Origin of the sequence: Pseudomonas sp. ok272 (genome assembly GCF_900109995.1) — a bacterium.
In the GTDB taxonomy this organism is placed as follows: Bacteria; Pseudomonadota; Gammaproteobacteria; order Pseudomonadales; family Pseudomonadaceae; genus Aquipseudomonas.
In genome coordinates, this window is sequence record NZ_FOCB01000001.1 from 111918 (window position 1) to 167250 (window position 55333).

Consider the following 55333-nt stretch of genomic DNA (forward strand, 5'->3'; position numbering starts at 1 on the left):
GGTGGTGTCCAGTTGCACGGCGGCGGCGGTGAAACTGCCGGCTTCGGCGACACAACTGAAGGCGCGCATGTTTTGCAAAGTGTCCATGGGGTGCTCTCAAGGCAGATGGCAAATTGTGACACGAAGTTACAGGGTCGGGGCATTCAACCAAGGGATTATCTCGTTAACGGTAATAAAGATTCACACGATCCCCGGCTTATCGCCGTTCAACCCCACCCCTAGAATTGTCCCGCCGCCTACTTGTAGGAGCGAGGCTTGCCCGCGAAGTCAGCATTCATGTTGACGGTGCCGACGTCTTCGCGGGCAAGCCTCGCTCCTACCGAGCCATATCCCCCTCCTCAGGAATTTGCAGCAGTGCCGCGTCGCATCAGCGCAGAGTTGAAGACTCTCAGTGTTTGGGCTTTATCGTTAGCAATCAGCGGCTGCGTCGCAACCGGGGGGATTGCCCCACAAGACAAGGCACTCGATGCCAATTCATTGACCACCGACTCCGCGATCCAGAGCGCCGACCGAGACGCCGGCTGGCCCGTCGCGCAATGGTGGCAGGCCTATGGCGATCGCCAATTGAACGCCTGGGTCCAGCTCGCCGTTCAGGGTAGCCCAAGCATGGCCATGGCCGCGGCGCGGGTGCGCCAGGCCCGGGCCATGGCCGGGGTGGTCGAGTCCGCCGAGTCCTTGCAGATCAATGGCGATGCCACCCTCAAGCGCCACAACTGGCCCACGGATCAGTTCTACGGGCCGGGCGAGTTGGCCAACGCCACCACGTGGGACAACAACGCGACGCTGGGCCTGAGCTACGCCCTCGACCTTTGGGGCCGGGAAAGCAACGCCAGCGAAAGGGCCGTGGACATGGCCCACATGAGCGCCGCCGAAGCGCGCATGGCCCAGCTGGAGCTACAAAGCAACGTGGTGCGCGCCTACATCCAGCTGTCGCTGCACTACGCCCAGCGCGACATCGTGACGGCGACCCTGGCCCAGCAACAACAGATCCTCGACCTGGCACAAAAGCGCCTGGACGGCGGCATTGGCACTCACTTTGAGGTCAGTCAGGCGCAAACCCCGCTGCCCGAAACCCATCGGCAACTGGATGCCCTGGACGAAGCCATCGCCCTGAGCCGCAACCAACTCGCCGCCCTGGTCGGCAAGGGCCCGGGGGAGGGCGCGCGGTTGCAGCGTCCAACGCTGTCCTTGGCCGCGTCGCTGAAACTGCCCTCGAGCCTGCCGGCGCAGTTGCTTGGCCAGCGCCCGGACGTGGTCGCCAGGCGCTGGCAGGTCGCGGCCCAGGCCCGAGGCATCGATGTGGCGCACGCCGGTTTCTACCCCAATGTCGACCTGGTGGGCAGCCTCGGCTACATGGCCACCGGCGGCGGGATGCTGGGGTTCTTGACCGGCCAGAAGCTCAATTACAGCGTCGGCCCGGCGATCACCCTGCCGATCTTTGACGGTGGACGACTGCGCGCGGAGCTGGGGCAAGCCTCGGCCGGTTACGACCTGGCCGTGGCCACGTACAACCAGACCCTGGTCAATGCGCTCAAAAGCGTTTCGGACCAGTTGATCCGCCGCGCGTCCATGGACCAGCAGCAAGCCTTCGCCGCCGAGTCGGTGGCCGCTGCACAGAAGACCTACGACATCGCCATGGTCGCCTACCAACGGGGCCTCACCGACTACCTCAACGTGCTCAACGCGCAGACGCTGCTGTTCAAACAGCAACAGGTCCAGCAGCAGGTCCAGGCCGCCCGCCTGAGTGCCCATGCCGAACTGGTCACCGCCCTGGGGGGGGGACTCGGCGCCGGCAATGACGTGCCGGCCGACCGCCAGGTCCAGGCCCCGAAAACCCCGGCCCTTCTTCAGAGCCTCTCGAATTGAACACACAACCTGTGGGAGCGAGCCGGCTCGCGAAAAGGGAGTATCCGTCAGCATCCATGTCGGCTGACACACGGTCTTCGCGAGCAGGCTCGCGCCCACAGGTCCCGCATCGACCACTGAGCAGGATTTCATGACGCCCTTGCCTGCACCGCTGCGCTGGCTGTACGCCCTTGAGTGGCGCCGTGGATTTTTCGATTGGGCGCGCAGCGACGGCGTGACCTGGGTCTACATCTTCAAGGTGTTGATCGCCGCGTTCCTGACCCTCTGGCTGGCCATGCGCCTGGAACTGCCGCAGCCGCGCACCGCGATGATCACCGTGTTCATCGTCATGCAACCGCAGAGCGGCCAGGTGTTCGCCAAGAGCTTCTATCGCTTCCTCGGCACCCTGGCCGGCTCGGCGGTGATGGTGGCGCTGATTGCCTTGTTCGCGCAGAACACCGAGCTGTTCCTCGGTGCGCTGGCGATCTGGGTGGGCATCTGCTCGGCGGGCGCGGCGCGCTATCGCAACTTCCGCGCCTACGGTTTCGTGCTGGCCGGTTACACCGCCGCGATGGTCGGTTTGCCGGCGCTGGCGCACCCGGACGGCGCGTTCATGGCGGCGGTGTGGAGGGTGCTGGAAATCTCCCTGGGGATTCTCTGTGCGACCCTGGTCAGCGCCGCGATCCTGCCGCAGACCGCCAGCGCGGCGATGCGCAACGCGTTGTATCAGCGTTTTGGGGGGTTCGCCCTGTTCGTCACCGACGGCTTGCGCGGACGCAGCCAGCGCGATGCCTTCGAGCGGCGCAACGTCGGCTTTATCGCCGAAGCCGTGGGCCTGGAAGGGCTGCGCAGCGTCACCGTGTTCGAAGACCCGCACATGCGCCGACGCAACGGTCGGCTGAGTCGCTTGAACAGCGAATTCATGGGCATCACCACGCGCTTCAATGCCCTGCACCAATTGCTGGAACGCTTGCGCGGCAGCGGTGCCGATCACGTGGTGGCGGCGATCAAGCCGGGCTTGCAGGCGTTGGCCGAGTTGCTCGACGGGTTCTCCGCACGGGCGCTGACCCATGCCGACGCCGCGCGTCTGGCGACCCAACTGGCGGCTTATAAAGAAGGCTTGCCGGCGCAGGTCCGCAGCCTGCGGGCGAGTTTCCAGGAGAGCGCGCCGAGCGACGCCGAGCAACTGGACTTTCATACTGCCTACGAGTTGCTCTACCGGTTTGTCGACGAACTGCACAGCTATGCCCTGACCCACGCGTCCCTGGCCGATCACCGTCACGAACGCGAGCAGTGGGACGAGCCCTACACCCCGAAAACCAACGGGCTGGCCTCGGCCGCCTCGGGGATTCGCGCCGCGTTCATCCTGATTGTGCTGGGCAGCTATTGGGTCGCCACCGCCTGGCCAAGCGGCGCCACCATGACCTTGATCGCAGCGGCCACGGTCGGCCTGTCGGCGGCCACGCCCAATCCCAAGCGCATGGCGTTCCAGATGGCGTGCGGGACTTTCCTCGGCGCGTTGATCGGCTTCGTCGAGATGTTTTTCATCTTCCCGTGGATCGATGGTTTCCCGTTGCTGTGCGTGATGCTGGCGCCGGTGATCGTGCTCGGCTCGTTCCTCATCTCACGGCCACAGTACGCCGGGATTGGCCTGGGCTTGCTGATCTTCTTCAGCACCGGCTCGGTGCCGGACAACCTGACGGTCTACAACCCCTACACCTTCATCAACGACTACATCGCGATGGTCCTCGGCATGTTGGTGTGTGCGGCGGCCGGGGCAATCATCCTGCCACCCAACAGCCGCTGGTTGTGGCGGCGCCTGGAGCAGGACCTGCGGGGGCAGGTGGTGTATGCGATCAGCGGCAAGCTCAAGGGCCTGGCGTCGAGTTTCGAGAGCAGCACCCGCGACCTGGTGCACCAGGCCTATGGCCTGGCGGCCGGGCAACCCCAGGTGCAAAGCCGCCTGCTGCGCTGGATGTTCGTGGTGCTGGAAGTCGGCCACGCGATCATCGAGCTGCGCAAGGAACAAGCGATCCTGCCGGTGCACCCGGCGTATGCCGAGTCGCAGCCGTGGCGCCAGGCGATCCGCGTGATGGGCCGCGCGCTGGTGCGCCTGTTCCTGCAGCCGAGCCAGAGCAACCTGGAGCGCAGCCTGATTGCCGTCGACCACGCGATCAGCCGGGTCCAGGCCACCGACGAACCCTTCGCCCCGCACTTCGATACCTCGGCCCTGCGCCGGGTGAAGAGCTACCTGCATTTCATCCGTACGTCATTGCTCGACCCGCAATCGCCGCTGGCCGAACTGGCCGCCCCGCAAGGACTTGACCATGCCCCGTGAAATCGCCTTCCACGGCGTGTACATGCCGACCATGACCCTGATGTTCTTCATCGCCGCCGCCGTGGCCTGGGCCCTGGATCGGTTCCTGTCCGGGTTCGACCTGTATCGCTTCTTCTGGCACCCGGCGTTGTTGCGCTTGAGCCTGTTCACTTGCTTGTTCGGCGCCCTGGCGCTGACTGTCTATCACTGAGACCGCCTCGATGAAAAAGCTCTTCAGTCTGCTCGCCACCTTGCTGGTGCTGGCCCTTGCGATCTGGATCGGCCGCACCTTGTGGGAGCACTACATGAACACGCCCTGGACCCGCGATGGTCGGGTGCGGGCCGACATCATCAACGTGGCGGCCGACGTCACGGGAGAGGTGGTCGACGTGCCAGTGCGCGATAACCAGTGGGTGAAAAAAGGCGACCTGCTGATGCAGATCGACCCCGAGCACTACCGGATTGCCGTCAAGCAGGCGCAATCGCTGGTGGCCTCACGCAAGGCCACCTGGGATATGCGCAAGGTCAACGCCCATCGCCGGGCAGACCTGGACAACCTGGTGATCTCCCGGGAAAACCGCGACGACGCGAGCAACATCGCCGACTCGGCCCTGGCCGATTACCAGCACGCCCAGGCGCAACTGGAAGCGGCCGAACTGAACCTCAAGCGCACCCGGGTGCTGGCGGCGGTGGACGGCTACGTCACCAACCTCAACGTGCATCGCGGCGACTACGCGCGCATCGGCGAGCCGAAGATGGCGGTGGTCGACATGAACTCGTTCTGGGTCTACGGCTTCTTCGAAGAAACCAAGCTGCCCCACGTGCGTGTCGGCGACAAGGCGGACATGCAGTTGATGAGCGGCGAAGTGCTCAAGGGCCACGTGGAAAGCATCGCACGCGGCATCTACGACCGTGACAACCCCGAGAGCCGCGAACTGATCGCTGATGTGAACCCGACCTTCAACTGGGTACGCCTGGCCCAGCGCGTGCCGGTACGGATTCACATCGATGAAGTGCCCGAGGGTGTGCTGCTGGCGGCGGGGATTACGTGCACGGTGGTGGTGAAGCAAGAGGGTGGGCAATAACGGTTGGAGTGCGGTGTTCCCTTCGCGAGCAGGCTCGCTCCCACAGAGTATCTGTGTCGTCATGAAGATCCCGTGTGGGCGCGAGCCTGCTCGCGAAGGCGGACGTTGAGCAATGGCCTATAGACGCCAGGGCGGCGGATTGGCAATGATCCGTGGCCGGCCATTGGGGCTGATGAGCAGGGAAGGCAAGTGATGGCAAGGTATGCAAGGTGTTCGGCCGCGTTATTGATGCTGGTGGCCGTGGGTGGACAGGCTCTGGCCGACACCTGGCAGCAGTGCTTTCTGGACCTGCGCATCGCGCAAGTGCTCAAGCAACCCTATCCGCAGCTCCAGGCCGAGGTCCTCAAGGTGAGTCAAAAGCAAGCCACGGCAGAGTGTCCAGCGGTCGGGGAACTCATCACCTTTGTCCCCGAAACGGCTGACTACCAATCCCCATTGGTGCGCCGCCACTGGCCCAAGAAAGGCCAGCCGATGAAGATCCGCTATCAATACCTGGACGGCATTTGCAAGGGCGATGGGAACAACTATGCCTGTCGCATCAAGCACTATCCGGTGAGCAATCATCGCTAGGGGTTGATCGTTCCTGGGCTGTTCTGGGTGCGCCCAGGCCCTCTGTGGGAGCGAGCCTGCTCGCGAAGAACGATCACGCGGTCTCAGAGTTGCCCGCGCAAGCCAAACCGCTTCATCAATACCGATTCCAGCAGGCCCTTGGGCAGCAGCGCGGCCAGTAGCGGCAAGGCGCGGCTGCCATTGCCCAGGCGAATCATTCGTGGGGGTGTGCGCTGTTGCACGGCCTTGAGTACGTCGGCGGCGAAGTCGGTGGCTGGGGTCGGGTGGTCCTGGGAGGCCTTGGCCCGGGCGCGGATGCCTTCGCGCAACGGCCACCAGGGCGATTGTTCGCTGATCAGTTGTTCGGCTTGGGTGCCGGCGTTCTTGGCGAAGCTTGAGGCGATGGCGCCGGGCTGGACTTCCAGTACCCGGATGCCAAAGGGCGCCAGTTCCATGCGCAGTGCATCGCTCAAGGCATGCACTGCCGCCTTGGAGGCGCAATAGGCCCCGGCGAACGGGGTGACCAGCACGCCGGACACGCTGCCGATGTTCACCACCAGACCCTTGTTGCGGCGCAGCAGCGGGAACAGTGCGCGGGTCACGCCGACCACGGCGAACACGTTGGTTTCGAACTGGCGCTGCAGGGCCTGCACGCCGCCATCGAGCAGCGGGCCCATGGCGCCATAGCCAGCGTTGTTGATCAGCACGTCCAGGCCGCCAGGTTGCTGGCCGAGGCGTTCGGCCAGGTGCTCAAGGGCGGGCGCGTCGTTGACGTCCAGTTGCACGGCGGTGAACCCGGCGCTGCTCAGGGCCGCCACGTCTTCGGGTTTGCGCGCGGTGGTCCAGACCTCGTAGCCGGCGTGTTTGAAGGTGTCGGCCAGGGCGCGGCCAATGCCGCTGGAGCAACCGGTGATCAATGCGACGGGCATGGCGCAATCCTTGTGCAATGGAAGGAAGAAGGGGCAATCAGTCGGAGAAGCTACCTTGCAAATGCTCGGCGCGAAACTCCAGGGTTTGCGGGCGATAGCCGGGACGCAGCGGTGGCATGGGCAGGCAGTCTTGCCAGTTGGCCCCGGCCTGCAGCTCACCAGGGCCGCGATAGCGCGGTGCGGCGTATTGATTGTCGGCCAGGTTGATGGTGTCGCCCGGTGCGTAGGCCGCCACTCGCCAGCGCAGTTCGGTCAGCGGCACGTCGTTGCCGTTGTTCAACTTCAGTTGCAGCGGACGGTCCGCGGGGCAGTGGTCCGGTGCGTAGGTGATGCGCAGCTCCAGGCGCGCCAGTTGGCTGGCCTCGCGGTTGTCCAGCCACACCACCCAGGCGGCCACCAACCCCAGGCCCATCGCTGCGGCCAATGACACGGGCAACGCCTTGGCCGGGTAGCGCAGCAACAGGACCAACCAGGTAATGACCAGCAGGACGCCGATGAACATGACGCAAACCTCGGGAGCAAGAGACCGCCATCCTACCTAAGCGTAGTCGGGGTTGACCATGCTCGGGCGGCCTGGCGCCTTACTCGGGCGCATGATCACGCAAGAACACCAAGTTGTCCGGCTTGGACTGTTCGGCGCTGTAGCGATAACCCTGTGCATCGAACTGCTTGAGCGCTGCCGGGTCGTTGATGCGTTCCTGGATCACGAAGCGGCTCATCATGCCCCGGGCTTTCTTGGCGTAGAAGCTGATGATCTTGTACTGGCCGTTCTTCAGGTCCTTGAACTCGGTGTTGATGATCCGCGCGTTCAGGGCGCTGCGCTTGACCGCCGAGAAGTACTCGTTGGACGCCAGGTTCAGCAGCACGTCATCACCTTGTTCGGCCAAGGCTTGATTGAGCCACTCGCTGATGTGCGTGCCCCAGAACGCGTAGAGGTCCTTGCCGCGGGCGTTGGCCAGCTTGGTGCCCATTTCCAGGCGGTACGGCATCATCAGGTCCAGCGGGCGCAGCAGGCCATAGAGGCCCGAGAGGATGCGCAGGTGCTGCTGGGCGTAGTCGAAGTCGGCTTCGCTGAAACGCTGGGCCTCCATGCCGGTGTACACGTCACCCTTGAACGCCAGCAGGGCCTGCTTGGCGTTGGCTTCGGTGAACGCCGGGGTCCAGCTGCCGAAGCGTGCGGCGTTGAGGCCGCCGATCTTGTCGGAGACGTGCATCAACGCGCTGATCTGCGCCGGTGTCAGCTCGCGCAGTGGCTGGATCAGTTCCTGGGAGTGGTCCAGGTATTGGGGCTGGGTGAAGCGTTGGGTCGCCGGCGGTGTTTCGTAGTCGAGGGTCTTGGCGGGGGAAATCACCATCAGCATGAAGTCGTCTCCTTTAATCGTGCGGCGATTCTAGGGGGTTGGGCGGTTTGACTCCAGCTATCGACGTCATAGGTGATCGGTGGTGATGGCTCGCAGGGCTGTAGTGACTGCAGGACTTGGGGTTATATCGGCTATAGTGCCGCGCGGGTTTTGTTATGGAGGCACCCCCTTGCGTATTGCTTTACTGATGGCTACCTGGCTGCTCAGCGCCAGTGCGATGGCCGCGCCCACTGAGCCGGCCACGCTGGACCGCAGCACCTGGCCGGAGAAGCTCACCAGCCCGACCCTGTTCGATGTCGCCTCGCGGGCGGAGATCCTCACGTTCGCCCGCGAACTGCTGGCCAGTGAGTCGCTGGACGAGAGCGCATTGAAGCAGCGCCTGGGGCTGCGCATGATCAATCTCGACGCCATCAACGCCTTGCGCGAGCGGATGTGGCAACGCCTGTTGGCCAACTACAATTTTGCCCAGCAGAGCTGCGACCAGGACGCCTCGTTCTGTTTCCTGGTGGAGGACATGCCCAGCCTGCGTGAGCAGGCGGGTAAGTTCGAGCTGGGCGAGGCGTCGTACTACACCCGTTGGGTCGAGCCGAGCCGGCAATTCCATCAACGCTACCTGGATGAGCAACTGCGCAAGGCCGCGTTGCTGCCGCAGACCAGCAGCGAAGTCGAGCTGTTCGGCGATTACGAGCGCAATGGCGATCAACTCAACGACCGGCTGTTCGTGTTGAGTTTCGACAGCGGCGCCAACCTCGCGCCGGACAACACCGCCTGGCTGACGGACTACCTGCGCAAGGCGAACCTTTCCGGCACCTTCTTTGTGCTGGGCAGCGATATCCAGAATCGCCTGTCGCAACACGCGGTGGCCGACTTGCAGGGGGTGTATTCCAGGCAGTGCATCGGCGTGCAGGGCTGGGAGTTCCGCTCCCACAGTCATTGGCAGGCGTGGCAGTACTCGGTGACGCGCAGTGTCGATCTGGTGAAGAACAAGCTGCCGGAGAATTTCGTGCCGCTGTTCCGCCCGCCCAACGGGCAGCGTCGAGCCGATGCCGGTGGGTTCTTCAAGGCGCAAGGCTTGCAGGTGGCGTTGTGGGATATCGATCCGTTGGACAGCAACCGCCAACTGACCGGGACCCAGAGTGCCCAGCGGGTGTTGACGCTGATGCTGCTGTGGCGCCATGGGGTGATCAACTTCAACGCCAAGCAGGACGCGGTGAAAACGGCATTGCCCTGGTTGCTGACGCAAACGGCGCAAAGTGGGATCGGCTGGGAGGATTGTCAGGACGCGTTTCGCTGAAACGGTCGGCCCCCGTAAATGCTGGGGTTGGGGCGATTTTTGAGGGGGTTTCGATGCAGGCGGACTTCCGACTTTAACGGCAGGGTGCCTGCGCGCCAAGGGCTATTCGTCACTCCGCAAAATAAACTGAAAAAAACCGTCAAAGTGCTTTTTCCTGTCACAGGTTTTGGAGTATTACGAAGTCAGACCGCCGAAACCTGCAACACAGGTGGCGTCTTCCAAGACTCCGCGTGTGTGCAGTTCACTTGAGTCCTCGCAGGTGAATTTGGTGGTCACTTCGAGGCGCAGCACTGTCAGGGTATTGCGTCGACTGGCTCCCACAAAGGTGACCGAGTATGGATGATCACGGACGTAGCCCTTCTTCCAACCTGCCAATCCTTTATGTACTCGATACCAACGTATTGATTCACGATCCAAACGCGCTACTGAATTTCGAAGAACACCACGTTGCCATCCCGATGACGGTCCTTGAAGAGCTGGACAAGCTCAAGAGTGGGCATCACAGCGTCGCGGCGGAATGTCGCCAGGCAATTCGCCTGATCGACAAGACCCTGGGCGAAGCCACTCCCGACGATGTCGAGCTGGGTGTGCCGATCCAGCGCGGCAAGAGTGGGCCCAAGGGCTTGCTGTCGATCCTGATGAGCAAGCGTGCCGAGCCGAACATCGTCCTGCCCGAGCACCTGAACGACAACATCATCATCAACCAGTTGATCGACCTGCGTGCGCGGCACAAGAACCTGCGCGTGGTGCTGGTCACCAAAGACATCAACATGCGCCTCAAGGCCCGGGCCTGCGGCATTGCGTCCGAGGACTACAGCACCGACCAACTGGTCGACGATGTGTCGCTGCTGCCCAATGGCTACCACACCATGACCGGCTCCTTCTGGGACCGGGTGAGCAAGGTCGAAACCCGCCAGGACCACGGCCGCACCTGGCACCAGGTGCAACTGATCGACAACCTGCCGGCGGTGCATATCAACGAGTTCATCATCGATGAACAGGGCTTTGTCGGCTGGATCAAGGAAATCCAGGTCGACAAGCTGCTGATTCTCGACCTGCACCAGGAACCCCTGTTGCACCAGGAAGCCTGGGGCCTGAAACCGCGTGACATCTACCAGAGCCTGGCGCTGTATGCCTTGCTCGATCCGGACATCCACCTGGTCAACCTGTCGGGTGCTGCCGGGTCCGGCAAGACCATCCTGGCGCTGGCGGCGGCCATCGAGCAGACCATGGTCAGCAAGCGTTACCGGCGCATCATCGCCACCCGCAGCGTGCAGGGCCTGGACCAGGAGATCGGCTTCCTGCCCGGCACCGAGGCGGAAAAAATGGAGCCCTGGCTCGGCGCGATCACGGACAACCTCGAAGCCCTGCACAGTGATGATGAAAGCACCCACGGCAGCGTCGACTACATCCTCAGCAAGGTGCCGTTGCAGTTCAAATCCCTCAACTACATCCGGGGTCGCAGCTTCCAGCAGAGCCTGATCCTGATCGACGAGTGCCAGAACCTCACCCCGCACCAGATGAAAACCATCATCACCCGTGCCGGCGCCGGTTCCAAAGTGGTGTGCCTGGGTAACCTGGCACAGATCGACACCCCTTACCTGTCCGCGACCAGTTCCGGGCTGACCTACCTGACCGAGCGCTTCAAGGACTTCCCCAACGGCGTGCACATCACCCTGCAAGGGGTGCCGCGTTCGATCCTGGCCGAATACGCCGAATCGCACTTGTAACCCTTGACCCACACCGGGCGGCCGCGAGGTCGCCCGGTTTTTTATCCCCCGTGGGAGAACCCCGTGGGAGCGAGCCTGCTCGCGAAGAAGCCGACACATTCACCCTCGATGTTGAGCATGCTGACGCCATCGCGAGCAGGCTCGCTCCCACCGACGTTATTCAACCGTGCGCAAATCTGACCCGCAGGTTTACAATCGCCGCTCCTGAACAGGAGTAACGCTGTGCTGACTCATCTTGATTCCCAAGGCCGTGCCAATATGGTCGACGTCACTGATAAAGCCACGACGTCCCGTGAAGCCACGGCGCAAGCGCTGGTGCGCATGCTGCCGACCACCCTGCAAATGATTGTCAGCGGTGGTCACCCCAAAGGTGACGTGTTTGCCGTGGCGCGCATCGCCGGCATCCAGGCGGCGAAGAAAACCAGCGATCTGATTCCCCTGTGTCATCCGCTGATGCTGACCAGCGTCAAGGTCGAGCTCAGCGCTGAAGGTACGGATGCCGTGCGCATTACCGCGCGCTGCAAGCTGGCCGGGCAGACCGGGGTGGAAATGGAAGCCCTGACCGCCGCCAGCGTCGCGGCGCTGACGATCTACGACATGTGCAAGGCCGTGGACCGCGGCATGGTCATCGAAAGCGTGCGCCTGCTGGAGAAGCTCGGTGGCAAGAGCGGGCACTACCAGGCGCCCGACCAATGAAGCTCACGGTGAAGTTCTTTGCCCGTTACCGCGAGGCGGTGGGTATGGACGGGCTGGCGATTGAAGGCGACTTCGCCACGCTCGACGATGTACGCGCCCGGTTGGCCCAATGGAAAGGCTTCGACGTGTTGGCGGAGCAGAACCTGATGTGCGCCCGCAACGAAGAGCTTTGTTCGCTGGATGAGCCGCTGAGTGACGGCGATGAAGTGGCGTTTTTCCCCACCGTGACCGGAGGCTGAGCCATGGCGATTCGCGTGCAGTCCACCGCGTTCGACCCCGGCGCAGAAGTCAACGCGATGCACGCGGCCAACGTCGGTGTGGGCGCGGTGGTCAGCTTTGTCGGTTATGTGCGTGACTTCAACGACGGCCTCGAGGTGGCAGGGATGTTCCTGGAGCACTACCCGGGCATGACCGAAAAGGCCCTGGCCAAGATCGCCCTGGAAGCCGAACAGCGCTGGCCGTTGCTCAAGCTTGAGGTGTTGCACCGTATCGGTGCCCTGGAGCCGGGCGAACCCATTGTGTTTGTCGGCGCCGCCAGCGCCCATCGCCAGGCAGCGTTCGATGCCTGCGCCTTTGTCATGGACTACCTCAAGACCCGCGCGCCGTTCTGGAAGAAAGAACAGACCCAGCAAGGCCCGCGCTGGGTCGAGGGGCGTGACAGTGATCATGCGGCGGCTGATCGCTGGAAGCCGTAGTCAATCGTCTGTTGTTGCTTGGGTGTCTGATCTGTCGCCTTCACGAGCAGGCTCGCTCCCATATGGGTTCGATGTACGTGGGAGCGAGCCTGCTCGCGAAGAGGCCCTGCGCCACACCACCAAACCTCCTGGCTCACCGCTCCAACCCTCTGGCGCGGCATCCCTGCTTGCCCAATTGACGATTTGTACGTAAAAGTCCAGTATGGAATTATAAGTACAAAAATGCCTGCCATTGCTTTGCCTCAGTCTTGCCAAACCAACAACAACCTGCGAGAGAACGATTATGAAGCAGTTCCCCCTCATTACCGGTCTGGCCCTGAGCCTGTTGGCCTCGACCAGTCTGTTCGCGGCCGAGAAAACCTTGCGCATCGGCATCGAAGCCGCCTATCCACCGTTCGCCTCCAAGACGGACAAGGGTGAGATCGTCGGGTTTGACTACGACATCGGCAATGCCTTGTGCGCGCAGATGAAGGTCAAGTGTGAGTGGACCGAGGTCGAGTTCGATGGCCTGATTCCGTCCCTCAAGGTGAAGAAAATCGACGCGGCCCTGTCGTCCATGACCATCAACGAAGACCGCAAGAAGTCAGTGGATTTCACCCACAAGTACTACTTCACGTCATCGCGGTTCGTGATGAAGGACGGCGCGGTGGTGGATGACCAGTACGCCAGCCTCAAGGGCAAGACCGTCGGTGTGCAGCGCGCGACCACCACTGACCGTTATGCCACCGAAGTGCTGGAGCCCAAGGGCATCGTGATCAAGCGCTACGGCAACAACGAAGAAATCTACATGGACTTGGCCGCCGGTCGCCTGGATGCGGTGTTCGCCGATACCATTCCCCTGGCGGACTTCCTGTCGATGCCCCGTGGCCAGGGCTACGCCTTTGTCGGACCTGAACTCAAAGACCCGAAATACGTGGGCGAGGGTGCCGGGATTGCGGTGCGCAAGGGCAATACCGCGCTGGTCGGCGAGTTGAACGCGGCCATCGACGGCATTCGGGCCAGCGGTGAGTACCAGAAGATTTCCGACAAGTATTTCAAGTCGGATATCTACGGCGACTGATCAAACGCCAATCGCGAGCAGGCTCGCTCCCACAGGTTCAGCGCCATCCTTGTGGGAGCGAGCCTGCTCGCGAAGGCATCGATCCAGGAAGACTCAGCCCTTCAATTCCTTCAAATGCTTGTACACCGTCGCCCGCCCCATGTTCAGCACATTGGCCACATAGTTGGAGGCGCTCTTGCCTTTGAAGGCGCCTTCGGCATGCAGCGCCAGCACCAGTTCGCGCTTGTGTTCGCGGTTGAGCATGTTCAAGCCCAGTTGCCGTTCCCGTAGCCAGCTATGCAGGAAGGTGTTGATGCGCTCCTGCCAGTCATCGCGAAACAGCGCGTCGGGCTGTGGGATCAGTTTGCTGGGGGAGAGGAACAAATCCAGGGCCGCCCGGGCACTCTCGAACAGTGAAATGTTCAGGTTGATGCACAGCAGCGCCAGCGGACGCCCCTCGCTGTCACGCAGGACAGTGCTGACGCTGCGAATCTTCTGACCATCCCAATTGAGCTTTTCATACGGCCCGATGTTTCGCTCGTTGATGCCTTCCTTGAGCATGTCCTCCAGCGCCGCTTCATCACCGACCTCGCGCTTGGACAGGTTGTTGGCGATGTAGTCGATTTTTTGCGTGCGCACGTCGTGCAGCACCACCTCGGCATGGGGAAAGAACAGCGTGGCAATGGCGTCGGCGATTGCCCGGAAGTTATCCAGTGCGGGGTCTTGAAGCGGTGGGGTCATCGGTCGGGCTCCAGGCAATCAGCGCCCCTGGGGTGGGGCGCTGGGAGTTTGCCGCAATCAGGATCGGGCGTCACCCCAGGGCCGGTTTAGCCCAGGCGCGAAGGGGAGAGCATCTGGGCACTGAGACCAAACCGGGTCAGTTGTTGGGGCAAGGCTTCGCCGCGCACCAGCGCCGCACTGGCCTGGCCCATGGCGGGCGAGGTCTGGATGCCATAACCGCCCTGGGCCGCGACCCAGAACAGCCCCGGTACGAGCGGGTCGAAGCCGCTCACCAGGTCGCCGTCGCTGACGAAGCTGCGCAGCCCGGCCCAGGTGCGGGTCGGGCGGCGGATTGTCAGGGTTGTGGCTTCTTCGATCTGGTAGATGCCCATGGCAATGTCCAGCTCTTCGGGCTGTACGTCGTGGGGTTCCACCGGGTCCGCGTTGGCGGGCGAACCGAGGAACATCCCGGCGTCGGGCTTCATGTAGAACGATTCGTCGAGGCTGACCAGCATCGGCCAGTCGTGGCAGTCGAGGCCTTCGGGGCCGGCGAAGATAAAGGCGGCGCGGCGCTTGGGGACCAGCCCCAACGGCTTGGCCCCGGCCATTTCACCGAGCTGGTCGGCCCAGGCCCCGGCGGCGTTGATGATGATCGGGGCGCGGAAGGTTTGCCCGGCGGTGCGTACCTGCCACTGGCCATCGGCCTCGCGAACCAGGCCCAGGACTTCGCAATCGGTGTGCACTTCGCCCTGGTTGCGGCGGATGCCACGCAAGTAGCCTTGATGCAGGGCGTCGGTGTCGATGTCGGTGGCGGTCGGGTCGTAGATCGCCCCAAATACCTTCTCGCGACGCAGGATCGGCAGGCGCGCGAAGGCTTCGTCGGCGCTGAGCAATTGCATCTGCGGCACGGTCGCCTTGGCGCTCAGGTATTGATTGTTCAACTCGGCGGGATCACCGGTGAAGTCCACGGTCATTTCGCCGCGCGGGGTCAGCAGTGGGTGCTCACAGAAACCGCTGGGTGGCGCGTCGAAAAAGTCCCGGCTGGCCTGGGTCAGCGCCCGCACTTGCGGGGTGCCGTAGGCGGCGGTGTACAGCGCCGCCGAGCGGCCGGTGGAGTGGTAAGCGGGATGGGACTCGCGTTCGAGCACCATCACCCGGCCGTGTGGCGACAGCCAGAAACCGGTGGAAGCACCGGCGATGCCACCGCCGATGATGATGAAATCTGCCTGGGTCATGAGTTTCTCCAGTGGGGGCGATGTCGCCGAGGTGTCAGTTATCCCCTGTGGGAGCGGGCTTGCTCGCGAATGCGGTGTGTCATTCAACATGGGGGCGACTGGCACACCGCATTCGCGAGCAAGCCCGCTCCCACCAGGACTATGGGGTCAGCGCTGTAGCTGGTACACCGCATTCGCCAGGGCGATGTCTTCCAGGCCCAGGCCGATGGAGCGGAAGAACACCGGGCGATCATAGACCGGGCGCGGTGTTTGCTCGCTCAACAGTTCGGCCAGGTCGCCGATGATCGCCGCCTTGTCCCAGCCATGCTGCTCGCTGGCGATCAGCATCTCGCCGGCCGAGCCGGGGGTGGTCAGGCGATAGTCACAGTAGACCTGCATCTGCCCCAGGGTTTGCGGCGGCACTTCGTGCGCGCGTGCCGCGTTGGTGCTGATGGAGGTGATCAGCGCCGGGCGACTCAAGGTGCGCGGGTCGATCACCGGCGTGGCCGATGAGGTGCAGAGCATGATCACGTCGGCGTCGTGGATGGCGGCTTCACGGCTATCGGACACCTGCGCGCGCGGGTCGATGGCCTGGAGTTGCGCGAGCATCTCGGGGCGGCCAGCCAGGCGGGGTGAATAGACGCTGATGCGCTGCCAGGCGCGCAGGTCTTTGGCATAGCGCAGGTGCGCCAGGGCCACCGGGCCGCTGCCGATGATGGCCAGGCGCGAGGCCTGCAGGGGCGCGAGGGCATCGACCGCCACGGCCGTGGTGGCCGCCGTGCGGGCGGTGGTCAGCTCGCCTGCATCACAGAGCATCAAGGGCTGGCCGGTGTGCATCGACATCAGCAGCGTCCAAGCGGTGACCAACGGGCCGCCTTCCTGGCGAACGATGTAGGGTGAAGTCTTCACCCCGTACACGCCGTCTTCGGCCAACACGCCCAGGTAGTTGATGAAGTCGCCGGCCCCCTGGGGGAACTCCACCAGTTGTTGCGCCGGTTGCACCGCCTGGCCCGCCGCCAGGTCACGGAACAGCTTGCGCAGAATCTTGGGCACGTCGACGCGCTCAAGCAGTTCGCGGGCCTGGGGTTTGGCGATCACAACCGGGGTGCTGGACATGCGGAGGGCTCCGTGGGGCTGATGTTAAACTAATTTGTCCATTGTGGACTTATTGTCCTGATTGGCAACATCCAGGCGTAAAAAAAGCGCAGTCCGTTGCCGGGCTGCGCCTTCTGTGTCCCACCGATAGTTACGGCCGCTTGCGCTCGACAGGGCGCAGCAGATGGGTCGGCGGGGTTTCGCAACTGATCTTGCGCCCCAGCAACGCCTCGATGGACGGCAACTGATAGGAGTCGTCTTCACCGGCAAAGCTGATGGACACGCCTGCGGCGCCTGCCCGGCCGGTCCGGCCAATGCGGTGGACGTAATCGTCGGGGGTTTCCGGCAGCGTGAAGTTGATCACGTGGCTGATGCCGTCGATGTGGATCCCGCGTCCGGCGACATCGGTGGCCACCAGCACGCGGATCTTGCCTTCGCGGAACCCTTCCAGGGTCTTGATGCGCTTGTGCTGCGGCACGTCGCCCGACAGTTGGGCGGCGTTGACGCCATCGCGCACCAGGCGCTCTTCGATGCGGCGCACTTCGTCCTTGCGGTTGGCGAAGACCATCACCCGTTCCCAGCCGTTGTCGTTCACCAGGTTGTAGAGCAGCTTGTACTTGTCTGCACCGGCGACGGCGTAGATGTGCTGTTCGACGTTCTCGCTGGCGACGTTCTCGGCCTCGATCTCGACGATGGCCGGATCGGTGGTCCATTGCTTGGCCAGGTTCATCACGTCTTCGGTGAAGGTCGCGGAGAACAGCAGGGTCTGGCGTTCGTTTTTCGGTGGGGTCTGGCGAATGATCTGGCGCACTTGTGGGATGAAACCCATGTCGAGCATCCGGTCGGCTTCGTCCAGCACCATCACCTCGACCATGTCCAGGTGCACATCGCCGCGCTGGTTGAAGTCCAGCAGGCGGCCAGGCGTGGCGACAAGGATGTCGCAGTGACGGGCTTCGAGGTGCTTGAGCTGCTTGTCGAAGTCCATGCCGCCGACGAAGGTCATCACGTTGAGGCCGGTGTACTTGGTCAGGTCGGCGGCGTCTTTGGCGATCTGCACCACCAGTTCACGGGTCGGCGCGATGATCAAGGCCCGTGGCTCGCCCATGTAGCGCTCTTTGGGCGGTGGGGTCTGCAGCAACTGGGTGATGATCGAGATCAGGAACGCGGCAGTCTTGCCGGTGCCGGTCTGGGCGCGACCGATGGCGTCTTTGCCGGCGAGGGTGAAGCCCAAGACTTGCGCCTGGATCGGCGTGCAGTACGGGAAGCCCAGGTCCTGGATGGCGTGCATCAGCTCCGGGGCGAGGTTGAAATCGTGGAAGCGGGTCTTGCCTTCCTGGGGTTCGACGGCGAAGTCTTCGAGCTTCCACGGGATGACCGGGGCCTTGGGCTTCGGCTCGCGGCGCGGTCGGGCGGGTTTCGGCGCTTCGTCGGGTTGCGGTTCGGCAACGACAGCGGCGGCCTCGACGGGCTTGGGCGCGTGTTGCGGGGCGTCTACCGGAGCGGGGCGTTCGGCCTGCCGAGTCTCGTTGCGGGGGGCGGGGGCGTGCGATGGCGCACTGGAAACTGGCGCGAGCTGCTCAGCCTCGCTTTTACCGAACATTTTTTTGAGTGCTTTGAGCACGGTCATCTCATCAGTTGGTTAAGGAATGTACGCCGGCCAGTGTAATGCAAGAACCGGGCGCGGCGTAGTGTGTTGGTCATACGGCTACAAGTTGTTGACTCAACCACGCAAGCGTTCGGCGAGCCAGGCGCCAATATCGCGAATTTCCTCAGGTAACACTTCGTGTCCCATTGGGTATTCCTGCCATGCCACGGTGACATTACGCTGCTTCAAATGCTCATAGGCGCTGCGGCCCATGGCGTTCTGCACCACGTCATCGTAATGACCGTGCAGGCACAGCACCGGAATTCGCTGCTGGCTGGCCGAGAGTTCCAGCTCATCACTGAAGGTCGGGGCATAGGTGGAGAGGGCCAGCACGCCACCCAGTGCACCCTGCCATTTCAGGAAGGCGGTGTGCAACACCACGGCGCCGCCCTGGGAAAAGCCGGCAAGAAAAATCCGCGAGGCGTCTATTCCGGCGGCGCGCTGTTCTTCGATCAATTTGATGACGCTGTCGGCCGACGCCTCCAGCTCTTCAAGGCTGATGCTGCGAGCGGGGCTCATCGCCTTGATGTCGTACCAACTGGGCATCGCATAGCCACCGTTGATGGTCACGGCGCGGGTCGGTGCCTGGGGTAAAACGAAGCGGGTGGTGAGCAGGCTTTCCTGCAGCGCTTCGGCCACCGGCAAGAAGTCATAGCGGTCGGCGCCCAGGCCGTGCAGCCAGATCACACAAGCGTCTACGGGCTTGCTGGGCTGAAGAATCAAGGGCTCGGTCATATTTGCTCCAATGTTGTGCACCTGCCCGATTCAAGGGCGAAGGTGGGGTGCGCGATGGGTCGATCAGTTAAGAAGATGTCGCGGCGGTGAATGTTTTGCCCTTGACCTTGCGCTGACTCGCTTTCGCGGTCGGTGTGGTACGGGCCTTGCTATGAGACTTGGGCAGGTCATCCCGCGCCTGGCGGTAACACTATCAGTGTACGTCCGGTGGTGGGAGGGCGAAGTGTCGAGTGTTGGGCATTCGCCATGGGGCTGTGGCCTTGGAAATAGGAAAAAGGCCATGGCTATTCCTATGGGGTCATGGGGGGATGAGTTTTCCATTTGGGTGGATTTTCTCCTACTAGACTCATGGCTAGCGTCCTACGTTGGACAACATAAAAACAACATGACGGGTCGGCAGCGCCTCATAAGGGTGCGGCAAGACGCTCGCTCCTACACAACAAGAGCAAAACTGGAGGTTTGAATGAAGATGTTGAAATCCACCCTGGCAGTCGTGACTGCAGCCGCGGTACTCGGTGTCAGTGGGTTCGCCCAGGCGGGTGCAACCCTGGATGCGGTACAGAAGAAAGGTTTCGTACAGTGCGGTGTGAGTGATGGCTTGCCGGGTTTCTCGGTTCCAGACTCCACCGGCAAGATCGTCGGTATCGATGCTGACTTCTGTCGCGCCGTGGCGGCCGCCGTGTTCGGCGACGCCACCAAGGTCAAGTTCAGCCAGTTGAACGCCAAGGAGCGTTTCACCGCGCTGCAGTCGGGCGAAATCGATGTGCTGTCGCGTAACTCCACCATGACCAGTTCCCGTGACGCGGGCATGGGCCTGAAGTTTCCCGGCTTCATTACCTACTACGACGGCATCGGCTTTTTGGCCAACAGTAAACTGGGGGTGAAAAGCGCCAAGGAACTGGACGGCGCCACCATCTGCATTCAAGCCGGTACCACCACCGAGTTGAACGTCTCCGACTACTTCCGCGCCAATGGCCTGAAGTACACCCCCATCACGTTCGATACCTCCGATGAAAGCGCCAAGTCGCTGGAGTCCGGTCGTTGCGACGTGCTGACGTCCGACAAGTCCCAACTGTTTGCCCAGCGCAGCAAGCTGGCCGCACCGAAAGAGTATGTGGTGCTGCCGGAAACCATCTCCAAGGAGCCTTTGGGGCCGGTGGTGCGTAACGGCGACGACGAGTGGCTGGCAGTTGTCCGTTGGGTGGGCTACGCCATGCTCAACGCTGAAGAGGCGGGCATTACCTCGAAAAACGTCGAGGCTGAAGCCAAGTCGACCAAGAACCCGGATGTCGCGCGTCTGCTGGGGGGCGACGGTGAATACGGCAAGGACCTGAAACTGCGCAAGGACTGGGTGGTACAGATCGTCAAGCAAGTGGGTAACTACGGCGAAGTCTTCGAGAAAAACCTGGGCAAGGGCACGCCGCTGGAAATCGACCGTGGCCTGAATGCGCTGTGGACCAATGGCGGCATTCAATACGCACCACCTGTGCGCTGATGGATCTATCACCCGGTGGGCCAACCACCGGGTGATGTTCTGTTCCATTCCTTGCGGGGCACTTCATGCAAAAATCAATCGGCGCACCCAAGCAGAGGCTCAGCCTCAGCGATCCGCGCGTGCGTGCGTGGCTGTTTCAGATCATCACTATCGTGGCCGTGGTCGCGATGGGCTGGTACCTGTTCAACAATACGCAAACCAACCTCCAGCACCGGGGCATTACCTCCGGTTTCGGCTTTCTTGAGCGCAGTGCCGGTTTCGGTATCGCGCAACACCTGATCGACTACACCGAATCGGACAGCTATGCCCGGGTGTTTGTCATCGGCCTGCTCAATACCTTGTTGGTGACGTTCATCGGGGTGATCCTGGCGACGATCCTGGGCTTCATTGTCGGCGTCGCCCGGCTGTCGCCGAACTGGATCATCAGCAAGCTGGCGACGGTCTACGTGGAAGTCTTCCGCAACATTCCGCCGCTGCTGCAAATCCTGTTCTGGTACTTCGCGGTGTTCCTGACCATGCCGGGGCCGCGCAACAGCCATAACTTCAGCGATACGTTCTTCGTCAGCAGCCGTGGCCTGAACATGCCGGCGGCGAAGATCGCGGAGGGCTTCTGGCCATTTTTCATCGCGGTGGTGGTGGCGATTGTGGCAATCGTGCTGATGTGCCGCTGGGCTAACAAACGCTTCGAGGCGACCGGTGTGCCGTTCCATAAGTTCTGGGTCGGCCTGGCGTTGCTGCTGGTGATCCCGGCACTGTGCGCGCTGGTCGTTGGTGCACCGCTGCATTGGGAGTTGCCACAGCTCAAGGGCTTCAATTTTGTCGGCGGCTGGGTGCTGATTCCCGAACTGCTGGCCTTGACCTTGGCCTTGACGGTGTACACCGCGGCGTTCATCGCCGAGATCGTGCGCTCGGGCATCAAGTCGGTCAGCCACGGCCAGACCGAGGCGGCGCGTTCGCTGGGCCTGCGCAATGGCCCGACGTTGCGCAAGGTGATCATCCCGCAGGCCTTGCGGGTGATCATCCCGCCCTTGACCAGCCAATACCTGAATCTGGCGAAGAACTCCTCGCTGGCGGCCGGTATCGGCTACCCGGAAATGGTCTCGTTGTTTGCCGGCACGGTGCTGAACCAGACCGGGCAGGCGATCGAAGTCATTGCCATCACCATGAGCGTGTACCTGGCGATCAGTATCAGCATTTCCCTGCTGATGAACTGGTACAACAAGCGCATTGCGCTGATCGAGCGGTGAGGAAACGCGCATGAGCACTCATACTTTCAAACCTGACATGCCGCCACCGAGCAACGCTATCGGTGTGGTGGCGTGGATGCGCGCCAACATGTTCTCCAGTTGGCTCAACACCTTGCTGACGTTGTTCGCGTTCTACCTGATCTACCTGGTGGTGCCGCCGATCGTGCAGTGGGCGATCCTGGACGCCAATTGGGTCGGCACCACACGGGCCGACTGCACCAAGGACGGCGCCTGCTGGGTGTTCATCCAGCAGCGCTTCGGCCAGTTCATGTATGGCTACTACCCGCCGGACCTGCGCTGGCGCGTCGACCTGACCGTGTGGCTGGCGGTGATTGGCGTGGCGCCGCTGTTCATCTCGCGCTTTCATCGCAAGGCCATCTATGGCCTGGGCTTCCTGGTGCTGTACCCGATCATTGCCTACTGCCTGTTGCATGGCGGAGTGTTCGGCCTGAGTAACGTGGCGACCAGCCAATGGGGCGGCTTGATGCTGACCCTGGTGATCGCCACCGTCGGCATCGCCGGGGCCTTGCCGCTGGGGATCATCCTGGCGCTGGGGCGCCGTTCGAACATGCCGGCGATTCGGGTGATCTGCGTGACCTTCATCGAGTTCTGGCGCGGCGTGCCGTTGATCACCGTGCTGTTCATGTCCTCGGTGATGCTGCCGTTGTTCCTGCCCGAGGGCATGAACTTCGACAAGCTGCTGCGGGCCTTAATCGGGGTGATTCTGTTCCAGTCGGCCTATGTCGCCGAGGTGGTGCGCGGTGGCCTGCAAGCGATCCCCAAGGGTCAGTACGAAGCCGCGGCCGCGATGGGCCTGGGCTACTGGCGCAGCATGGGCCTGGTGATTCTGCCGCAGGCCTTGAAACTGGTGATCCCGGGCATCGTCAACACCTTCATCGCGCTGTTCAAGGACACTAGCCTGGTGATCATCATCGGCCTGTTCGACCTGCTCAACAGCGTCAAGCAAGCCGCCGCCGACCCCGCCTGGCTGGGCATGGCCACCGAGGGCTATGTGTTCGCCGCCCTGGTGTTCTGGATCTTCTGCTTTGGTATGTCGCGCTACTCCATGCATTTGGAGCGCAAGTTGGACACAGGCCACAAGCGCTGAGTCGCCACCTAATTTGGGAAGTTTTGTCATGAGCGAAGCAATCAAACAGCCTGTGAGCCCTGAAGGCATTATTCAGATGCAGGGCGTGAACAAGTGGTACGGCCAGTTCCACGTGTTGAAAGACATCAACCTCGACGTCAAGCAGGGCGAGCGTATCGTCCTGTGCGGGCCGTCGGGCTCGGGCAAGTCGACCACCATTCGCTGCCTCAATCGCCTGGAGGAACACCAGCAAGGGCGCATCGTCGTCGATGGCGTGGAGCTGACCAACGACCTCAAGCAGATCGAGGCGATCCGCCGTGAGGTCGGCATGGTGTTCCAGCACTTCAACCTGTTCCCGCACCTGACCATCCTGCAGAACTGCACGCTGGCGCCGATGTGGGTGCGCAAGCTGCCCAAGCGCAAGGCCGAGGAAATCGCCATGCACTACCTGGAGCGCGTGCGCATTCCGGAGCAGGCGCACAAGTTTCCGGGGCAACTGTCCGGGGGCCAGCAACAGCGCGTGGCGATTGCCCGGGCGCTGTGCATGAAGCCCAAGATCATGCTGTTCGACGAACCGACCTCGGCGCTCGACCCGGAGATGGTCAAGGAGGTGCTGGACACCATGATCGGCCTGGCCGAAGACGGCATGACCATGCTCTGCGTGACCCACGAAATGGGCTTTGCCCGGACCGTGGCCAACCGGGTGATCTTCATGGACAAGGGCGAGATCGTCGAACAGGCCGCGCCGAACGACTTCTTCGACAACCCGCAGAATGAACGCACCAAGCTGTTCTTGAGCCAGATCCTGCATTGATGCGCCGTAGACGCTGAACAATGAACCCGGCCGAGTGCCGGGTTTATTGTTATCAGCGGTTTGGATCAGCGCGAAGGCGTCGTTTGGTGTTCCGGGTGACGTGTTGCCAGCAGTTGCTTCAAGTCATCCCCCGCGCTCAGCGATTGCACGTCGGCAAGCAGGTGAGGGTGGCGATCCAGCAGGCGCATCAGCGTGAACAGGGGCTGCGGTGGCGGCAGTTCACCGCGCTCATAACGGGAAAAGGCATTGTGGCCGCCCCCGGAGAGTAGTTTGACGGCGGTCTTTTGGGTGAGGTGCAACTTGCGCCGGATCCGCTGCACTTCTGATCCCATCAGTTGAAGGCAGTCGTCGAGCAGCTTGTCGCCCTGATCGACATAGCGCTCTGCGCTGTCGGTAGCAGGATCAAACTCGATTTCACCACAAACCGTGCACTCCCATCCCGCGAGGTCGTGCACGGGCCGGGACATTTGCTTGTAGTTGACTGAGAGGCTGCGGCCTTTGAACGGATGCATGCCCTCCCGAGTGCCGCAGCTAACGCATGGCTGTGTGTTCATTGGTCTTTCTCCTTGAAAGAGATTACCGGGGGCCCTCCGCCAGGGCGGTAAGTCACTTTGATGTAGATCTGCAGGCCACGAAATGTCGTGTGGTACACGTCGTGCCAGCGTCGATGGTCGTCATAGGAGGTCATCGATTTGTAGAGCATCCTGCGTTCAAGTGCAGCGATCACCTGCACCATCGACGGATAGCTCAAGCCGATATCCCTGCCTGACTCCAGGGCGCTGCGGGTGAACGCCTTCTTCCCCAGCAGGACAACCTGCGCTTTCACCACCCGCAAGTCGTAATGAGGTGTGTTCTTGTCCATAAGAGCTAAGCACCTTGAGTTGAAAATTACCCTTAAAGGGTAATAATGACTAATCGAAAATTTCGCTCGATACCTTGCCCTTTAACCCTAGAAGCTTGCCCTCTCGGACGAAGCTGACTAACCTGTCGGAAAATTCATCCTATGATTGGATGAAAGGACGATAGCCATGACAGAGATTGCTCCCTTGATCAAACGCTCCCTGGTCGATCAGGCCCTGGAGCAATTGCGCCTGCGCATCAATCAGGGCACCTGGCAGGTAGGCCAGCGCTTGCCCACCGAGCCCGAGCTGTCCGCCGAGTTGGGCATCAGCCGCAATACCGTGCGTGAAGCCATGCGCGTGCTGGCGTTTTCCGGGTTGATCGAGATCCGCCAGGGCGATGGCAGTTACCTGCGGGCGGTGGTCGATCCGCTGGATACGATGAAAGCCTTGTCCCGTTGCTCCCCTGAGCAGGCCCGCGAGACTCGGCGCATCCTCGAAGTCGAGGCCATTGGCCTGGCGGCGCTGCGCCGCACCGACGAAGACCTGGTGGCGCTGCGCGAGGCGCTCGGCGTCAGCGGCACGCACTACCACGGTGATCTTGACCATTACATCGCCTGCGACCTGGTGTTCCATCGCCGTCTGGTGGACGCCGCGCACAACCCGACCCTCAGCGAGCTATACCGCTACTTCTCCAGCATCGTCGGCGCGCAACTGCGCCAGAGCCTGAACATCGTCCCCCGACGCCAGGAAGTGTTCGACTTGCACGTCGATCTGCTCGATGCCGTCGAGCAACGCGACCCGGAACGGGCCAAAGCGATTTGCCGGCAGTTGATCAATGAACCTTGAACCCGAGACCACCATGACTGGCCACCCGGCAAGCCCCAGCGATACCCCCGCAGCCAAGCGCACCGCAGAGCTCGAAGAGCTGCTGATCGATGCCGAGGCCGACGACGAGCTCGTCCAACAAACCCCGCCGGCCTTGCATCGCCCGTGGCTATTGCTGCTGGGGCTGGTGCTGGTGGCGTTGAACCTGCGCCCGGCGTTGTCGAGCATGGCGCCGTTGCTCAGCGAAGTGTCGAATGCCCTTGGGCTGTCGGCGGCCAAGGCCGGTTTGCTGACCACCTTGCCGGTCCTGTGCCTGGGGCTGTTCGCGCCGCTGGCGCCGATCCTGGCGCGGCGTTTTGGTGCCGAGCGGGTGGTGCTGGGGATTTTGCTGACGCTGGCGGGCGGGATCATCCTGCGCAGTTCGTTCGGTGAGGTGGGCCTGTTTGCCGGCAGTATCCTGGCGGGCGCCAGCATCGGGGTGATCGGTGTGTTGCTGCCGGGTATCGTCAAGCGCGACTTCGCCAAGCACGCCGGCACCATGACCGGTGTCTACACCATGGCCCTGTGCCTGGGGGCGGCGATGGCAGCGGGGGCGAGCGTGCCATTGAGCGAGCACTTCGACCAGCGCTGGGCCGCGGGCCTGGGGTTCTGGGTGTTGCCGGCGCTGGTGGCGGCGATCTTCTGGTTGCCGCAAGTGGGCCCGAAACACAGCGGCCACAACGTGGCTTATCGGGTACGTGGATTGCTGCGTGATCCGCTGGCTTGGCAAGTGACCTTGTACATGGGCCTGCAGTCGTCCCTGGCCTACATCGTGTTTGGCTGGTTGCCGTCGATCCTGATCGACCGTGGCCTGACGGCGACCCAGGCGGGGCTGGTGCTATCGGGCTCGGTGATCGTGCAGTTGACCAGCTCCCTGGCCGCGCCCTGGCTGGCCACGCGGGGCAAGGACCAGCGCCCGGCGATTGTCGTCGTCATGCTGATGACCCTGGGCGGCCTGTTCGGCTGCCTGTTCGCGCCCATCGATGGGCTGTGGGGCTGGGCGATTCTGCTTGGGCTGGGCCAGGGCGCGACCTTCGCCCTGGCGCTGACCTTGATCGTGCTGCGCTCGCGCGATGCCCATGTGGCGGCCAACCTGTCGAGCATGGCCCAGGGCTTTGGTTACACCCTGGCGTCCATGGGGCCGTTCGCGGTCGGCGTGGTTCATGACTGGACCGGTGGCTGGGGCGCGGTGGGCTGGATCTTCGGGCTCATTGGCCTGGGCGCGATCATCGCCGGCCTGGGCGCCGGGCGTTCGCGCTACGTGCAGGCCACCTGCGAAAAGCTCTAGAGGTAGACCACCTCCAGCGTCGCCGAACCGTCGAGCAGCACCTCGTGGCTCAAGTCCAGGTTCTGTTTGGCGTTGATCACCGTTTCCACCGTGACCGTGCTGCTCAAGGCCTGGATCGCGGCGGGGCCGGCGGTGCTGCCGTCCTGGTCGGTGAAGCCCAGGTAGCTCTTGGCGCCAATGTCGATGCGATTGCGGTTGGCCGTGCGCCAGGCAACGCCGCCGGTGGTGGACTCGGTGCCGTACACCGGGTTCATGGCATCGGCGCTGGTTTGCGTCGGGTCGAACGTCATCGAGTACAGCCCGACCTTGTTGCCGCTGCCGTCCAATCCCAGGCCGTAGTAGATCTCGCTGTTGACCGTGGCCGTGCCGTCGCGGTTGTCGCCCATGCGCAGGGCGAAACGACTCGGGCCGGTGCAGCCGAGGGTCAGCACCAGCGTCCTGACCGGCAGGCGTGTGCCTTTGTCGAAATTGAGGTCCTGTTGGGAAATCTTGCCGTAGTCGATCACCCCGCCACTCGACAGTTGCGGGGTGCACGCCGTCGGGGTGATCTGCCCGTGCAGGCCCAGTTCGGTGGTCGAGGCCGCCAGGGCCGTCGAGCCGACGGTCCAGAGCGGGAGGGTTGCCAGTGCCAGCCAACGTCGGTTCATCACAGCGTCCTTTGCTTGAGGGTTACAGGTAAATGATTTCAAGGGTGCCCGAGCCGTCCAGCACCACCTCGGTGCTCAGGTCCAGGCTGTTCATCGGTGCGAGCATCGCCCTGACGTTGACCAGGCCGGACAGGTGCTGGATCGCCGTGGGCCCGGCCACACTGCCAGGCACGTTGGTGAAGCCCAGGTAGCTGTTGGCGCCAATGGGGATCGGGTAGCTGCTGGAGGTGCTCCAGGCCGCGCCGGAGGTGGTCGAGTCGGTGCGATAGACCTGGGGCAGGGCATCGGCGCTGAGGTCGACGGGGTCGAAGTACAGGTAGTAGCGGCCGATCTTGTTCGCGCTGCTGTCGACCCCCAGGCCAAAGGCGGTTTCGTCCACGCCGCCGGTGGCCGAGCCGTGGCGATTGTCCTGCATGAGCAGGGCAAAGTGCGTGGGCCCATCGCAACCGATGTTCAGCATCAGGCTGCGCGAGGCCAGCGCCGTGTCGTGCTCGGCGTTGAGGTTCTTGGCCCACATCCGACCAAAGTCCACCACGCCATTGTTGGACAGCGTCGGCTCGCACGCGGCGGGGGCGAAACGGGCGTGCAGGCCCAGTTCGCGTGAACGCCCGGTGGCCGGGCTGTCGATCAGCCCGCTGACGTCCCAGGTCACGGCGTCGCGCACTTGCGCGGCGTCCTCTTGTGCCCAGGCGCTGACCAGCAGTTGCGCGGAGAAGCTGCTGCCCTGCGCCGGGCTACCGTCCGCCAGCGGCACGATGGCGTGCTCGGGGCGCCAGGTCAGTGTGCTGGCGCTGAGGCTCGGCGCCTGCCCGCTGCCGGCGAGCAAGCCCAGCTCCACGGCCTTGCCATCGAGCACCGCGTCGCTGACCTGTACGTGGTAGCTGCCGCGATCGGTGAAGCGCAAGCGTTCGCCAAAGGCCGCCAGGCCACGATAGAACAGGCTCATGTCGGTGGGGTGCGGGCAGTTGAGGGTCAGGCTCACGCGCCGCTCGCCGAGCAAGCGTTCGCGAGCCTGGGTGCTGTGGATCGCCCGGTTCATCAGGCCGAAATCGAGCTGCGTCTGGCTGAGGGAGAGCCGGCACTCATCCGCCAGGGCCGGTGCCGGCGATAGCGCCGCCAGCCCGAGCAGCGCCAGGCAAAGGGTCAGCCTCGGGATGTGATCGGTGTTCATGGTGCGGTTCCTCCGGGGCTCAGGCAACGTGCCGGCGCGGTTTCGTAATACACCTGCGGGTCGGCTTTTGACGGCAGTTCGTAGTGCAGTTCACAGCGCGCCAGTCCCGGCGCCGTGACCCACAGCCGTCGGCCATCCAGGACGTTGGGCAGGAACACTTGGCTGCCTTGCTGGACCAGCGTGACGAACTCGCCATCGGCGGTGCTGACGGTGGCGCCGCGTGGCAGCGGGGTGCCGGTTTCAGTGGTGACGTCCAGCAGTGCGCGGCGGGTCAGGGCGACTCCGAAGTCGACGCGGTCCACCGCCCCGCGCCCGGCGGATATGACGGCCAGGCCGTTGTTGATATCGGCGTTGCGGGGCAGCGAGCGGGTCTCGACTTCCACCGGGCTGCGGCCGTAGGCGGCCACTTGCGCGACCACCGCCTGGCCCTGGCCGTCGGTCCAGACCGGACCGCTCGGGGTGCTGAGCTTGACGCCCTGCATCTCGCCCACCGACACCAGGGCGAAGGTGTCGCGCACCGGGTACGGCGACAGGCTGACGCCGCCGCCATGCACCACCACCGCGCCGCGAGCGCCGCCCTGGTAGCTGGAGCGTTCGGCATCCGAGCGGGTGTAATTGAGGTCCAGTTGGGTGTAGCGCGGCAGCAGCGAAACCCCCAGCGTCGACTCGACTGCTTGATCGCGACTGTCGTGTTCGACGCTGACCCGGTAGTTGAATTGATCGTTGACCTGCTCGTTCACGCCGGCCCCGATGCGGTGCTCGCCGCCCGAGTTGCGCACCCAGGTGCGGCCCCGGCGGTTTTCCCCCAGCGGGATGCCAAGGGTCAGGTACAGGGCGTTGTCATTGCGTTGCTGGCCACTGACTTGGCGCTCGGCGGTGGCGGAAATCGACACGCCGCGCACGCTGGTGCCCCAGGAGGCGAGCGCGCGGCTGCTGCTGTCGTTGTTGAAGTCGCTGGAGCGCGAGATCCCGGCGCTGAACGCCCCCAGCCACGGGTGTGACCAACCCAGCGAGAGGCTTTGTTGATCGCGGTAGCGCGAGCGTTCCCGGGAATGGTCGTCGGTGGCGTAGGCGGTGTCGTCCAGTTCCCGGTAGCCTTCGCTGCGGTGGGACGCGGCCGCGGTGATTGACCAGCGGCTGCCCAGCAGTTGGGACAGCGCCAGGTCGGTCTGCACCCCGCGCTCGCGTTCCCAGGTGTAGGCGTCCGCGACCTGGCTGGTGAGTTGCAGTTGCGCGTCTGGCCAGGGCTGCAGCCCCAGGCTGACGCCGGTCGAGCGGTAGTCGTTGGCCACCAGCCCGCCGAGGCTCAGGCTGGTGCGCGTGTTCAGCGCGCCGCTCCAGCCGGCACTGAGCACCCACGGGTTTTCGCCCGGGGAGTCGCCGATGCGGCGAACCTGTCCCGCCCCCAGCGAGTAGCCGGCGGCCGGCTGGCCGAGGCCGAGCATGGCGGCGGGCACGGTAAAGCGGCGTTCGTCGCCGGAGGATTCCTTGACGGTGACTTCGACGTCGGAGCGGCCATTGAGGCGCCGCACGTCGGTCAGGGAAAACGGCCCGGCGGGGACCACCGTGGAGTGGATCAGCGCACCGTTCTGCCGCACCTCGACCTGGGCCGGGCTGTTGGCGATGCCGTCGATGGTCGCGCCTTGCGCCTGGTCTTGCAGCGTTTGTTCGGTGAACAGCTGGACGCCGTTGATCTGCGCCCCGGACGAGACCGGGTTGTAGAGGCTGATCTGCCCGGCCTGCAACACCGTCTGGTGCTCGGCAAAAGTGCGTTGGGCGTAGGCTTCCAGGTGGGTGCTGCTGGAACGGTCGTCCTGCCAGGTCTGCACCTGGCGGCTGCGCACGATCCAGTCACCGGCGTTGAACCCGACTTCGGTGTTGGCCGAGCCGAACCGGTTGCTGTTATCGCCGTAGTGGTTGTACAGGCCCGTCAGGTCATAGTTGAGCAGGCCCGCGACCCCACCGCTCTGGTAGCCGCTGACATCGCGTTGCTGCGGGCGCAGCGCGTCGGTGGGCACCACCAGGGTCACGCTGAGGCTGGCGGGGTCTTGTTCGACCAGGGTTTGTGGGTACTGGGCGAGAAACCCGTGGCAGTCGCCGTCCGGCACCGAGGGCTGCGGCACGATCAGGTTGGCGGCGTCCAGTAGGGTGCGGTCGAAGCACAGCGCGCCCTGGTTGTCGAAGCGCGCGTCGAGCCGTCCGCGTCGCTGGCCGTTGACGATCAGGCTCACGGCGTGACTGCCGGCGGTGAAGCGCGGGGCGTCCAGCAGCAGGTGCGCGAGCGCCGGGTCGATACCGCGCTGGTGCAGGGTTTGTGCGTCGAAGGACGGTGTGGCCCTGGCTTGCGACGGGTTCACGTGCAGGGCGATGGCCAGGGCCAGTAGCAGCGGCGTGGTGCGCTTGGCGTGGGGCATGGCTTCGCCACCACGGTAAGTCATTACTGTGTTCACAGGGTGTGCTCGGATGATGAACGTGGCGTCTACCGGGTCGTCACGGTGTAGTTGCCGGGGGCTGGGACGTGGGTATTAACGGTCGGCCACGGTGAGGGGCGCGTCATAGGGTGCGACGGCGAATCCGTAGACGGTGGCCGGCTGCATGCGTACCGCAGTGGCAACGCCGGGGGGCGCGCTCATGTGCAGGGTTTCGCCGGGCAGGATGTAGGTGCGCGGCAGCATGGCCTTGCCGTTCCCCGGCAGCAGTTGCAGTTCCTGGGCGGTGCGGACCACGTAGGGCGTGGCGTTTTGCACGCGCAATTGGCCCTTGTCCAGCGTCCAGCTCAGCCCGGTCCAGGGCGTACGGTTGGTGGCCAGGCCCTTGGGGTGCAGGATCACGGGCAGGTTCTGGCGCACCGTGACGCCGACGCGGGCGTGGCCATCCTTTGCCGCAGGACGACCCTGGGGCATGCCTTCAAAGATCACGCGCTTGAGGCGCTGGGTTTTCAGCGGCTCCTGGGTTTGCAGGATGAAGCGCACCAGTTGGCTTTTGCCGGGCTCGACCCGCGCCAGTGGCGGGGTCACGAACAGCAGGGGCTGGGTGTCCTCGGGAATGTCCTGGAGGGTGACGTGCAACAGCGCCAGGTTGGTGTCGGTGTTGGTGACGGACACGGCGGCTTCGCCATCGGCCTCTTCGACAATCACCACGGAGGTGTCCGGGACCATGCCATCGGCCTGGACCAAGGGGCTGGCCAACAAAGTCAGGGCGCAGGCGAAGCCGCCCAATGTTGCGTAAATCGTCATGGTTGTTTCCTGGAGTGGGGATTAGAGGTAGCGCAGGTCCAGCACAATCGCACCGTCGAGTGGGACTTCCTGCTTGAGGCTCAGGTTGTTCGCCGGGCTGATGGACGTGTCCACCCGCAGCGTGGTGACCAAGTGAATGATCGGCTCCGGCAACGGGCGGCCGGGACGGGCGAAGCCCATCCAGTGGCGTGGGTAAATGTTGGGTTCCGGCGACCAACTGGTGCCGTTGTTGTAGGTGGTCAGCGACAACATGGGCTGGCCGTCCCCCAGCGGATTGCGAAAGGACAAGGCGACGGAGCCCAGGCGTTCGTCGGGGGCGTGGGGGTTTTTGCCCAGGCCATAAAAAAAGTCCGGGGCCAGGGAAGAGTCTTCCCGGCCGTCCAGGCCAACGAGTGTGAACAGCAACGGGGCGCTGCAGTTCACCTCCAGTACCATCAGTTGCCCGGGCATGACCGTGAACTCATCGCGCTTGAGGCTGCTGGCGGGGATCCGGCCATGGTCGATGACGCCGTTGGCAGACAACCCAATCAGGCAGGCGCTGGGGGTGATGTTCCCGGTGGCGCTCAATTGCGTTTCGCTCGCCGCCAGCAGGTGTGGCGCGAGCAGGGTCAAAACCAGTGTGGCCAGAAAGTGCGAGAACGTATTCATTCGTGGAGTTCGGTCCTGGGCATTGACGGTGGAGGCGGTGACGTCGCGGGTTTGGCACGCCCATGCCAGCGGGGATTGGGTATGGCATGGGCGACCACGGCGTGGGTTACAGGTAATTGATTTCTAAGGTGGCCAAACCGTCGATGGGTTGCTCGTCGGTCAGGTCCAGTTGATCGGCCCGGGCAATCGCGCCTTGCACCACCAGGTTGGTCGTCAGGTTGGCGATCGCCTTGGGCGACCATTTCCCGCCGGTCTGGTCACCGAAACCGGCCCAGACCGCTGGAGGCAGCGTCCCCTCACCGAGTAGACCCCAGGTAATGCCCTCGTCGACGGACTGGAGAATGTTGGTCTCCAGCGAGTCGGCGATGGCGCTGTTGAGGTACAGGGCGTAGTAGCCCAACTGCTGGTTGCCATTGATCAAGCCCAGGCCGTAGGCCCCGGGTTGGGAGGCGCTGCCTGAGCGATTGTCGGCGCCGCTGACACTGAACAGTGTGGGGGCGTCGCAATCCACGGCCAGTTGCAGGGTGACCTCGGGCAGTGCGGTCGGCGTGGCCTGGTTCAAGTCTTTGGCGGAGATCTTGCCGTAGTCCACCACGCCGTTGCGTGACAGGCTGGGCGTGCAAGAGCTGAGGACAATCTTGCCGGTGACGCGCAGGTCGACGGTCGAGGTCGCCAGTGCCGAGGTACTGGTGGCCAGCAAGGCGGTGGCGGTCAGCGCGTAAAACGTTTTGTTCATGGGGGCTGAGTTCCTTTCAGTGGGATGCATTCGCGGTGCTTACAAGTAGTTCAATTGCACGGTAGTGTGCCCATCCATGGGGATTTCATCGGTGAGGGTCAGGCTGTTGGCATGGGCGATCAGGGTGTACAGCACCAGCTCGGCATCGAAGTCCTTGACGGCAATCGGTGTCAGGCCAGTGCCCTGGGCGACGGCGAGCAAGAGCTGGTGGCCCAGCACGGAGCCGGGATGCCAGGTCGCACCGCCGTCTTCAGAGATGATGGTGCGTGCCTCAGCCCCGTCGGCGACCGGGTGGTACAGGCCGAATCCGACGCTACCGAGTTTCTCATCGTTGGGCGTCATGCCCAGGCCGTGCCAGTCATCGTGGATGGCGGAGGAACCTGAACGATTGTCCTGGGTGGTCAGGTTGAACAGCGTCAGGCCTTCACAGCGCACGCTCAGTAGCAGCGACTGCCGGGGCAGTGAGGTGGGCTGTTCTGGATCAAGTGTCTTGGCCGACATCTTGCCGTAGTCGACAGTGCCCCCACCGGAGATCATCGGCTCACAGGCCGTGGGGACAATGGCGCCGCGCAGCGAAAGGTTCGTGGCGCTGTCGGCAAACACCGCCGGGGCGACCAGTAGCATCATCAGAAGGCGTGGGACAAAAGCGTTCATATCGTAGAGACCTCGGTTGGGGACAACGCAAAGGGGATTGGCCCTTACAGGTACAGCACCTCAACGGTGGTTGAACCGTCCAGCGTCACTTCGTTGTTCAGCGTCAGGGAGTTAGCGGGGGCGATACCGGGATTGACCTCAATATCGACGGTCAGGTTTTGCAGAGGATGGGGTGCCCAGCCTGTGCTGATGTCGAAGTGGCCGAGGGCGATCCAATAATTGGGCAGTACGGAATCGTCATCGAAAAGCTCACGCCATGTCGTGCCGCTGTTCGTTGAATGCAGCAAGGTTGATGGTTGGTCCGCATCGGCGACGGGGTTCATAAAACTCATGTAGTAGAAACCCAGCTTCTCGCTCTCGTTGATCAAGCCCAAGCCGTAAGTGACTGCGGGTTGATAGGACGATGTGCCTGCTCGATTGTCGGTGAGCCCAAGCGCAAGCAAGGTTTTTGCCTCACAGGTCACCGCCAGCGGAACTTTTCGTTTACCCAGGTAGGTATTCGCCGCTTGGTTCAAGTCTTTAGCCGAAATTTTCCCATAGTCGATAACGCCGGCATTGGGCAGCGTGGGCGTGCACGCGCTCGGCGTAATTTTGCCGGTGATGGTCAAGTCCACGGTGCTGGCCGCGAAGGCAGACGGTGCGCAGGTCAGAAGCAGTGCAGTGGCAAGGGTAGGGTAGAGCTTGTTCATTTGAGGTTGTTCCGGTGTGGGTCAGAGGGGATTACAGGTACTTGATGTCCAGCGTGGCGGAACCGTCGAGCGTGACCTCGTCGGTGAAGTCGAACTGGTCGGCGCGAGCGATCTGGGTACTCACTTGAAAGTCCAGGCTCAGGTCTTTCACGGCCAGCAAGGTTGTACCGTCATCGGTGGCTGCGACGCCCCAAATCCCCTCCAGCTCCCAGTAAGAGCCGGCATGCCAGGTGCTACCGCCGTCGTTCGACACAATGGGTTGAACGGGGGTGGTGTCAGCGATCATGTTCAACGGGTCCAGGTAGAAACGCCCCAGCTTTTTATTGCCATTGACCAGGCCCAGGCCGAAATCGCTTGACTGGGTGGATGAGCCGGCGCGGTTGTCCGTGGGCTTGATCGCAAACTGAGTGTGCGCCTCGCAGTTGACCCTGAACTGCAAGATGACTTTGGGTAAGCTCGTCGAGTTGTTCGGCCTCAGGTCTTTGGCCGAGATTTTGCCGTGATCGACCACGCCACCGCCCGATAGGCTAGGCGTGCAGGCGCTCGGCGTAATCTTGCCGGTGACGGTCAAGTCCACGGTGCTGGCCGCGAAGGCGGACGGTGCGCAGGTCAGAAATAATGCGGTAGCAAGAGCTGGGTAGAGTGTGTTCATTAGAGGGTGTTCCGGTGTCAGGCGACTGACGAGCGAGCGCGCTCTTTAGGCGTCGATCCGCGTCGGTGTCGCGCGTCAGTTTTAAAGGTCGGTCACCCTGTGACAGGGCGGATGTCTGCACCCCCGAAGCGGTGCGCGGCGAAAGATACGGGGGGGGGGGGGCCGGGGAAATACAACAATTACGACAATGCTTGAGTGGCTTCGATAGGACGGGTAATTGTCGGAAACTTGGTGTGGCGGCGTAGGACGATTGCTGTTTCGTAGTTGTTGTATGGCCATCTGAATGTTTACCGCTGTAGCGTGCGCCCTCCATCACACGCACACAGACAAGGGTGCGCGCGGGTGCCTTCAATGCGCTGTCGAATGCAGTCATGTGGGCGGCGCCAGGCGCATATCCCCCGTGTGCGTCTCGCCCACAGCAAGGTGACAACGGCATTGAAGGCGCTTTCCTGCAACCCCCCACGACCCGGCCCGACCCTCTTCGCGGCCCCACCACGGCATTGGCGCAACCGCGTGGTGCTGGTGGTGGAGGACCATGCCTGCTATCGACTGTTGATCGCCTGCTATCTCGATACCCTGGGGCTGGCCCACGAGGTGGTTGAAAACGCTCAGTTGGCGCTGGACGCCCTGGAGCGCCGGCACTTTGATCTGCTGATCAGCGATTGCCAGATGCCGGGCATGGACGGCATCGCGCTGGCCCGCGCCGTACGCCAGCGCGAGCGTGGCCTGGGGGTGGCGCGGGTGCCGTTCATTGTCCTGACGGCGGCCCTGGATCAGGAACGGGCCGCGCGCGCGCTGGCCGTCGACATCGATGCCTGGATGAGCAAACCCCTGACGCTGCAACGCCTGCAGCCGGTGTTGGAACACTGGCTGCCCGGGACGGATGCGCTGACCGCGGGCCAGGCACTGGCAGCGTTCGAGCACGGCGTTGATCAACCCACGCGCGCCAGCCTGATCCAGCTCTTTGGTTCTGCCGAGGTGGTGGAGCGTCTCTTGTCCAGCTTGCTTGAAGAAACCGCCAAGGACCGAGCCGCGCTGGCCCTCGCGTTGGTGCGCCGGGACCCGGTGCAGGTGTTGGAGCACTTGCATCGCCTGGTGGGCAGCATGGCCTTTCTCGGTGTCCCGGGACTGGAGCGCCAGAGCGTTGGCTTGATCGGTGCGGTGCGTCGCTCGGGGATTGCCGCCAACCGCGTCTCACTGGAGCGCTTGCTGGATGATTTGGAACACTGTCTTGACGATCTGGCGCGGATTTGACGCCGGTTTTTTTGGACGCGGTGGCGAGCCGTTTCCTGACTAAAGTCTATTTTTAATCTGTAGGTGTTTTCTCTTTATTTTGTGGGAATTGGAGTTTGGCCCAAGGAACATTGGCGCTCGTAAATCGGGAGGATTCATTGACGGTTGTAGGGCAAAGTCTGTGGGGGTATTTTGCGCGAATTCAATTTGCCATCATGAGTGGGTCCAATGCTTCGTGTGATTATTGCTGACGATCACCCCCTTATCCGTATCGGGCAGAAAGTCGTGATCGAGGCGAACCAAAGATGCACGGTCGTGGGGGAGGCTGATGGCCCGGATGCGCTGCTGGCGTTGTTGGCGTCCACGCCCTGCGATGTCCTGGTCACGGACTTCGCCATGCCGGGTGACCGGCACAGCGACGGCTACGGCTTGCTGAGCCTGCTGCGGCGTCAATACCCGCGGTTGCCGGTGATCCTGGTGACCATGTTTGCCAACGTGGCGACCCTCAGGGCTTCGTTCGCCCATGGCGCGCAGGCGATTGTGGCCAAGAGTGGCGCGGCCCTTGAGTTGCCGTTGGCGATCAAGGCGGTGAGCGAGGGGCAGACCTTCATCAGCCGGTGCTTGCGTGACCAACTGAGTGAGGCGGGCATCGGCGATCAATCGCGCGAGCCTGAGTTGTCCTGCAAGGAGCGTGAGGTGGTCAGGATGCTTGCCAGCGGCATGACCGTCAGCCAGATTGCCGCACGGGTCAATCGCAGCATCTCGACCATCAGCAAGCAGAAGAGCACGGCCATGAGCCGCTTGTGCATCTCCACCGACGTGGACTTGTTCGCCTACGCCCGGGCCAGCGGTATGGTGCCTTAGCACGGGGTATTTGCCGGGTGGATGGCGATAGTGTTTCGTTCGCCGGCACACTATCGTGCGAGGCCCGCCTGTTGATGCTGGAGTCAGCCCATGAATGATCCCCATAGCGCCTTGATCACCGCGTTCTATCAGGCGTTCCAACGCCTGGACGCTGAAGCCATGGCGGCCTGCTACACCGAGGACGTGCTGTTCAGCGACCCGGCCTTTGGCGAGTTGCGCGGGCGCGATGCCGCTGACATGTGGCGCATGCTGACCACCCGGGCCAAGGACTTTTCCCTGGTGTTCGACAGTGTGCAGGCCGATGAGCACGGCGGGAGCGCCCATTGGGTGGCGACGTACCTGTTCAGCCAGACCGGCCACACGGTGGTCAACGACATCCAGGCGCGCTTCGTGTTTCGCGACGGCAAGATCTGCGAGCACCACGACCGCTTCGACCTGTGGCGGTGGTCGCGCCAGGCGCTGGGGTTCAAGGGCTGGCTGCTGGGCTGGACACCGCTGGTGCGCAACGCGGTTCGTGGCCAGGCGCTCAAAGGCCTGAAGGCGTTTCAGGCCAGTCGCTGATAAGATCGGCACCTGTCCACTTTCAAGCCTTGAACGTCACGTGAGCACCCTGAGCGATTGCCCTTCCCGCGCCGTTGAGCCGGACATTGCGCCGAGCAAGTCCTGGTTCGTCTACCTCGTGCGCGCCGCCAACGGTGCGTTGTACTGCGGGATCAGCGACGATCCGCAAAAGCGCTTCGCCAAGCACCAGAGCGGCAAGGGCGCGCGTTTTTTCCTCTCAAGCCCTGCCGTGGCGCTGGTCTACACCGAAGCGTGCCGCGACAAGGGCGAGGCGCTGCGCCAGGAGCGCTTGATCAAGAAGCTCAAGAAGAGCGCCAAGGAATGCCTGGTGGCGAGCCAAGCTGACTGAGCGGTTCTCGTCACGCCGACGGGTAGGCCACGCTGCGATTGCGCGCTAAGCTGCCGGTTCCTCACATCCGCGGCGGGCCCAGCATGTCAGCGTTAATCCTGCACCATTACCCGACATCCCCATTCGCCGAGAAAGCCCGGTTGCTGCTGGGCTTCAAAGGCTTGTCCTGGCACTCGGTGAAGATCTCGCCGGTGATGCCCAAGCCGGACCTGACGGCCTTGACCGGTGGCTATCGCAAGACCCCGGTCTTGCAGGTCGGCGCGGACATCTATTGCGACACCGCGCTGATCGCCCGCCGCCTGGAGCACGCCAAGGCTTCGCCTACGTTGTTCCCGCAGGGCCAGCAGATGACCTGCGCCGCCTTTGCCGCCTGGGCGGATTCAGTGGTGTTCCAGCACGCGGTGAGCCTGGTGTTCCAGCCGGCGTCGGTGGCGGCGCGTTTTGGGCAGTTGCCGCCGGAAGCGATCAAGGCGTTCCTGGCCGACCGTGCCGGGCTGTTCAGCGGCGGCAGCGCCACGCGGCTGTCGGCCGAGCAGGCCCGGCACCAATGGCCAGTGCTCATGGCCCGCCTGGAGGCGCAGTTGCTGCATGAGGAGGGTGACTTCCTGTTCGGCGAGCCTTCGATTGCTGACTTTGCCATGGCTCATCCCTTGTGGTTCCTCAAGGGCACGCCGGTGACGGCGCCGCTGGTGGACGCTTATCCGGCCGTGTCGGCGTGGTTGGCGCGAGTGTTGGGCTTTGGCCATGGCGCATCGAGCGAGATGACGGCCGAAGAGGCGTTGCAGGTTGCCCGGGATTCGACCCCGGCGCCGTTGCCGGATGAAGTCTTCAGCGAGCCAAACGGTTTTAAGGTGGGCCAGCAGGTGACGATTGCGGCGACCGATTATGGTGTCGATCCGGTGCAGGGCGAGTTGTTGTTTGCGGGGTGTGAAGAGTTGATCCTGCGCCGTGAGGATCCCCGTGGTGGGCGGGTGCATGTGCATTTTCCGCGGTATGGGTTTGCTCTCCAGGCCTGCTAGCCGGTCTAGCTCTGGCGGGTGTACATATCCGTTGCTGCGGTAACGGCTGCTGGCGGGTGCGCCCTTACGGCGAGTCCCTTTTGGCAAACGCGTCGAGCGGCGCTGCGCGCCAGTCCCCCAGAGGCATACCTCCACTCAGCCTACCGATGGGGCGGGTGGATCAAGATCAAGAGCTGCAGGCGAGCTACCGCTCGGCCTGTTGAGTGGTGGAGGGCGGATCGGGGTGATTGGGAGTCTGGTGGTTTTGCTTTTGCTTTTGGTGGGAGCAACTGTCTTAGCCATGTCGCTCATCACCGCCATCGCGAGCAGGAATCTGAGCCCGTAGGAGCGAGGCTTGCCCGCGAAGAGGCCGGCACAGCCAGCATCTCCGTTGACTGACCCACCGCTTTCGCGAGCGGGCTCGCTCCCACGGGGATCCGTGTCGAGCGCCGGATTTGCATTCGCTGAGGACCCGCGTGGGAGCGAGCCCGCTCGCGAAGGGGCCCGCCCAGGTCGTTACTTCAACGCGGCCAGGATCGCTTCGGGCTCGAAACCACGGATCAACGTGCCGTTGACGTCCAGGATCGGGATCCCCCGTCCGCCCAGGGCTTCGTACGCCTTGCGCGCTTCAGTGTCGGTGTCGATATCCACATCCTTGAACGGGATGCCCTTGGCATCGAGAAAACGCCTGATCTGCGTGCAGTAGCCGCACCACGAGGTGGCGTAGAGCACGACCTGAGCGTTGGCCCGGGTCTGATCGGCCACCACGAGCGAGGGGTTGAACACTCGCTCGATCTTGCCCCAGTTCTGGTAGACCACCACCACCAGCATGATCAGCAGGACTTTCTTCAGCGTCCTTGCCAGCATCAGTTGCGACGCTTGAGCTGGTCGGTGAGCGAAGTCGGCAGGCCCTTGATGATCAGCGTGCCGGCTTCTTCGTCGTATTCGATCTTCGAGCCCAGCAGGTGCGCTTCGAAGCTGATGGACAGGCCCTCGGCGCGGCCGGTGAAGCGGCGGAACTGGTTCAAGGTGCGTTTGTCGGCCGGGATCTCGGGCGACAGGCCGTAGTCCTTGTTGCGGATGTGGTCGTAGAAGGCTTTCGGGCGCTCTTCGTCGATCAATTCCGACAGCTCCTCCAGGCCCATCGGTTCACCGAGCTTGGCCTGGCTGCTGGCGTAGTCGACCAGGGTCTTGGTCTTCTCTCGGGCGGACTCTTCGGGCAGGTCTTCGCTTTCGACGAAGTCACTGAAGGCCTTGAGCAAGGTGCGAGTCTCGCCGGGGCCGTCGACGCCTTCCTGGCAGCCGATGAAGTCGCGGAAATACTCTGAAACCTTCTTTCCGTTCTTGCCTTTGATGAACGAAATGTACTGCTTGGACTGCTTGTTGTTCTGCCACTCGGAGATATTGATCCGGGCCGCCAGGTGCAGCTGGCCCAGGTCCAGGTGGCGCGAGGGCGTCACGTCGAGTTGGTCGGTCACCGCCACGCCTTCGCTGTGGTGCAGCAGGGCGATGGCCAGGTAGTCGGTCATGCCTTGCTGGTAGTGGGCAAACAGCACGTGGCCACCGGTCGACAGGTTGGACTCTTCCATCAACTTTTGCAGGTGCTCGACCGCCACGCGGCTGAACGCGGTGAAGTCCTTGCCGCCGTCCAGGTACTCCTTCAGCCAGCCGCTGAAGGGGTGCGCGCCGGACTCGGCATGGAAGAACCCCCAGGCCTTGCCCTGCTTGGCGTTATAGCTTTCGTTGAGGTCGGCGAGCATGTTCTCGATGGCACTGGATTCGGCCAGTTCCGAGTCGCGGGCGTGCAGGACTGCGGGCGTGCCGTCGGGTTTTTTGTCGATCAAGTGGACGATGCAATGACGGATCGGCATGGGTTTCTCGGCTCAATGAATGGAGGAGGGCGTGCTCCCCGAAAAAGTGCCCAGTGTAGCGCAACAGCGGGTTTTGGCGGTGCTTGAACGGGGCGCCGGGTGCGTCTGGTCGGGCTTATGCGTTTTTTTACCGATTTAGAGCAATAAAGCTGACCAAATGGGTAGGTAGAGGCGGATATTTCCCCGGCGCTGTGCTAGTTTTGCCCCGTCTTACGCGAAGTCACTGCGTTAAGCGTGCATTCAGCATTTGTCAGGTCGAACCAAACCCTGATTTCGGCATCTATAACCCGCCCCGTCGGTGTTATGGCCGAGGGTGCCAGGTCCAGAAGATCGGGCTCGATGGCTGACACTGCACTCTGCAATCCATATGAATTTGATAGGGAAGGAACACTACATGGCTCTTACTAAAGACCAACTGATCGCCGATATCGCTGAAGCTATCGACGCGCCAAAAACCACCGCGCGTAACGCTCTGGACCAACTGGGCCAAATCGTTGCTGATCAACTGGAAAACGGCGGCGAAATCACCCTGCCAGGTATCGGTAAGCTGAAAGTGACCGAGCGTCCTGCCCGTACCGGCCGCAACCCTTCGACTGGCGCTGCCATCGAAATCGCTGCCAAGAAAGTTATCAAGCTGGTCGTGGCCAAAGGCCTGACTGACGCTGTTAACAAGTAAGACGCATAAAAAAGAACCGTGCCTCGGAGCGATCCGGGCACGGTTTTTTTATGCCTGCGATTTGGTGATGGCCTCTGTCAGCACCCTTAATCTCTGTGGGAGCGAGCCCGCTCGCGAAGGCGCCATAACATTCAGCATCAATGTTGAAGGTCAGACCGCTTTCGCCGGCAAGCCGGTCTTGCTCCTACCAATGGCTTGTCAGCTCTTGCGCGCCCAACGCTGGCGCCACACTTGCTGCTCGGACTTGGTCTGGAAGGTCCAGGCGACGAAGCGGCTTTGCTTCTGCCCTTGGGACATCTCCACGACCTGGCTTTCCAGCACGCCGGCCTTCTTCAGGGCGGTCTGAATCGCGGGCAGGTTGGAGGCTTTGGAGACCAGGGTGCTGAACCACAGCACCTTGTGCTGAAAGTGCGCGCTCTCGGCGATCAGTTGGGTCACAAAGCGCGCTTCACCGCCCTCACACCACAATTCGGCCGATTGTCCGCCAAAGTTCAGTACCGGCAGTTTGCGTTTCGGGTCGGCACGTCCCAGGGCACGCCACTTGCGCTCGCTGCCTTTGGTCGCTTCGTCCATCGAGGCGTGGAAGGGCGGGTTGCACATGGTCAGGTCAAAGCGCTCGCCCGGCTCCAGCAGGCCCAGCAGGATGTGCTTGGGGTTGCTCTGCTGGCGCAGCTGGATGGCCTTGTTCAGCCCGTTGGACTGCACGATGGCTTTGGCGGCGGCCACGGCCGTCGGGTCGATTTCCGAGCCGAGGAAGTGCCAGCGGTAGTCGCTGTAGCCGATCAGCGGGTAGACGCAGTTGGCGCCCATGCCGATGTCGAGCACCTTGACCGGCGCCCCGCGTGGGATCTCGCCGTCATTGACGCTGGCCAGCAGGTCGGCCAGGAAGTGCACGTAGTCGGCGCGCCCCGGAACCGGCGGGCACAGGTAGTCGGCGGGAATGTCCCAGTGCGCGACACCGTAGAACGACTTGAGCAACGCCCGGTTGAACACCCGCACCGCGTCGGGGCTGGCGAAGTCGATGCTTTCCTTGCCGTACGGGTTGATGATCACGAACTTCGCCAGTTCCGGCGTGGTCTTGATCAGCGCCGGGAAGTCGTAACGGCCCTGGTGGCGGTTGCGCGGGTGCAGGCTGGCCTTTTCGCGCGGTTCCACGGTCTTGGCCGGGGTCGCGGACTCGGGCTTCTTGCGCGCAGGGCGGGGTGTGCGGGGGGTGGTCATGGGCGTAGTCGATTCGGGTATGGCTGAAAGTGGGGGCATTGTCCCACATCCAGGCCTTCTGAACGCAATCCCTGTGGGAGCAACTGTCTTAGCCATGCCGCTCGTCACCGCCATCGCGAGCAGGAATCTGGGCTGAGCCCGTAGGAGCGAGGCTTGCCCTAATGCCAGTCAGTTAAGCGAAAACCACGTGGGAGCGAGCCTGCTCGCGATAGCAGTAGGTCAGTCAACGGAGATGTTGGCTGTGTTGCCGTCTTCGCGAGCAGGCTCGCTCCCACAGGTTTGGCGCCTTAACTGACTGGCATTAAGGCTTGCCCGCGAACCGGCCAGCCCATTCAACATCGATGTCGCCAGACTTACCGCCTTCGCGGGCAAGCCTCGCTCCTACAAGGAGTTGAGCTGCCCCCGGATGTGTGTTCGCCGTGGACCAGGGTGGAGCGGGCTTGCCCGCGATGACGTAGACACACGCAATACAGAGGCTGGCTGACCCGCCGCTATCGCGGACAAGCCCGCTCCCACAGGGGATTGTTGGTGTTTTGGGAATGATGCGAACAAAAAAGGGAGGCCGTTGCGGGCCTCCCTGTTTCATTGCGGTTTACCGTTACAAACTGGCAATCCGCGCGTGCTGCTCGGCCAACTTGCCCAGGGCCTGTTCGGCCTCGGCCAGTTTGGCGCGTTCCTTCTCGATGACTTCGGCCGGGGCCTTGTCAACGAAGCCGGCGTTGGACAGCTTGCCGCCGACACGCTGGACTTCACCCTGCAGACGCTGGATTTCCTTGTCCAGGCGCGCCAGTTCGGCGCCCTTGTCGATCAGGCCGGCCATGGGCACCAGCACTTCCATCTCACCGACCAGGGCGGTAGCGGACAGCGGTGCTTCTTCGCCGGCCGCCAGCACGGTGATCGATTCGAGCTTGGCCAGCTTCTTGAGCAGGGTCTCGTTCTCGCTCAGGCGACGCTGATCCTCGGCACTGACGTTCTTCAGGAAGATCGGCAGCGGCTTGCCCGGACCGATGTTCATCTCGCCACGGATGTTGCGCGTGCCCAGCATCAGGCCCTTGAGCCATTCGATGTCGTCTTCGGCGGCCTGGTCGATGCGCGCTTCGTTGGCCACTGGCCAAGGTTGCAGCATGATCGTCTTGCCTTCGACGCCAGCCAGCGGCGCGATGCGCTGCCAGATTTCTTCGGTGATGAACGGCATGAACGGATGCGCCAGGCGCAGGGCCACTTCCAGCACGCGAACCAGGGTGCGGCGGGTGCCGCGCTGACGTTCGATCGGGCCGTTTTCGTCCCACAGCACGGGCTTGGACAGTTCCAGGTACCAGTCGCAGTACTGGTTCCAGATGAACTCGTACAAGGCCTGTGCCGCCAGGTCGAAACGGAACTGGTCGAGTTGGCGGGTCACTTCGGCTTCGGTGCGCTGCAACTGCGAGATGATCCAGCGATCCGCCAGGGACAGCTCAAAGGCTTCGCCGTTCTGGCCGCAGTCTTCGCCCTTGTCCAGCACGTAGCGCGCAGCGTTCCAGATCTTGTTGCAGAAGTTGCGATAGCCTTCGACGCGGCCCATGTCGAACTTGATGTCGCGACCGGTGGACGCCAGCGAGCAGAAGGTGAAGCGCAGCGCATCGGTGCCGTAGCTGGCGATGCCGTCGGCGAACTCGTCGCGGGTCTGCTTCTCGATCTTCTTCGCCAGTTTCGGCTGCATCAGGCCCGAGGTGCGCTTTTGCACCAGTTCTTCGAGCTCGATGCCGTCGATGATGTCCAGCGGGTCCAGGACGTTGCCCTTGGACTTGGACATCTTCTGGCCCTGGCCATCACGCACCAGGCCGTGCACGTACACCGTCTTGAACGGCACCTGCGGCGTACCGTCTTCGTTCTTCACCAAGTGCATGGTGAGCATGATCATCCGGGCAACCCAGAAGAAAATGATGTCGAAGCCGGTCACCAGGACGTCGGTGGAGTGGAACTTCTTCAGGAACTCGGTCTGCTGTGGCCAACCGAGGGTGGAGAAGGTCCACAGCCCCGAGCTGAACCAGGTGTCGAGGACGTCATTGTCCTGTTGCAACGCAACGTCCGGGCCCAGGTTGTGCTTGGCCCGCACTTCGGCTTCGTCGCGGCCCACGTAGACCTTGCCCGACTCGTCGTACCAGGCGGGAATCCGGTGGCCCCACCACAGCTGGCGGCTGATGCACCAGTCCTGGATGTCGCGCATCCAGGAGAAGTACATATTCTCGTACTGCTTGGGCACGAACTGGATGCGGCCGTCTTCGACAGCAGCGATGGCCGGTTCGGCCAGGGGCTTGGTGGACACGTACCACTGATCGGTCAGCCACGGCTCGATGATGGTGCCGGAGCGATCGCCCTTGGGCACTTTCAGGTTGTGGTCGTCAACGCTGACCAGCAGGCCGGCGGCGTCGAACGCAGCGACGATTTGCTTGCGCGCTTCGAAGCGGTCGAGGCCGGCGTACTCAGCCGGGATCTTGCCGTCGATGCTCTCGTTCAGCGTACCGTCGAGGTTGAACACCTGGCAGGCGGGCAGCACGGCGGCGTTCTTGTCGAAGATGTTGAGCAGCGGCAGGTTGTGGCGCTTGCCGACTTCGTAGTCGTTGAAGTCATGGGCTGGGGTGATTTTCACACAGCCGGTGCCGAATTCGGGGTCGCAGTAATCGTCGGCGATGATCGGGATGCGGCGGCCAACCAGTGGCAGCTCGACAAACTTGCCGATCAGGGCTTGGTAGCGTTCATCGTTCGGGTTCACCGCGACGGCGCTGTCGCCGAGCATGGTTTCCGGACGAGTGGTCGCGACGATCAGGAAATCGTTGCCTTCAGCGGTCTTGGCGCCGTCGGCCAGTGGGTACTTGAGGTTCCACAGGAAACCCTTCTCGTCGTGGTTCTCCACTTCAAGGTCGGAAATCGCCGTGTGCAGCTTGGTATCCCAGTTGACCAGGCGTTTGCCACGGTAGATCAGGCCGTCTTCGTGCAGACGGACGAAGGCTTCCTTGACCGCTTCCGACAGGCCATCGTCCATGGTGAAGCGCTCGCGGCTCCAATCCACCGACGAGCCGAGGCGACGGATTTGACGGCTGATGTTGCCGCCAGACTCATCCTTCCATTCCCAGATCTTTTCCAGGAACTTCTCGCGGCCCAGGTCGTGGCGGCTCTGGCCCTTGGCTTCGAGTTGGCGCTCCACCAGCATCTGGGTGGCGATACCGGCGTGGTCGGTGCCCGGCTGCCACAGGGTGTTGCGACCCTGCATGCGGCGGAAACGGATCAGGGCGTCCATGATCGCGTTGTTGAAGCCATGGCCCATGTGCAGGCTGCCGGTGACGTTCGGCGGCGGGATCATGATGGTGTAGGAATCGCCCGCGCCTTGCGGGGCGAAGTAGTTCTCGGACTCCCAGGTCTTGTACCAGGAAGTTTCAATGGCGTGCGGCTGGTAGGTCTTATCCATGCGCGGCGGGACCCTATTGGCATTTATTCAGGAAAAGCCGGCAAGTATAGCGGGGATGTTGCCTGGGGCGTAGAGCGAGCTGATGGCAGGGGGAGAAAATTCAGTCTTTTCGTGCTGCAGGCCGCGACGGCGCGTGGCGGTGTCGAGGGCGCTGGGCATCGGCTGCGCCCCCCTCTGCCCGATACGCCCTGATTGGGCCGGCAGGCGCGTGAGACGAATTTGAAGCGAATGATGTCGGTGATTTTTCGCTTACATGTAAGGACTTTCCCTACAAGTCTGCATGTTTGAGTGCGGGGTGGGTATGAGTAATATTCAGCGGGCACAACAAGGCAGTTACGACTTGTGCGAAGTGTCTGTGAATCAATCATGGCGTTTCAATAACTAAATGGAGTGTTTATGGCTATCAAGAAAGTGGTGCTGTTGTTTTGTGTTCTGTTGTCGGCAAATGCGTGGGCCGGGCCAATGGAGCATTGTCCGAAGATCGCCGATATAAAGGAAGTGGGTGTGGGAACCTATACGGCGCCAACCGTGGGCGGCACGGGCGACTGGTATGGCACGTCACAAACCGGTCGCGGGGCGGTTGGGCGTTTCGAGGAAGCGATCTTCAAGGCCCACGGGGAGCCGAAAAAAGGCGCTGTCGTCGGTGAGCTCCTGCATTGTGGCTACGCGTTGCGCGATGGCGGGAAGTTGGACATGAGATTCAAGCAAGAGGGAACGGTCGTCAGTATCAAGGCGGGCAAAGTGTGGGAGCAGTGGTACAACCAATACTACTGTGAAGATAAAGCCGAAGGTGCCTGCACGTTCAAAGAGTTGGTGCGTCCAGGTAAAGGCTGATTATATAAATGATGAGTGTTGGGTCGGCTGATGGTTGCCGGCCGTGACGCAATCAATCGTTATAGGTCGGGTTTACGGCGGTAGTTGCCTGCGTTAATAACTGCCCGCTACATGTTATTTGTAGGGGGCAGGTTAATTGTTTTCTAGTGCGTTTAAAGGGGCGGGGAGTGCGTTCACTTCCGCCCATAGCGTCAGTGGTCGTATTGACTCAACAATCGCTCCATCCGTGCATCAAGGCGGCGCTTGATCTCGGTCTCGATGTGCGGCGCGAAATCGTCGATCACGTCTTGCATGATCAATTGCGCGGCGGCGCGCAGTTCACTGTCCAGGTGCAGCATGACGTCGGCGGCTTGCTGGGCGGTCGTTGCCGGCTGGGCAGCAGGTGCTTGCACAGGCGCAGGCGTTGGACCTGGAGCTGGCTCTTCGATGGCTGCCGCGGGCGCCTGGGCGCCAATCTGGTCGAACAGCAATGGAATCTGGCCCTCATCACCGCCCACGGGATCGACCGTATCGGTCAACAGGGGAGGTTGCAGGTTGTCGTCGCCGAGCAGTTGGCGGATCGACTCGAGGTCGTCCAGCAGGTGCGCGGACTTGGGAAGCGGATTTGGCGTGTCCATCGTGTACTCAGAGGCGCTGTAGACGGTGATCTTGCAGAGGATAGCCCTGTTCGCGGTAGAAGCGGAAACTCTCCCGCGCGGCCTGACGAATAGCGGGGTCTTCCACCACCACCTCTGCCACGCGGGCAAAGCGCTGGGCAAAAGACGGAACCTTGAGGTCGAGATTGACCAGCAAGTCCCGGTGTTGCCCGGGGTCATCGCCCAGGCCCAGGACAATCAAGCCCTCCGGCTCGCTTTCGGCGGGGCCGTGGGGCACGAAACTCTCGCCCTTGAATGCCCACAAGCGTGCATCGAGATCGTCGCGCTGGGCCGCATCGCTGCAATGCAGGTAGATGCGGTGGCCCATGCGCCAGGCTTTTTCGGTGAGCTTGCAGGCAAAGTCCAGCCGCGCCGACGGATCGGCGCTGGGCAGGATATAAAAGTCGACTTTGGTCATTGCGGTTCCTGAGCCCCGTGCGGCGCCATGGGTGGGCGCCGCGCAGGGTCATCGGTTTCAGGCTTTGGCGCGGTCCAGCAGGTACTGGGTCAGCAGGGGCACCGGGCGGCCAGTGGCGCCCTTGTCCTTGCCGCCGCTGATCCAGGCGGTGCCGGCGATGTCCAGGTGCGCCCAGTTCAGGTTCTTGGTGAAGCGCGACAGGAAGCAGGCGGCCGTGATGGTGCCGGCTTTCGGGCCGCCGATGTTGGCGATGTCGGCGAACGGGCTGTCCAGTTGCTCCTGGTATTCGTCGAACAACGGCAATTGCCAGGCGCGGTCGTCGGCGGCCTTGCCGGCGCTGAGCAACTGCTCGATCAGTTCGTCGTTGTTGCCCAGCAGGCCCGAGGTGTGGGAACCCAAGGCCACGATGCAGGCGCCGGTCAGGGTGGCGATGTCGATCACTGCCTGTGGCTTGAAACGCTCGGCGTAGGTCAGGGCGTCACACAGCACCAGGCGGCCTTCGGCGTCGGTGTTGAGGATTTCCACGGTCTGGCCGCTCATCGTAGTGACGATGTCACCCGGACGGGTCGCGTTGCCGCTGGGCATGTTCTCGGCGCAGGCCAGAATGCACACCAGGTTGATCGGCAGTTTCAGTTCGAGTACGGCACGCAAGGTGCCGAACACGCTGGCCGCGCCGCCCATGTCGTACTTCATTTCGTCCATGCCGGCGCCCGGCTTGAGGCTGATGCCGCCGGTGTCGAAGGTGATGCCCTTGCCGACCAGGGCGTAGGGCTTCTCGGACTTCTTGGCGCCGTTGTATTGCATGACGATCAGGCGCGGAGGCTGGGCGCTGCCCTGGCCAACGGCGTAGAACGAGCCCATGCCCAGTTCCTTGATCTTCTTCTCATCCAGGATTTCGACTTTCAGGCCTTTGAATTCCTTGCCCAGGCTCTTGGCCTGTTCGGCCAGGAAGATCGGGTGGCAGATGTTCGGTGGCAGGTTGCCCAGGTCACGGGTGAACGCCATGCCGTTGGCAATCGCCGTGGCGTGGGTCACGCCGCGCTGCACTTCGGCCTGTGCGGCCTTGATGGTCAGCAGGGTGATTTTTTTCAGGGCGCGGGGTTCGGCCTTCTGGCTCTTGAACTGATCGAAGCTGTATTCGCCGTCCACCAGGGTTTCGGCCAGCAGGCGGGTCTTGCCATAGCTGTCGCGGCCCTTGACCACGATTTCGTCCAGCGCCAGGGTGGCGTCGGTGCCGCCCAGGCCCTTGAGGGTGCTGAGCGCGCCGGCGATGATTTTACGGAACGGGCGGTCGCCCAGTTCAGCGTCTTTGCCCACGCCCACCAGCAGCACGCGTTCGGCCTTGAGGTTCGGCAGGCTGTGCAGCAACAGGCTCTGGCCGACCTTGCCGGCCAGGTCACCGCGCTTGAGCACGGCGCTGATGGCGCCGCCGGTCAGTTCGTCGATCTGTTTGGCGACGGTGCCGAGTGTGCGGTTTTCGCCGACGGCGACCACCAGAGTGGCGGTTTTCAACGTTTCTGGGCTAACGCTTTTTACAACCAGTTCCATGTCCGGGTCCCTGAATAAATGGTCAAAGTGCGGCGCGTCGCGCGCGCGGTACATCTATATAGAAAGACGCTGGCAAGCCTGCGACAAAGGCCGCAGTTTGAACCTCGCCCCGTGCGCCTGACAACCCTTGCACCGTCGATCTTTAGCGCTTTGCCCGCCGGCTTGAGCATGCGCAGTGACAGGCGCGGTCAATCACAGGATAATGCGCCATCTTTTTCGATGGCTCGGGTTCTGCGGGCCGTCTGCTACGTTTGCTTGTTTGGCCGCCCTAGCCTGACAACCCTGGAGTGTCTGGTTTGATTGTCTTCCGTTATCTCTCCCGCGAAGTCCTGTTGACCTTGAGCGCCGTCAGCGCCGTGTTGCTGGTCATCATCATGAGCGGACGCTTCATCAAATACCTCGCCCAGGCGGCTTCCGGTCTGTTGGACCCGGGCTCCCTGTTCCTGATCATGGGCTTTCGCCTGCCGGGCTTCCTGCAACTGATCCTGCCGCTGGGGCTGTTTCTCGGGATCTTGCTGGCTTATGGCCGCTTGTACCTCGAAAGTGAAATGACCGTGCTCTCGGCCACCGGCATGAGCCAGCAACGCCTGCTGGGCATGACCCTGTTTCCGGCGACCCTGGTGGCCCTGCTGGTCGCATGGCTGAGCCTGAGTCTGGCCCCGCAAGGCGCCAACCAGTTCCAGTTGCTGCTGAACAAACAGGACGCCCTGACCGAGTTCGATACCCTGGAGCCCGGGCGTTTCCAGGCCCTGCGCGATGGCACCCGAGTGACCTACACCGAGCATTTGTCCGATGATCGGGTCAATCTGGGGGGCGTGTTCATTACGCAAAAGAACGTCGCCAGCGACGGTAAGGACCGTGGTATCTCGGTACTGGTGGCGGAAAAGGGCCGCCAGGAAGTCCTGGCCGACGGCAATCGCTACCTGATTCTGGACAATGGCTATCGCTACGACGGTAACCCTGGCCAGGCCGACTACCGGGCCATCCAGTACGAAACCTACGGTGTCGTGCTGCCAAAGCCCGATGTCAGTGACGAGGTGACTGATCGCGATGCCATCAGCACCCGTGTCCTGATGGCGAGCGACGATGTGCGTAACCATGCCGAACTGCAGTGGCGCCTGTCCTTGCCCTTGCTGGTGTTCATCGTGACCCTGATGGCGGTGCCGCTGTCGCGGGTCAACCCGCGCCAGGGGCGTTTCCTCAAGCTGCTGCCGGCGATTCTGCTCTACATGGCTTATCTGACCATCCTGATTGCCGCTCGCGGCGCCCTTGAAAAAGGCAAGCTGCCGGTGGCGCTGGGGTTGTGGTGGGTCCACGGGATCTTCCTGGTCGTTGGCCTTGGCCTGCTGTATTGGGAACCGTTGCGATTGAAGATGGCGAGTCGCCGCAGTGCGCAGGAGGTGACCCGTGGTTAAGCTCGATCGCTACATTGGTAGCAGCGTGTTCATGGCGATCTTGGCGGTTCTGGGGATTATCCTCGGCCTGGCGACCCTGTTTGCGTTCATCGATGAAATGGGTGATGCCAGCGACACGTACACCGTGCTGGATGTCTTGAGCTATGTACTGCTGACCGCGCCGCGCCGCATGTACGACATGTTGCCGATGGCCGCGCTGATCGGTTGCCTGATCGGCCTGGGCAATCTGGCCAGTAACAGCGAGCTGACCATCATGCGTGCGGCCGGTGTGTCCATCGGGCGCATCGTTTGGGCAGTCATGAAGCCGATGTTGGTGCTGATGCTGGCGGGCTTGCTGATTGGTGAGTACGTGGCGCCAGCGACGGAAAACATCGCCCAGGCCAATCGCTCACTGGCCCAGGGCAGTGGCGACGCGCAAAGCGCCAAGCACGGCCTATGGCACCGCCAGGGTGACGAGTTCATTCACGTCAACTCGGTACAGCCCGACGGCGTGCTGTATGGCGTGACCCGCTATCACTTCGATAAAGAGCGGCACTTGTTGTCCGCGAGCTTTTCCAAGCGTGCGGAGTTCGACAAGGACCATTGGCAACTGACCGACGTCAGTACCACGCTGTTCCACGACAAGAGCACCGAGGTCGTGAGCACGCCGAGCGAGCGCTGGGACGTGGCCTTGAGCCCGGAGTTGCTCAATACTGTGGTCATGACCCCGGAAACCCTGTCGATCAGCGGCTTGTGGGGTTACACCCACTACCTGGCGGAGCAGGGTCTGAACAATGGCCGTTACTGGCTGGCATTTTGGGTCAAGGTGTTGCAACCGTTGGTCACCGCAGCACTGGTGCTGATGGCGATTTCCTTCATCTTCGGTCCGTTGCGTTCAGTGACCCTGGGGCAGCGGGTCTTCACCGGTGTGCTGGTGGGGTTCACCTTTCGGATCGCCCAGGACTTGCTGGGCCCATCGAGCCTGGTGTTCGGCTTCTCGCCGCTGTTTGCGGTCCTGATACCCGCGTCCATCTGTGCGCTGGCCGGCTTCTGGCTGTTGCGTCGGGCCGGTTGACGGTCGGTATTTTCAGCCGTTGCAGGCCTTTCAAACGCCCCGTTCGCCAGGACGGGGCGTTTTTGCATGGTTTGCCTGGCCAGCAAACGTGACGCTCGCGCCACGGATCAGGTACAATTCCCGGCTATTTTTCGGCGGGCTATGCCTGCAGCCTTTTTGAGTGTTGATCCGTGAGTGATTTGAGTCATATCCGCAATTTCTCCATCATCGCCCACATTGACCATGGCAAGTCGACGCTGGCCGATCGCTTCATCCAGATGTGCGGTGGCCTGGCCGAGCGTGAAATGGAAGCCCAGGTACTGGACTCCATGGACCTTGAGCGTGAGCGCGGCATCACCATCAAGGCCCACAGCGTTACCTTGTATTACACCGCCAAAGACGGCATCAAATATCAGTTGAACTTCATCGACACCCCCGGCCACGTTGACTTTACCTATGAAGTCAGCCGCTCGTTGGCGGCCTGTGAAGGTGCACTGCTGGTGGTCGATGCCGGCCAGGGCGTGGAAGCGCAATCGGTCGCCAACTGCTACACGGCGATCGAGCAGGGCCTGGAAGTGATGCCGGTGCTGAACAAGATCGACCTGCCACAGGCCGATCCGGACCGGGTCAAAGAGGAAATCGAAAAAATCATCGGCATCGATGCCACCGATGCGGTCGAGTGCAGCGCCAAGACCGGCCTGGGCGTCGATGAAGTGCTCGAACGCCTGGTCAAGACCATTCCCGCGCCAACCGGCAACTACGAAGATCCGCTGCAAGCGTTGATCATCGACTCCTGGTTCGATAACTACCTGGGCGTTGTGTCCCTGGTTCGCGTGCGCCATGGCCGCGTGAAGAAGGGCGACAAGATTCTGGTCAAGTCCACCGGCAAGATCCACCTGGTGGACAGCGTCGGTGTATTCAACCCGAAACACACCGCCACCGTTGACCTCAAGGCCGGTGAAGTAGGCTTCATCATCGCGGGCATCAAGGACATCCACGGTGCGCCCGTCGGCGACACCCTGACCTTGAGCTCCACGCCCGATGTCGACGTGCTGCCAGGCTTCAAGCGTATCCAGCCGCAGGTGTATGCCGGTCTGTTCCCGGTCAGCTCCGACGACTTCGAAGACTTCCGTGAAGCGCTGCAGAAGCTCACCCTGAACGACTCGTCGTTGCAGTACACCCCGGAAAGCTCCGACGCCCTGGGCTTCGGCTTCCGTTGCGGGTTCCTCGGCATGCTGCACATGGAAATCATCCAGGAGCGCCTGGAGCGCGAGTACGACCTGGACCTGATCACCACGGCGCCGACGGTTATTTTTGAGTTGGTGCTCAAGACCGGCGAGACGATCTACGTCGACAACCCGTCCAAGCTGCCGGACGTGTCGTCTATCGAAGACATGCGTGAGCCGATCGTGCGGGCCAATATTCTTGTGCCGCAAGAGCACCTGGGTAACGTCATCACCCTGTGCATCGAGAAGCGTGGCGTGCAGCACGACATGCTGTTCCTCGGTTCCCAGGTCCAGGTGACCTACGATATTCCGATGAACGAAGTGGTCCTGGACTTCTTCGACCGTCTGAAATCCACCAGTCGCGGCTATGCTTCTCTGGATTACCATTTCGATCGTTACCAATCGGCTAGTCTGGTGAAGCTGGATGTGCTGATCAATGGTGACAAGGTCGACGCCCTGGCGTTGATCGTGCACAAAGATAATGCGCACTACAAAGGTCGCCAGTTGACCGAGAAGATGAAGGAACTGATTCCTCGTCAGATGTTCGACGTCGCGATCCAGGCCGCCATTGGCGGGCAGATCATTGCGCGGACTTCCGTCAAGGCTCTCAGAAAGAACGTATTGGCCAAGTGCTACGGCGGTGACGTTAGCCGTAAGCGCAAGCTGTTGGAAAAGCAGAAGGCCGGTAAAAAACGCATGAAGCAGGTCGGCAACGTGGAAATTCCACAAGAAGCCTTCCTTGCTGTGCTCAGGTTGGATAGTTAGGTCCTATGTCACTAAATTTCCCGCTGTTGCTGGTTATTGCTGTCTTCGTCTGCGGTTTGCTGGCGTTGCTCGATCTGGTTTTCCTGGCACCGCGCCGGCGGACCGCGATTGCGTCCTATCAAGGCAGCGTCAGCCCGCCTGATGTGGCCGTGATCGAGAAGCTGAGCAAAGAGCCGTTGCTGGTCGAATACGGCAAGTCGTTCTTCCCGGTGCTGTTCATCGTGTTGGTGCTGCGCTCGTTCCTGGTGGAGCCGTTCCAGATTCCGTCTGGCTCGATGAAGCCAACCCTGGACGTGGGTGACTTCATCCTGGTGAACAAGTTTTCCTACGGGATCCGCTTGCCGGTGATCGATAAGAAAGTCATCGAAGTCGGTGATCCGCAGCGCGGGGATGTGATGGTGTTCCGCTACCCGAGCGACCCGAACGTCAACTACATCAAGCGTGTAGTCGGTCTGCCGGGCGACACGGTGCGCTATACCGCTGACAAGCGTCTGTTCGTCAACGGCCAGTCGATTGCCGAGCAACTGGTTGGCTCCGAGCCGGGCACCCTGGGCAGCGCGGAACTCTACAAGGAAAAACTCGGCACTGCCGAGCACCTGATCCGCAAGGAAATGAGCCGCTACCGGGCAACGCCTGACCGTACATGGACCGTGCCTGCCGGGCACTACTTCATGATGGGCGACAACCGCGACAACTCCAACGACAGTCGCTATTGGGATGACCCTACTATTCCCAAGGACATGCTAGGCATGGTTCCCGACCAGAATATCGTCGGCAAGGCCTTCGCGGTCTGGATGAGCTGGCCAGAACCCAAACTCAGCCACCTGCCGAATTTCTCGCGGGTTGGCCTGATCAAGTAATCACCCACGGCGCTGTTGAACACAGCGCCGAATGCTTTTCTGGAGCCTGAACAAGGTTGCACGAAGCATGAAGCCAACGATATTCAGGAAGTCATTTTTGAACACAGCGTTAATTGTCCAAACGCCTAGCAGCCTCGCTGCGACGGACGTCGACCACGAACTCAGCGTGGGTACACCGTGAGCGTCTCCTTAAGCCGTCTCGAGCGTCAGCTCGGCTACACCTTCAAGGACCAGGAACTGATGATCCTGGCCCTGACTCACCGCAGTTTTGCCGGGCGCAACAACGAACGCCTGGAATTCCTCGGTGACGCCATTCTCAACTTCGTTGCCGGCGAGGCGCTGTTCGACCGCTTCCCGCTGGC

At 62.5% G+C, this 55333-nt stretch carries 55 protein-coding genes and 1 pseudogene (2 of these 56 only partly in view); 29 read left to right on the forward strand and 27 right to left on the reverse strand.

The genetic code is table 11. From position 1 onward, the window contains the following. A protein-coding gene (locus BMW74_RS00535; RefSeq protein ID WP_093412047.1) for a LysR family transcriptional regulator crosses the window boundary here: on the reverse strand, window positions 1–87 show its 5' portion. Its footprint begins 843 nt before the window's first position; 87 of the gene's 930 nt are visible here — the first part of the coding sequence; the start codon lies at window positions 85–87; its stop codon lies beyond the left edge, outside the window. Between the two features lie 267 nt (window positions 88–354). On the opposite strand from BMW74_RS00535, the gene BMW74_RS00540 reads away from it, so the two are divergent. The 5 genes and pseudogenes from BMW74_RS00540 to BMW74_RS00560 all read left to right on the forward strand — a co-directional run bounded on the left by BMW74_RS00540 (window position 355) and on the right by BMW74_RS00560 (window position 5817). After that, on the forward strand, window positions 355–1866 hold the full coding sequence (locus tag BMW74_RS00540; RefSeq protein WP_093412049.1) for an efflux transporter outer membrane subunit: 1512 nt from the start codon (window positions 355–357) through the stop codon (window positions 1864–1866). Between the two features lie 130 nt (window positions 1867–1996). Further along, window positions 1997–4183, forward strand: a complete 2187-nt coding sequence (locus BMW74_RS00545; RefSeq protein ID WP_093412051.1) for an FUSC family protein — start codon at window positions 1997–1999, stop codon at window positions 4181–4183. After that, entirely contained in the window at window positions 4173–4373 is a 201-nt protein-coding gene (locus BMW74_RS00550; protein WP_093412054.1) for a DUF1656 domain-containing protein, read from the forward strand. Before BMW74_RS00545 ends, BMW74_RS00550 begins: the two co-directional genes overlap by 11 nt. 10 nt (window positions 4374–4383) lie before the next feature. Beyond that, window positions 4384–5281, forward strand: a pseudogene (locus BMW74_RS00555) (efflux RND transporter periplasmic adaptor subunit); the annotation flags it as partial. Between the two features lie 158 nt (window positions 5282–5439). Then, window positions 5440–5817 carry a hypothetical protein gene (locus BMW74_RS00560; protein WP_371911704.1) on the forward strand — a complete coding sequence of 126 codons (378 nt, stop codon included), beginning with the start codon at window positions 5440–5442 and terminating at the stop codon, window positions 5815–5817. Between the two features lie 83 nt (window positions 5818–5900). Here the strand turns inward: BMW74_RS00560 and BMW74_RS00565 are convergent, their stop codons facing one another. The 3 genes from BMW74_RS00565 to yaaA form a co-directional block, all read right to left on the reverse strand. Continuing rightward, window positions 5901–6725, reverse strand: coding sequence for an SDR family oxidoreductase (locus BMW74_RS00565; RefSeq protein WP_093412061.1), 825 nt, complete (start codon window positions 6723–6725; stop codon window positions 5901–5903). A 37-nt stretch (window positions 6726–6762) separates the two neighbouring features. After that, complete coding sequence (locus tag BMW74_RS00570) at window positions 6763–7227, reverse strand: multidrug transporter (protein WP_093412063.1); 465 nt, start codon at window positions 7225–7227, stop codon at window positions 6763–6765. Window positions 7228–7306: 79 nt separating this feature from the next. After that, the gene (gene yaaA, locus BMW74_RS00575; protein WP_093412065.1) at window positions 7307–8086 is read right to left on the reverse strand and encodes a peroxide stress protein YaaA; all 780 of its coding nucleotides are present in this window, start codon (window positions 8084–8086) and stop codon (window positions 7307–7309) included. A 169-nt stretch (window positions 8087–8255) separates the two neighbouring features. On the opposite strand from yaaA, the gene BMW74_RS00580 reads away from it, so the two are divergent. The 6 genes from BMW74_RS00580 to BMW74_RS00605 all read left to right on the forward strand — a co-directional run bounded on the left by BMW74_RS00580 (window position 8256) and on the right by BMW74_RS00605 (window position 13561). Next, entirely contained in the window at window positions 8256–9380 is a 1125-nt protein-coding gene (locus BMW74_RS00580; protein ID WP_093412067.1) for a polysaccharide deacetylase family protein, read from the forward strand. Between the two features lie 335 nt (window positions 9381–9715). Further along, window positions 9716–11110 carry a PhoH family protein gene (locus BMW74_RS00585; protein WP_093412069.1) on the forward strand — a complete coding sequence of 465 codons (1395 nt, stop codon included), beginning with the start codon at window positions 9716–9718 and terminating at the stop codon, window positions 11108–11110. Window positions 11111–11332: 222 nt separating this feature from the next. Beyond that, window positions 11333–11806 (forward strand): cyclic pyranopterin monophosphate synthase MoaC, encoded by a 474-nt coding sequence (gene moaC / locus BMW74_RS00590; protein WP_093412071.1) that lies wholly within the window; start codon window positions 11333–11335, stop codon window positions 11804–11806. After that, a complete protein-coding gene (locus tag BMW74_RS00595) occupies window positions 11803–12045 on the forward strand; it encodes a MoaD/ThiS family protein (protein WP_093412074.1) in 243 nt (80 codons plus the stop codon). Before moaC ends, BMW74_RS00595 begins: the two co-directional genes overlap by 4 nt. Window positions 12046–12048: 3 nt before the next feature. Continuing rightward, window positions 12049–12501: a molybdopterin synthase catalytic subunit MoaE gene (moaE, locus tag BMW74_RS00600; protein WP_093412077.1), complete on the forward strand. Its 453-nt coding sequence runs from the start codon at window positions 12049–12051 to the stop codon at window positions 12499–12501. A 283-nt stretch (window positions 12502–12784) separates the two neighbouring features. After that, the gene (locus BMW74_RS00605; protein WP_093412080.1) at window positions 12785–13561 is read left to right on the forward strand and encodes an ABC transporter substrate-binding protein; all 777 of its coding nucleotides are present in this window, start codon (window positions 12785–12787) and stop codon (window positions 13559–13561) included. 93 nt (window positions 13562–13654) lie between these two features. Here BMW74_RS00605 and BMW74_RS00610 read toward each other — a convergent pair whose 3' ends face one another. The 5 genes from BMW74_RS00610 to BMW74_RS00630 all read right to left on the reverse strand — a co-directional run bounded on the left by BMW74_RS00610 (window position 13655) and on the right by BMW74_RS00630 (window position 18949). Then, a complete protein-coding gene (locus BMW74_RS00610) occupies window positions 13655–14281 on the reverse strand; it encodes a helix-turn-helix transcriptional regulator (RefSeq protein ID WP_093412082.1) in 627 nt (208 codons plus the stop codon). Between the two features lie 86 nt (window positions 14282–14367). Continuing rightward, window positions 14368–15495, reverse strand: coding sequence for an NAD(P)/FAD-dependent oxidoreductase (locus tag BMW74_RS00615; protein WP_093412084.1), 1128 nt, complete (start codon window positions 15493–15495; stop codon window positions 14368–14370). A gap of 147 nt (window positions 15496–15642) precedes the next feature. Beyond that, window positions 15643–16590, reverse strand: a complete 948-nt coding sequence (locus BMW74_RS00620) for an ornithine cyclodeaminase family protein (protein WP_093412087.1) — start codon at window positions 16588–16590, stop codon at window positions 15643–15645. 130 nt (window positions 16591–16720) lie between these two features. After that, window positions 16721–18196, reverse strand: coding sequence for an ATP-dependent RNA helicase RhlB (rhlB, locus tag BMW74_RS00625; RefSeq protein ID WP_093412090.1), 1476 nt, complete (start codon window positions 18194–18196; stop codon window positions 16721–16723). 93 nt (window positions 18197–18289) lie between these two features. After that, entirely contained in the window at window positions 18290–18949 is a 660-nt protein-coding gene (locus BMW74_RS00630; RefSeq protein ID WP_093412093.1) for an alpha/beta hydrolase, read from the reverse strand. Between the two features lie 463 nt (window positions 18950–19412). Here BMW74_RS00630 and BMW74_RS00640 point away from each other — a divergent pair, with 463 nt between their 5' ends. From BMW74_RS00640 to BMW74_RS00655, 4 genes are all read left to right on the forward strand, one after another. Further along, window positions 19413–20444, forward strand: coding sequence for an amino acid ABC transporter substrate-binding protein (locus BMW74_RS00640; RefSeq protein WP_093412099.1), 1032 nt, complete (start codon window positions 19413–19415; stop codon window positions 20442–20444). Between the two features lie 65 nt (window positions 20445–20509). After that, window positions 20510–21691, forward strand: coding sequence for an amino acid ABC transporter permease (locus BMW74_RS00645; RefSeq protein WP_093412101.1), 1182 nt, complete (start codon window positions 20510–20512; stop codon window positions 21689–21691). Between the two features lie 10 nt (window positions 21692–21701). Continuing rightward, window positions 21702–22799 (forward strand): amino acid ABC transporter permease, encoded by a 1098-nt coding sequence (locus tag BMW74_RS00650; RefSeq protein WP_093412103.1) that lies wholly within the window; start codon window positions 21702–21704, stop codon window positions 22797–22799. A gap of 28 nt (window positions 22800–22827) precedes the next feature. Beyond that, window positions 22828–23592 carry an amino acid ABC transporter ATP-binding protein gene (locus tag BMW74_RS00655; protein ID WP_093412105.1) on the forward strand — a complete coding sequence of 255 codons (765 nt, stop codon included), beginning with the start codon at window positions 22828–22830 and terminating at the stop codon, window positions 23590–23592. Window positions 23593–23657: 65 nt separating this feature from the next. Here the strand turns inward: BMW74_RS00655 and BMW74_RS00660 are convergent, their stop codons facing one another. After that, window positions 23658–24146, reverse strand: a complete 489-nt coding sequence (locus BMW74_RS00660; protein ID WP_093412107.1) for a type II toxin-antitoxin system MqsA family antitoxin — start codon at window positions 24144–24146, stop codon at window positions 23658–23660. Next, on the reverse strand, window positions 24143–24454 hold the full coding sequence (locus BMW74_RS00665) for a type II toxin-antitoxin system MqsR family toxin (RefSeq protein ID WP_093412110.1): 312 nt from the start codon (window positions 24452–24454) through the stop codon (window positions 24143–24145). The genes BMW74_RS00660 and BMW74_RS00665 overlap by 4 nt, the downstream gene beginning before the upstream one ends. A 166-nt stretch (window positions 24455–24620) precedes the next feature. Here BMW74_RS00665 and BMW74_RS00670 point away from each other — a divergent pair, with 166 nt between their 5' ends. After that, window positions 24621–25280: a FadR/GntR family transcriptional regulator gene (locus BMW74_RS00670; protein ID WP_093412112.1), complete on the forward strand. Its 660-nt coding sequence runs from the start codon at window positions 24621–24623 to the stop codon at window positions 25278–25280. Next, window positions 25270–26586 (forward strand): CynX/NimT family MFS transporter, encoded by a 1317-nt coding sequence (locus BMW74_RS00675; RefSeq protein ID WP_093412115.1) that lies wholly within the window; start codon window positions 25270–25272, stop codon window positions 26584–26586. The genes BMW74_RS00670 and BMW74_RS00675 overlap by 11 nt, the downstream gene beginning before the upstream one ends. Here the strand turns inward: BMW74_RS00675 and BMW74_RS00680 are convergent. From BMW74_RS00680 to BMW74_RS00720, 9 genes are all read right to left on the reverse strand, one after another. Beyond that, on the reverse strand, window positions 26583–27233 hold the full coding sequence (locus tag BMW74_RS00680) for a DUF1120 domain-containing protein (RefSeq protein WP_093412118.1): 651 nt from the start codon (window positions 27231–27233) through the stop codon (window positions 26583–26585). The two genes, BMW74_RS00675 and BMW74_RS00680, sit on opposite strands and share 4 nt — an antisense overlap. Before the next feature lie 22 nt (window positions 27234–27255). Continuing rightward, window positions 27256–28404, reverse strand: a complete 1149-nt coding sequence (locus BMW74_RS00685) for a DUF1120 domain-containing protein (protein WP_093412121.1) — start codon at window positions 28402–28404, stop codon at window positions 27256–27258. After that, entirely contained in the window at window positions 28401–30842 is a 2442-nt protein-coding gene (locus BMW74_RS00690) for a fimbria/pilus outer membrane usher protein (protein WP_093412124.1), read from the reverse strand. Before BMW74_RS00690 ends, BMW74_RS00685 begins: the two co-directional genes overlap by 4 nt. Window positions 30843–30929: 87 nt before the next feature. Then, window positions 30930–31640, reverse strand: coding sequence for a fimbria/pilus chaperone family protein (locus BMW74_RS00695; RefSeq protein ID WP_093412126.1), 711 nt, complete (start codon window positions 31638–31640; stop codon window positions 30930–30932). Window positions 31641–31661: 21 nt separating this feature from the next. After that, window positions 31662–32288, reverse strand: a complete 627-nt coding sequence (locus BMW74_RS00700; RefSeq protein WP_093412128.1) for a DUF1120 domain-containing protein — start codon at window positions 32286–32288, stop codon at window positions 31662–31664. A 106-nt stretch (window positions 32289–32394) separates the two neighbouring features. Continuing rightward, the gene (locus BMW74_RS00705; RefSeq protein ID WP_093412131.1) at window positions 32395–33024 is read right to left on the reverse strand and encodes a DUF1120 domain-containing protein; all 630 of its coding nucleotides are present in this window, start codon (window positions 33022–33024) and stop codon (window positions 32395–32397) included. Window positions 33025–33063: 39 nt separating this feature from the next. Then, window positions 33064–33678 (reverse strand): DUF1120 domain-containing protein, encoded by a 615-nt coding sequence (locus tag BMW74_RS00710; protein ID WP_093412134.1) that lies wholly within the window; start codon window positions 33676–33678, stop codon window positions 33064–33066. A gap of 44 nt (window positions 33679–33722) precedes the next feature. Beyond that, window positions 33723–34367, reverse strand: coding sequence for a DUF1120 domain-containing protein (locus BMW74_RS00715; protein ID WP_093412136.1), 645 nt, complete (start codon window positions 34365–34367; stop codon window positions 33723–33725). 31 nt (window positions 34368–34398) lie between these two features. Next, window positions 34399–35019 carry a DUF1120 domain-containing protein gene (locus BMW74_RS00720; RefSeq protein ID WP_093412139.1) on the reverse strand — a complete coding sequence of 207 codons (621 nt, stop codon included), beginning with the start codon at window positions 35017–35019 and terminating at the stop codon, window positions 34399–34401. Between the two features lie 435 nt (window positions 35020–35454). Here BMW74_RS00720 and BMW74_RS00725 point away from each other — a divergent pair, with 435 nt between their 5' ends. The 5 genes from BMW74_RS00725 to BMW74_RS00745 all read left to right on the forward strand — a co-directional run bounded on the left by BMW74_RS00725 (window position 35455) and on the right by BMW74_RS00745 (window position 39045). Further along, window positions 35455–36273, forward strand: a complete 819-nt coding sequence (locus tag BMW74_RS00725) for a response regulator (protein WP_175479132.1) — start codon at window positions 35455–35457, stop codon at window positions 36271–36273. A 207-nt stretch (window positions 36274–36480) separates the two neighbouring features. Then, on the forward strand, window positions 36481–37116 hold the full coding sequence (locus tag BMW74_RS00730) for a response regulator (protein WP_093412145.1): 636 nt from the start codon (window positions 36481–36483) through the stop codon (window positions 37114–37116). 90 nt (window positions 37117–37206) lie between these two features. Beyond that, window positions 37207–37677 (forward strand): nuclear transport factor 2 family protein, encoded by a 471-nt coding sequence (locus tag BMW74_RS00735; protein WP_093412148.1) that lies wholly within the window; start codon window positions 37207–37209, stop codon window positions 37675–37677. A 40-nt stretch (window positions 37678–37717) separates the two neighbouring features. After that, entirely contained in the window at window positions 37718–38026 is a 309-nt protein-coding gene (locus tag BMW74_RS00740; RefSeq protein WP_093412151.1) for a GIY-YIG nuclease family protein, read from the forward strand. 83 nt (window positions 38027–38109) lie between these two features. Continuing rightward, complete coding sequence (locus tag BMW74_RS00745) at window positions 38110–39045, forward strand: glutathione S-transferase family protein (RefSeq protein WP_093412153.1); 936 nt, start codon at window positions 38110–38112, stop codon at window positions 39043–39045. Window positions 39046–39540: 495 nt separating this feature from the next. Here BMW74_RS00745 and BMW74_RS00750 read toward each other — a convergent pair whose 3' ends face one another. Both BMW74_RS00750 and yejK read right to left on the reverse strand, forming a co-directional pair. Then, complete coding sequence (locus BMW74_RS00750) at window positions 39541–39891, reverse strand: glutaredoxin family protein (protein WP_093412154.1); 351 nt, start codon at window positions 39889–39891, stop codon at window positions 39541–39543. After that, window positions 39891–40895: a nucleoid-associated protein YejK gene (yejK, locus tag BMW74_RS00755; RefSeq protein WP_093412156.1), complete on the reverse strand. Its 1005-nt coding sequence runs from the start codon at window positions 40893–40895 to the stop codon at window positions 39891–39893. Before yejK ends, BMW74_RS00750 begins: the two co-directional genes overlap by 1 nt. A 394-nt stretch (window positions 40896–41289) precedes the next feature. On the opposite strand from yejK, the gene BMW74_RS00760 reads away from it, so the two are divergent. Further along, window positions 41290–41571: an HU family DNA-binding protein gene (locus BMW74_RS00760; RefSeq protein ID WP_007905514.1), complete on the forward strand. Its 282-nt coding sequence runs from the start codon at window positions 41290–41292 to the stop codon at window positions 41569–41571. A 198-nt stretch (window positions 41572–41769) separates the two neighbouring features. Here BMW74_RS00760 and rlmF read toward each other — a convergent pair whose 3' ends face one another. After that, window positions 41770–42792: a 23S rRNA (adenine(1618)-N(6))-methyltransferase RlmF gene (gene rlmF, locus BMW74_RS00765; RefSeq protein ID WP_093412158.1), complete on the reverse strand. Its 1023-nt coding sequence runs from the start codon at window positions 42790–42792 to the stop codon at window positions 41770–41772. 598 nt (window positions 42793–43390) lie between these two features. Continuing rightward, window positions 43391–46237, reverse strand: a complete 2847-nt coding sequence (locus BMW74_RS00770; protein ID WP_093412160.1) for a valine--tRNA ligase — start codon at window positions 46235–46237, stop codon at window positions 43391–43393. 396 nt (window positions 46238–46633) lie between these two features. Between BMW74_RS00770 and BMW74_RS00775 the strand changes: the two genes are divergently transcribed. Then, window positions 46634–47071: a DUF3757 domain-containing protein gene (locus BMW74_RS00775; RefSeq protein ID WP_093412162.1), complete on the forward strand. Its 438-nt coding sequence runs from the start codon at window positions 46634–46636 to the stop codon at window positions 47069–47071. 191 nt (window positions 47072–47262) lie between these two features. Here the strand turns inward: BMW74_RS00775 and BMW74_RS00780 are convergent, their stop codons facing one another. Genes BMW74_RS00780 through BMW74_RS00790 form a run of 3 tightly spaced genes read right to left on the reverse strand, consistent with a single transcriptional unit; the run spans window position 47263 to window position 49672 of the window. Further along, window positions 47263–47688 (reverse strand): DNA polymerase III subunit chi, encoded by a 426-nt coding sequence (locus BMW74_RS00780; protein WP_093412165.1) that lies wholly within the window; start codon window positions 47686–47688, stop codon window positions 47263–47265. 7 nt (window positions 47689–47695) lie between these two features. Then, window positions 47696–48124, reverse strand: coding sequence for a DNA polymerase III subunit chi (locus BMW74_RS00785; RefSeq protein WP_093412168.1), 429 nt, complete (start codon window positions 48122–48124; stop codon window positions 47696–47698). Between the two features lie 57 nt (window positions 48125–48181). Further along, window positions 48182–49672: a leucyl aminopeptidase gene (locus BMW74_RS00790; protein WP_093412171.1), complete on the reverse strand. Its 1491-nt coding sequence runs from the start codon at window positions 49670–49672 to the stop codon at window positions 48182–48184. A 296-nt stretch (window positions 49673–49968) separates the two neighbouring features. Here BMW74_RS00790 and lptF point away from each other — a divergent pair, with 296 nt between their 5' ends. The 5 genes from lptF to rnc form a co-directional block, all read left to right on the forward strand. Next, window positions 49969–51087, forward strand: a complete 1119-nt coding sequence (gene lptF / locus BMW74_RS00795; RefSeq protein ID WP_093412174.1) for an LPS export ABC transporter permease LptF — start codon at window positions 49969–49971, stop codon at window positions 51085–51087. Continuing rightward, window positions 51080–52141 (forward strand): LPS export ABC transporter permease LptG, encoded by a 1062-nt coding sequence (lptG, locus tag BMW74_RS00800; protein ID WP_093412177.1) that lies wholly within the window; start codon window positions 51080–51082, stop codon window positions 52139–52141. The genes lptF and lptG overlap by 8 nt, the downstream gene beginning before the upstream one ends. A gap of 170 nt (window positions 52142–52311) precedes the next feature. Further along, entirely contained in the window at window positions 52312–54111 is a 1800-nt protein-coding gene (gene lepA, locus BMW74_RS00805) for a translation elongation factor 4 (RefSeq protein ID WP_093412180.1), read from the forward strand. A 5-nt stretch (window positions 54112–54116) separates the two neighbouring features. After that, entirely contained in the window at window positions 54117–54971 is an 855-nt protein-coding gene (gene lepB, locus BMW74_RS00810; RefSeq protein ID WP_093412181.1) for a signal peptidase I, read from the forward strand. A gap of 177 nt (window positions 54972–55148) precedes the next feature. Continuing rightward, window positions 55149–55333, forward strand: partial view of a ribonuclease III gene (gene rnc / locus BMW74_RS00815; protein ID WP_093412184.1) — the beginning only. It continues 505 nt past the right edge of the window; only the first 185 of its 690 coding nucleotides appear in the window; it begins with the start codon at window positions 55149–55151; its stop codon lies beyond the right edge, outside the window.

Excerpts from the sequence above, each read along its gene's own strand:
- BMW74_RS00720 (WP_093412139.1), bottom strand. The coding sequence starts at position 35,019 with ATGAACACACTCTACCCAGCTCTTGCTACCGCATTATTTCTGACCTGC.
- BMW74_RS00710 (WP_093412134.1), bottom strand. The coding sequence starts at position 33,678 with ATGAACGCTTTTGTCCCACGCCTTCTGATGATGCTACTGGTCGCCCCG.
- BMW74_RS00790 (WP_093412171.1), bottom strand. The coding sequence starts at position 49,672 with ATGGAACTGGTTGTAAAAAGCGTTAGCCCAGAAACGTTGAAAACCGCC.
- BMW74_RS00650 (WP_093412103.1), top strand. The coding sequence starts at position 21,702 with ATGAGCACTCATACTTTCAAACCTGACATGCCGCCACCGAGCAACGCT.
- BMW74_RS00680 (WP_093412118.1), bottom strand. The coding sequence starts at position 27,233 with ATGAACCGACGTTGGCTGGCACTGGCAACCCTCCCGCTCTGGACCGTC.
- BMW74_RS00570 (WP_093412063.1), bottom strand. The coding sequence starts at position 7,227 with ATGTTCATCGGCGTCCTGCTGGTCATTACCTGGTTGGTCCTGTTGCTG.
- BMW74_RS00620 (WP_093412087.1), bottom strand. The coding sequence starts at position 16,590 with ATGTCCAGCACCCCGGTTGTGATCGCCAAACCCCAGGCCCGCGAACTG.
- BMW74_RS00655 (WP_093412105.1), top strand. The coding sequence starts at position 22,828 with ATGAGCGAAGCAATCAAACAGCCTGTGAGCCCTGAAGGCATTATTCAG.
- BMW74_RS00750 (WP_093412154.1), bottom strand. The coding sequence starts at position 39,891 with ATGCTGGCAAGGACGCTGAAGAAAGTCCTGCTGATCATGCTGGTGGTG.
- BMW74_RS00760 (WP_007905514.1), top strand. The coding sequence starts at position 41,290 with ATGGCTCTTACTAAAGACCAACTGATCGCCGATATCGCTGAAGCTATC.
- rhlB (WP_093412090.1), bottom strand. The coding sequence starts at position 18,196 with ATGACCGTGCTCAAAGCACTCAAAAAAATGTTCGGTAAAAGCGAGGCT.
- BMW74_RS00665 (WP_093412110.1), bottom strand. The coding sequence starts at position 24,454 with ATGGACAAGAACACACCTCATTACGACTTGCGGGTGGTGAAAGCGCAG.
- BMW74_RS00700 (WP_093412128.1), bottom strand. The coding sequence starts at position 32,288 with ATGAATACGTTCTCGCACTTTCTGGCCACACTGGTTTTGACCCTGCTC.
- BMW74_RS00660 (WP_093412107.1), bottom strand. The coding sequence starts at position 24,146 with ATGAACACACAGCCATGCGTTAGCTGCGGCACTCGGGAGGGCATGCAT.
- BMW74_RS00690 (WP_093412124.1), bottom strand. The coding sequence starts at position 30,842 with ATGACTTACCGTGGTGGCGAAGCCATGCCCCACGCCAAGCGCACCACG.
- moaE (WP_093412077.1), top strand. The coding sequence starts at position 12,049 with ATGGCGATTCGCGTGCAGTCCACCGCGTTCGACCCCGGCGCAGAAGTC.
- BMW74_RS00670 (WP_093412112.1), top strand. The coding sequence starts at position 24,621 with ATGACAGAGATTGCTCCCTTGATCAAACGCTCCCTGGTCGATCAGGCC.
- BMW74_RS00745 (WP_093412153.1), top strand. The coding sequence starts at position 38,110 with ATGTCAGCGTTAATCCTGCACCATTACCCGACATCCCCATTCGCCGAG.
- BMW74_RS00685 (WP_093412121.1), bottom strand. The coding sequence starts at position 28,404 with ATGAACACCGATCACATCCCGAGGCTGACCCTTTGCCTGGCGCTGCTC.
- BMW74_RS00705 (WP_093412131.1), bottom strand. The coding sequence starts at position 33,024 with ATGAACAAAACGTTTTACGCGCTGACCGCCACCGCCTTGCTGGCCACC.
- BMW74_RS00560 (WP_371911704.1), top strand. The coding sequence starts at position 5,440 with ATGGCAAGGTATGCAAGGTGTTCGGCCGCGTTATTGATGCTGGTGGCC.
- BMW74_RS00645 (WP_093412101.1), top strand. The coding sequence starts at position 20,510 with ATGCAAAAATCAATCGGCGCACCCAAGCAGAGGCTCAGCCTCAGCGAT.
- BMW74_RS00605 (WP_093412080.1), top strand. The coding sequence starts at position 12,785 with ATGAAGCAGTTCCCCCTCATTACCGGTCTGGCCCTGAGCCTGTTGGCC.
- BMW74_RS00565 (WP_093412061.1), bottom strand. The coding sequence starts at position 6,725 with ATGCCCGTCGCATTGATCACCGGTTGCTCCAGCGGCATTGGCCGCGCC.
- yaaA (WP_093412065.1), bottom strand. The coding sequence starts at position 8,086 with ATGCTGATGGTGATTTCCCCCGCCAAGACCCTCGACTACGAAACACCG.
- rlmF (WP_093412158.1), bottom strand. The coding sequence starts at position 42,792 with ATGACCACCCCCCGCACACCCCGCCCTGCGCGCAAGAAGCCCGAGTCC.
- BMW74_RS00780 (WP_093412165.1), bottom strand. The coding sequence starts at position 47,688 with ATGGACACGCCAAATCCGCTTCCCAAGTCCGCGCACCTGCTGGACGAC.
- BMW74_RS00550 (WP_093412054.1), top strand. The coding sequence starts at position 4,173 with ATGCCCCGTGAAATCGCCTTCCACGGCGTGTACATGCCGACCATGACC.
- BMW74_RS00615 (WP_093412084.1), bottom strand. The coding sequence starts at position 15,495 with ATGACCCAGGCAGATTTCATCATCATCGGCGGTGGCATCGCCGGTGCT.
- BMW74_RS00695 (WP_093412126.1), bottom strand. The coding sequence starts at position 31,640 with ATGACGATTTACGCAACATTGGGCGGCTTCGCCTGCGCCCTGACTTTG.
- BMW74_RS00775 (WP_093412162.1), top strand. The coding sequence starts at position 46,634 with ATGGCTATCAAGAAAGTGGTGCTGTTGTTTTGTGTTCTGTTGTCGGCA.
- BMW74_RS00715 (WP_093412136.1), bottom strand. The coding sequence starts at position 34,367 with ATGAACAAGCTCTACCCTACCCTTGCCACTGCACTGCTTCTGACCTGC.
- BMW74_RS00640 (WP_093412099.1), top strand. The coding sequence starts at position 19,413 with ATGAAGATGTTGAAATCCACCCTGGCAGTCGTGACTGCAGCCGCGGTA.
- BMW74_RS00675 (WP_093412115.1), top strand. The coding sequence starts at position 25,270 with ATGAACCTTGAACCCGAGACCACCATGACTGGCCACCCGGCAAGCCCC.
- lepB (WP_093412181.1), top strand. The coding sequence starts at position 54,117 with ATGTCACTAAATTTCCCGCTGTTGCTGGTTATTGCTGTCTTCGTCTGC.
- BMW74_RS00770 (WP_093412160.1), bottom strand. The coding sequence starts at position 46,237 with ATGGATAAGACCTACCAGCCGCACGCCATTGAAACTTCCTGGTACAAG.
- BMW74_RS00730 (WP_093412145.1), top strand. The coding sequence starts at position 36,481 with ATGCTTCGTGTGATTATTGCTGACGATCACCCCCTTATCCGTATCGGG.
- BMW74_RS00545 (WP_093412051.1), top strand. The coding sequence starts at position 1,997 with ATGACGCCCTTGCCTGCACCGCTGCGCTGGCTGTACGCCCTTGAGTGG.
- BMW74_RS00735 (WP_093412148.1), top strand. The coding sequence starts at position 37,207 with ATGAATGATCCCCATAGCGCCTTGATCACCGCGTTCTATCAGGCGTTC.
- BMW74_RS00585 (WP_093412069.1), top strand. The coding sequence starts at position 9,716 with ATGGATGATCACGGACGTAGCCCTTCTTCCAACCTGCCAATCCTTTAT.
- BMW74_RS00595 (WP_093412074.1), top strand. The coding sequence starts at position 11,803 with ATGAAGCTCACGGTGAAGTTCTTTGCCCGTTACCGCGAGGCGGTGGGT.
- BMW74_RS00630 (WP_093412093.1), bottom strand. The coding sequence starts at position 18,949 with ATGACCGAGCCCTTGATTCTTCAGCCCAGCAAGCCCGTAGACGCTTGT.
- BMW74_RS00610 (WP_093412082.1), bottom strand. The coding sequence starts at position 14,281 with ATGACCCCACCGCTTCAAGACCCCGCACTGGATAACTTCCGGGCAATC.
- BMW74_RS00785 (WP_093412168.1), bottom strand. The coding sequence starts at position 48,124 with ATGACCAAAGTCGACTTTTATATCCTGCCCAGCGCCGATCCGTCGGCG.
- yejK (WP_093412156.1), bottom strand. The coding sequence starts at position 40,895 with ATGCCGATCCGTCATTGCATCGTCCACTTGATCGACAAAAAACCCGAC.